The 57671-nt window shown below is 71.2% G+C and carries 43 protein-coding genes; 31 read left to right on the top strand and 12 right to left on the bottom strand.

Annotated elements, in window-relative coordinates:
* The first annotated feature begins 663 nt into the window (after positions 1-663).
* The 3 genes from ACRX5W_RS27320 to ACRX5W_RS27310 are packed head-to-tail and all read left to right on the top strand — an operon-like array spanning position 664 to position 3015.
* On the top strand, positions 664-945 hold the full coding sequence (locus ACRX5W_RS27320; RefSeq protein ID WP_436790997.1) for a hypothetical protein: 282 nt from the start codon (positions 664-666) through the stop codon (positions 943-945).
* Positions 938-1897 carry an MvdC/MvdD family ATP grasp protein gene (locus ACRX5W_RS27315; protein WP_436790996.1) on the top strand — a complete coding sequence of 320 codons (960 nt, stop codon included), beginning with the start codon at positions 938-940 and terminating at the stop codon, positions 1895-1897. Before ACRX5W_RS27320 ends, ACRX5W_RS27315 begins: the two co-directional genes overlap by 8 nt.
* Positions 1894-3015, top strand: coding sequence for a methyltransferase domain-containing protein (locus tag ACRX5W_RS27310; protein WP_436790995.1), 1122 nt, complete (start codon positions 1894-1896; stop codon positions 3013-3015). The genes ACRX5W_RS27315 and ACRX5W_RS27310 overlap by 4 nt, the downstream gene beginning before the upstream one ends.
* 59 nt (positions 3016-3074) lie before the next feature.
* On the opposite strand, the gene ACRX5W_RS27305 is transcribed toward ACRX5W_RS27310, so the two are convergent.
* Both ACRX5W_RS27305 and ACRX5W_RS27300 read right to left on the bottom strand, forming a co-directional pair.
* Positions 3075-4499: an LCP family glycopolymer transferase gene (locus ACRX5W_RS27305; RefSeq protein WP_436790994.1), complete on the bottom strand. Its 1425-nt coding sequence runs from the start codon at positions 4497-4499 to the stop codon at positions 3075-3077.
* 240 nt (positions 4500-4739) lie between these two features.
* Positions 4740-6269, bottom strand: a complete 1530-nt coding sequence (locus tag ACRX5W_RS27300) for an LCP family protein (RefSeq protein ID WP_436790993.1) — start codon at positions 6267-6269, stop codon at positions 4740-4742.
* 482 nt (positions 6270-6751) lie between these two features.
* Here ACRX5W_RS27300 and ACRX5W_RS27295 point away from each other — a divergent pair, with 482 nt between their 5' ends.
* From ACRX5W_RS27295 to ACRX5W_RS27230, 14 genes are all read left to right on the top strand, one after another.
* Positions 6752-7831 (top strand): glycosyltransferase family 2 protein, encoded by a 1080-nt coding sequence (locus ACRX5W_RS27295; protein WP_436791052.1) that lies wholly within the window; start codon positions 6752-6754, stop codon positions 7829-7831.
* Positions 7828-9000, top strand: coding sequence for a glycosyltransferase (locus tag ACRX5W_RS27290; RefSeq protein ID WP_436790992.1), 1173 nt, complete (start codon positions 7828-7830; stop codon positions 8998-9000). The genes ACRX5W_RS27295 and ACRX5W_RS27290 overlap by 4 nt, the downstream gene beginning before the upstream one ends.
* A gap of 92 nt (positions 9001-9092) precedes the next feature.
* A complete protein-coding gene (locus tag ACRX5W_RS27285) occupies positions 9093-10370 on the top strand; it encodes a hypothetical protein (protein WP_436790991.1) in 1278 nt (425 codons plus the stop codon).
* Positions 10371-10465: 95 nt separating this feature from the next.
* Positions 10466-11980 carry a glycosyltransferase family 4 protein gene (locus ACRX5W_RS27280; protein ID WP_436790990.1) on the top strand — a complete coding sequence of 505 codons (1515 nt, stop codon included), beginning with the start codon at positions 10466-10468 and terminating at the stop codon, positions 11978-11980.
* Positions 11980-15645: a glycosyltransferase gene (locus tag ACRX5W_RS27275; protein WP_436790989.1), complete on the top strand. Its 3666-nt coding sequence runs from the start codon at positions 11980-11982 to the stop codon at positions 15643-15645. Before ACRX5W_RS27280 ends, ACRX5W_RS27275 begins: the two co-directional genes overlap by 1 nt.
* The gene (locus ACRX5W_RS27270) at positions 15645-17612 is read left to right on the top strand and encodes a hypothetical protein (RefSeq protein WP_436790988.1); all 1968 of its coding nucleotides are present in this window, start codon (positions 15645-15647) and stop codon (positions 17610-17612) included. Before ACRX5W_RS27275 ends, ACRX5W_RS27270 begins: the two co-directional genes overlap by 1 nt.
* Positions 17609-19078 (top strand): glycosyltransferase, encoded by a 1470-nt coding sequence (locus ACRX5W_RS27265; protein ID WP_436790987.1) that lies wholly within the window; start codon positions 17609-17611, stop codon positions 19076-19078. The genes ACRX5W_RS27270 and ACRX5W_RS27265 overlap by 4 nt, the downstream gene beginning before the upstream one ends.
* 308 nt (positions 19079-19386) lie before the next feature.
* Positions 19387-20235: an ABC transporter permease gene (locus ACRX5W_RS27260; protein ID WP_436790986.1), complete on the top strand. Its 849-nt coding sequence runs from the start codon at positions 19387-19389 to the stop codon at positions 20233-20235.
* Positions 20219-21076: an ABC transporter ATP-binding protein gene (locus tag ACRX5W_RS27255; RefSeq protein WP_436790985.1), complete on the top strand. Its 858-nt coding sequence runs from the start codon at positions 20219-20221 to the stop codon at positions 21074-21076. The genes ACRX5W_RS27260 and ACRX5W_RS27255 overlap by 17 nt, the downstream gene beginning before the upstream one ends.
* Positions 21077-21086: 10 nt before the next feature.
* The gene (locus ACRX5W_RS27250) at positions 21087-22559 is read left to right on the top strand and encodes a glycosyltransferase family protein (protein ID WP_436790984.1); all 1473 of its coding nucleotides are present in this window, start codon (positions 21087-21089) and stop codon (positions 22557-22559) included.
* Between the two features lie 61 nt (positions 22560-22620).
* Positions 22621-23235, top strand: coding sequence for an acyltransferase (locus ACRX5W_RS27245; RefSeq protein ID WP_436791051.1), 615 nt, complete (start codon positions 22621-22623; stop codon positions 23233-23235).
* Positions 23235-24323, top strand: coding sequence for a DegT/DnrJ/EryC1/StrS family aminotransferase (locus tag ACRX5W_RS27240; RefSeq protein ID WP_436790983.1), 1089 nt, complete (start codon positions 23235-23237; stop codon positions 24321-24323). Before ACRX5W_RS27245 ends, ACRX5W_RS27240 begins: the two co-directional genes overlap by 1 nt.
* Complete coding sequence (locus ACRX5W_RS27235) at positions 24320-25330, top strand: Gfo/Idh/MocA family protein (protein WP_436790982.1); 1011 nt, start codon at positions 24320-24322, stop codon at positions 25328-25330. The genes ACRX5W_RS27240 and ACRX5W_RS27235 overlap by 4 nt, the downstream gene beginning before the upstream one ends.
* Before the next feature lie 105 nt (positions 25331-25435).
* The gene (locus ACRX5W_RS27230) at positions 25436-26002 is read left to right on the top strand and encodes a Uma2 family endonuclease (protein WP_436790981.1); all 567 of its coding nucleotides are present in this window, start codon (positions 25436-25438) and stop codon (positions 26000-26002) included.
* Positions 26003-26071: 69 nt separating this feature from the next.
* Here ACRX5W_RS27230 and ACRX5W_RS27225 read toward each other — a convergent pair whose 3' ends face one another.
* The gene (locus ACRX5W_RS27225) at positions 26072-26530 is read right to left on the bottom strand and encodes a phospholipase (RefSeq protein ID WP_436790980.1); all 459 of its coding nucleotides are present in this window, start codon (positions 26528-26530) and stop codon (positions 26072-26074) included.
* 68 nt (positions 26531-26598) lie between these two features.
* On the opposite strand from ACRX5W_RS27225, the gene wecB reads away from it, so the two are divergent.
* The 3 genes from wecB (at position 26599) to ACRX5W_RS27210 (ending at position 30617) form a co-directional block, all read left to right on the top strand.
* Complete coding sequence (gene wecB, locus ACRX5W_RS27220) at positions 26599-27681, top strand: non-hydrolyzing UDP-N-acetylglucosamine 2-epimerase (RefSeq protein WP_436790979.1); 1083 nt, start codon at positions 26599-26601, stop codon at positions 27679-27681.
* A 136-nt stretch (positions 27682-27817) separates the two neighbouring features.
* On the top strand, positions 27818-29125 hold the full coding sequence (locus ACRX5W_RS27215; protein WP_436790978.1) for a nucleotide sugar dehydrogenase: 1308 nt from the start codon (positions 27818-27820) through the stop codon (positions 29123-29125).
* A gap of 130 nt (positions 29126-29255) precedes the next feature.
* Positions 29256-30617, top strand: a complete 1362-nt coding sequence (locus ACRX5W_RS27210; RefSeq protein WP_436790977.1) for a hypothetical protein — start codon at positions 29256-29258, stop codon at positions 30615-30617.
* A 53-nt stretch (positions 30618-30670) separates the two neighbouring features.
* On the opposite strand, the gene ACRX5W_RS27205 is transcribed toward ACRX5W_RS27210, so the two are convergent.
* From ACRX5W_RS27205 to ACRX5W_RS27190, 4 genes are all read right to left on the bottom strand, one after another.
* Positions 30671-32509, bottom strand: coding sequence for an LCP family glycopolymer transferase (locus tag ACRX5W_RS27205; RefSeq protein ID WP_436790976.1), 1839 nt, complete (start codon positions 32507-32509; stop codon positions 30671-30673).
* A 90-nt stretch (positions 32510-32599) separates the two neighbouring features.
* Positions 32600-34525, bottom strand: a complete 1926-nt coding sequence (locus ACRX5W_RS27200) for an LCP family glycopolymer transferase (protein ID WP_436790975.1) — start codon at positions 34523-34525, stop codon at positions 32600-32602.
* 246 nt (positions 34526-34771) lie between these two features.
* Positions 34772-36889 carry an LCP family glycopolymer transferase gene (locus ACRX5W_RS27195; protein WP_436790974.1) on the bottom strand — a complete coding sequence of 706 codons (2118 nt, stop codon included), beginning with the start codon at positions 36887-36889 and terminating at the stop codon, positions 34772-34774.
* Positions 36890-37039: 150 nt separating this feature from the next.
* A complete protein-coding gene (locus ACRX5W_RS27190) occupies positions 37040-37786 on the bottom strand; it encodes a TIGR03089 family protein (RefSeq protein WP_436790973.1) in 747 nt (248 codons plus the stop codon).
* 121 nt (positions 37787-37907) lie between these two features.
* Between ACRX5W_RS27190 and ACRX5W_RS27185 the strand changes: the two genes are divergently transcribed.
* Positions 37908-38822 (top strand): DNA-3-methyladenine glycosylase family protein, encoded by a 915-nt coding sequence (locus ACRX5W_RS27185; RefSeq protein ID WP_436790972.1) that lies wholly within the window; start codon positions 37908-37910, stop codon positions 38820-38822.
* 10 nt (positions 38823-38832) lie between these two features.
* On the opposite strand, the gene ACRX5W_RS27180 is transcribed toward ACRX5W_RS27185, so the two are convergent.
* The 4 genes from ACRX5W_RS27180 to ACRX5W_RS27165 all read right to left on the bottom strand — a co-directional run bounded on the left by ACRX5W_RS27180 (position 38833) and on the right by ACRX5W_RS27165 (position 42439).
* Positions 38833-40158: a coenzyme F420-0:L-glutamate ligase gene (locus ACRX5W_RS27180; protein WP_436790971.1), complete on the bottom strand. Its 1326-nt coding sequence runs from the start codon at positions 40156-40158 to the stop codon at positions 38833-38835.
* Positions 40155-41156, bottom strand: a complete 1002-nt coding sequence (gene cofD / locus ACRX5W_RS27175) for a 2-phospho-L-lactate transferase (protein ID WP_436790970.1) — start codon at positions 41154-41156, stop codon at positions 40155-40157. Before cofD ends, ACRX5W_RS27180 begins: the two co-directional genes overlap by 4 nt.
* 297 nt (positions 41157-41453) lie before the next feature.
* A complete protein-coding gene (locus tag ACRX5W_RS27170; RefSeq protein WP_436790969.1) occupies positions 41454-41876 on the bottom strand; it encodes a rhodanese-like domain-containing protein in 423 nt (140 codons plus the stop codon).
* Positions 41873-42439, bottom strand: coding sequence for a cysteine dioxygenase (locus ACRX5W_RS27165; protein ID WP_436790968.1), 567 nt, complete (start codon positions 42437-42439; stop codon positions 41873-41875). The genes ACRX5W_RS27170 and ACRX5W_RS27165 overlap by 4 nt, the downstream gene beginning before the upstream one ends.
* 1115 nt (positions 42440-43554) lie before the next feature.
* Here ACRX5W_RS27165 and ACRX5W_RS27160 point away from each other — a divergent pair.
* From ACRX5W_RS27160 to ACRX5W_RS27150, 3 genes are all read left to right on the top strand, one after another.
* Positions 43555-43836, top strand: a complete 282-nt coding sequence (locus ACRX5W_RS27160; RefSeq protein WP_436790967.1) for a WhiB family transcriptional regulator — start codon at positions 43555-43557, stop codon at positions 43834-43836.
* A gap of 249 nt (positions 43837-44085) precedes the next feature.
* Entirely contained in the window at positions 44086-47889 is a 3804-nt protein-coding gene (locus ACRX5W_RS27155) for a glycosyltransferase (protein ID WP_436790966.1), read from the top strand.
* Entirely contained in the window at positions 47886-49346 is a 1461-nt protein-coding gene (locus ACRX5W_RS27150; protein ID WP_436790965.1) for a DUF5719 family protein, read from the top strand. Before ACRX5W_RS27155 ends, ACRX5W_RS27150 begins: the two co-directional genes overlap by 4 nt.
* 10 nt (positions 49347-49356) lie before the next feature.
* Here the strand turns inward: ACRX5W_RS27150 and ACRX5W_RS27145 are convergent, their stop codons facing one another.
* Positions 49357-49722, bottom strand: coding sequence for a metallopeptidase family protein (locus ACRX5W_RS27145; protein ID WP_436790964.1), 366 nt, complete (start codon positions 49720-49722; stop codon positions 49357-49359).
* Between the two features lie 255 nt (positions 49723-49977).
* On the opposite strand from ACRX5W_RS27145, the gene ACRX5W_RS27140 reads away from it, so the two are divergent.
* The 7 genes from ACRX5W_RS27140 to ahcY all read left to right on the top strand — a co-directional run bounded on the left by ACRX5W_RS27140 (position 49978) and on the right by ahcY (position 57631).
* Entirely contained in the window at positions 49978-50355 is a 378-nt protein-coding gene (locus ACRX5W_RS27140) for a DUF3499 domain-containing protein (protein WP_436790963.1), read from the top strand.
* Positions 50356-50643: 288 nt separating this feature from the next.
* A complete protein-coding gene (locus tag ACRX5W_RS27135) occupies positions 50644-51990 on the top strand; it encodes a phosphomannomutase/phosphoglucomutase (RefSeq protein WP_436790962.1) in 1347 nt (448 codons plus the stop codon).
* 260 nt (positions 51991-52250) lie between these two features.
* A complete protein-coding gene (locus ACRX5W_RS27130; RefSeq protein ID WP_436790961.1) occupies positions 52251-52469 on the top strand; it encodes a Trm112 family protein in 219 nt (72 codons plus the stop codon).
* Positions 52466-53656, top strand: coding sequence for an SIS domain-containing protein (locus ACRX5W_RS27125; RefSeq protein ID WP_436790960.1), 1191 nt, complete (start codon positions 52466-52468; stop codon positions 53654-53656). Before ACRX5W_RS27130 ends, ACRX5W_RS27125 begins: the two co-directional genes overlap by 4 nt.
* A 2-nt stretch (positions 53657-53658) precedes the next feature.
* Positions 53659-54864, top strand: a complete 1206-nt coding sequence (gene manA / locus ACRX5W_RS27120) for a mannose-6-phosphate isomerase, class I (protein ID WP_436790959.1) — start codon at positions 53659-53661, stop codon at positions 54862-54864.
* Positions 54865-54991: 127 nt separating this feature from the next.
* Complete coding sequence (locus ACRX5W_RS27115; protein ID WP_436790958.1) at positions 54992-55954, top strand: cation diffusion facilitator family transporter; 963 nt, start codon at positions 54992-54994, stop codon at positions 55952-55954.
* Positions 55955-56191: 237 nt separating this feature from the next.
* On the top strand, positions 56192-57631 hold the full coding sequence (ahcY, locus tag ACRX5W_RS27110; protein WP_436790957.1) for an adenosylhomocysteinase: 1440 nt from the start codon (positions 56192-56194) through the stop codon (positions 57629-57631).
* Positions 57632-57671: the final 40 nt, after the last annotated feature.

Raw genomic sequence — 57671 nt, 5'->3', positions numbered from 1 at the left:
CGGTGATCGGCCCGCAGGTCCGCCGCACGACCCTCAGCGTTTACCGCGTCGACCCCGCTACCGGGCGGCGTGTCGAGGTCCAGCGTCCGCGCGCGGTGGTCGGCTCCTGGCTGGACGTCCCGTCGTTGCACGCTTGGCCGCCGTGCCGTTGCCCACGTTGCCGGGAGGGCGCGGCGCGTCCGATGCGGGAGTGCGCCCGTTGCCGTTTCCGCAGTCCTGCCATAGCCGTGCCCCGGGTTCCTGTCGTCGCCGTGCCGGTCGAGACGCCGTCCAGCGCGGGCGGCACTCGGTGGCTGTGCGAACCCTGCCATCGAGCGATGTCCAAGCCTCTGGGAGGGCCTTCCGGTGCTCGCACGGCTGGTTGAGGTCTCGCCGGGCGGCGCGTAGGCGGCGGTGGCGCTCACCTTCCAGCGCGTCGCGTCGACGTGTACGACGCCGCGTTCCTGACCGTCGAGGAAGTCATCGAGACAACCCGGGACATGCTGCGGTCGCTGCCGCAAGGGGACCGTGAACGGGCGGTCGCCGCTGTGCGGCGTGACTTGGACGAGTTCATCGCGGAGCGCTTCTGCGCGTCCCTTCGTCCGGCTTGGAGCCGTGATGTCCGGGCGAGTTCAAGCAGCACAACAATCGAACAAAAAACGTAACCACGGAGGAAACAACAGCATGCAGGCAATCGCCCCCCTTGACCCGACGCACGAACCCACCGCACTTAATTTCGCACCGCTCCACCTCGACCACGCGATGCCCGCGAACGGTGCTCCCGCCCCGGCCGGGATGAACGTCGTCTTCGACACGGTCCGTCAGATCTCGCTATGGGACGGCGTTCCGGTCTCGGACATCCCGCCTGCCCTGCGCGGACAGGTCACGACGTCCAACGTCCGCTCCGACGGGACAAAGGGCGCGACCGACACGGGGCAGCCCGACGACGCCACGCCCAATGCCTGACCGCCCTCGAATCCTGGTCGCCACCGGGCCGATCGACGCGACCGCCGATCTGGTGATCGACGAACTCAACCGTCGCCGGGTTCCGCTCGCCCGCATCGACGTCGGAGCGTTCCCGGACTCGGTCACCCTGTCGGCGCGTCTCGGCACGAGCGGATGGATCGGCGAAATCGACAACGGATCACGTGCGCTTCGACTGGAGGAGTTACGTGCCGTGTATTGGCGGCGCCCGTCCGCGTACGCTGCCGAGACCGCCGCGCCCGGCCCAGTCCGTGAGTTCGCCTCACGCGAAGCGCGCGCCGGCATGGGAGGAGTGCTGTACGCGCTGCCCGATGTGACGTGGATGAACCACCCACACGCGATCACGGCGTGCACAAAACCGGCGCAACTGGCCGCGTTTGCTCGCGCTGGGCTGCTCGTCCCGGACACGTGGATCGGGAACGAGCCGAAGGATCACGGCGCGTTCTGCGCCGAGGGGTCGGCTGTTTCCAAGACTCTCGGCCCCATCGCGTACGACGGCCCTGATGGGTACCGGGTGTTGTTCACGGGGCGAGTGCCGCACGAGCACTTCGGAGACGTTCGCGCGCAGGCGACGGCCAACCACCTGCAACGCGAGATCGCCGACAAAGTCGCCGAGTACCGCGTTGCGGCCGTCGGGGAGCGGCTGTTCATCAGCGAAGCGCACACCGCGAGCCCCTACCTCGACATCCGGGCGCTTGATCCCGAGAGCGTCACCTACAAGCCCGGCACGCTCCCCGACTCCGTACAGGAAGCGATCCGGACCGTGACCCGCGAGTTCGGTCTGCTGTTTGCCGCGTGGGATCTTCTGCGCGACGCTGAGGGAACCGTCTGGGCGCTCGAACTCAACCCTGCCGGGCAGTGGGCGTTCACGCCCGACAGCGACGAAATCATGCGTGCCATCGCGGACCATCTGGAAGAAGCGGCGAGCCAATGACCGATCCCGTCGAAGTCGAAGCTGCCACGCTGCGGGCGCTGTGGGTGGAGCGCATGCGAGCGGCGGGGCATGCGAAAAAGCCGGACGTGGCAAAGGCGTTCCTGAGCGAACCTCGCCACGTCTACGCGCCTCGGTTCATGTGTAGTCGCCAGAAGGAAGACGGCGCGTGGATCAACGAGGAGGTAACCCGCGAACACCCGAATTGGTTGACCGAGGTCTATACCGATCAGGTGCTCTTGACCTCGGTATGGCCGGATCCCCTGTCGTCGTCCACGGTTCCGTCTCTCATGGCCGACATGCTTGAAGCACTCGATGTCAGCCCGGGGATGACCGTGATCGAGGTCGGCACCGGCACGGGCTATAACGCCGGTCTGCTCGGGCAGTTGGTGGGCGATGACAACGTTGTCACGTTGGATGTCGCGCCTGAGCTTGTCGGTGCCGCCCGCGCCTCACTCGACACTGCGGGGCACGCCGCAGTCACGGTCGTCCAAGCGAACGGCGGTAGCCGCGATGTTCTGCGTCACGGGAGCGTCGACCGCCTGATCGCCACGTGTGGGGTGGATCGGATCCCCGACCCATGGCGCCAAGTTGTACGCCCCGGTGGGCGCATCGTCGCGCCGGTCGGTGCGGGCATCGCCGTACTCGATGTTGCCGACGACCACAGTGCCGAGGGGAGGTTCCTTCCGACCGGGGCGTACTTCATGCAACTCCGCGCACCTCGGAGTGACGACATGCCGACTCGCCCCACAGACCCCGGCGGCCCCGCGGAACCCTGCGGGATGCCGCTTGGCGCATGGGATGACATCGGATTCTCGTTCCTGGTGTCGTTGTCGCTCCCGTTCAACGACGTGTTGACCGATACGACGTCGGACGGCGGGTTGATCATCTGGCACCGTGACGGATCGATCGCCCACATCTTCGAGGACGGAACCGCGCGACAAGCCGGGCCCCGGCGACTGGCCGGCCTGTTGGCTGGGCTCTGGCAGAGCTATCGGGAACGCGGACAGCCGACCCGCGAGGCGTACCGCATCACGATTGGCGCGGATGGCGAACACGCCATCGTGGCCGAAGGCGACGGCGGTACGTGGTTGGTCTCGCCTGCTGTCACGACCCCGTGACGGGAGGGAAGAGCCGTCCCGGATGGCTCTTCCCTCCCCTCGGGCCCTCGTTCGGGGCCTCAGCGCGGCGCGGGTTTGTCGTCGCGTAGGGCGTCGAAGAGGGCGGTGGCCTTCTTGTCGTTCCACAGGACGGAGGAACCGACATCGCCGGGCGGGTCGTAGTCCGGGTTGGCGATCGGGACGGTGATGGTGCCGCCCTTGTCGCCGGACAGCGAGCCCATGTCCTTGAACAGGCCGTACAGGTCGAACAGGCCGGTGTCGTTGTCGACGGTCACCGCGCCCAGGCTCGCGTCGGCCATCGGGAAGCCCTTGAACGGGTTCAGCAGCACGGACGGCGACTTCGCCTTCTTCGCGAGTGCCGCGAGGAACTGCTGCTGGCGCTGCATGCGGCCCAGGTCCGAGGTCGGGTCGAAGTAGCGGGCGCGCACGAACGACAGCGACTCCTTGCCGTTGAGGGTCTGGCAGCCCGCGGGCAGGTCGGCGCCGGACTTCTCGTCCTTGATGGGCTTGTCGAGGCACAGGTCGACGCCGTCGAGGGAGTCGACGATGCCGACGAAGCCACCGAAGCCGACCTCGGCGTAGTGGTCCAGCCGCATCCCGGTCGCCATCTCGACGGTCCGGGCCAGCAGCGGCGCGCCGCCGAGTGCATAGGCGGCGTTCAGCTTGTCCTTGTGCGCCTTGACCTTGACGTCGCCCTTCTCGTACGCGGGGATCTGCACGTACGAGTCACGCGGCAGGCTGATGAGCGTCGTCCCGCCCTTGCCCTTGTGCAGCAGCATCATCGAGTCGGTGCGCTTCCCCTCCGCGCTGCCCGTCTTGAACTCCCGCTTCTCCTCGTCGGTGAGCCCTTCGCGGGAGTCCGAGCCGACGATGAGCCAGGTGGTGCCGGCCGTCGCGGACGGGCGGCCCTCATAGTTCCCGAGCACGTCCTCGTGGCGGATCTTGGAGTCCAGCCAGAAGTACGTGCAGGTGAGGAAGATCAGGACGACCGCGAGGAACACGGTCACGCCGATGAGGATCCGCTTCTTCCAGTTCGGCTTGCCGCGCGGGGGCCTCGGCGCCTCCGGACCGCCGGGCGCGTCGGGTCCGTTCGGGCCGCCTGGGCTGCCGGGGCGCGTGAGCGGGCGCGGCGGCACCCTGTCCGCGTCCGGGTCGGCTCCGACCCGCGCGGCGGCTTCCTGCGGCGAGGGCTGCGGCGGATAGCCCGAGCCGGCCCGTCCGGGCATCACCTGCGTCGGCTGCGCGTCGGGCGAGGGCGGTGGGACGGGCCCGGCGCCGCCGTCGGCCGGGAGGACGCCCTCCGGCCGGTTCGGGACGGTGCCGGGCGGAGGTATCGGACGGCCGAACCGATCGCGCGGCAGCACCGCGGTCGGCTCGGCATCGGACTCGCCGGGCTGCGCGGGCGGGGGGTCCTGCCCACCGCCGCGCCGCGGACCTCCGCGGAGCCCGTCTTCTTCGGCCCAGCCGGGCGGCCATGAATTCATGCGTCCGAACTTCGCATCGTCTTACTGGGCCGGGCAAATGTTGTGCCGGACTACGACGTGTCTGTGGCGTGGTTGGTACGTATGTGCCCGATTTCGAACGTGTGCTTGGGTGTTCGCGGACCGGTCCGCCGACTTCCGAACCGCAGGAACCCGGGGTACCGGTCGCGCTCCTCGGCGACCGCACGGACAACCACGGCCTCCGCCGCGGGGCCCGATCGGTGTGCCGTGCGGCGGCCCCGCTCAGTCGCAGACGACCTGGTCGCCCGTCGTCGCCTTGATGGGCGGGGTCGGGGACGGCCCGCCGGACGGGCTCGCCGAAGGGGTGACCGGTTTGGGGGTGGCGGCGACCGCGACAGGGGTGACGCCGGCGTACGACGAGCCGACGACGACCTCGATCGTGCGGCCGAGACCTTCGATCGGCTGGAGTTTCGACCCCGGCAGGGCGGCCGCGACGGTCTGCACCGAGCGGTCCCAGCGCGGGTCGTAGCGGATCACGGTCTGTTCGGCGTCGCTTATGCCGATCGTCTCGCCGTCGCGGGCGGCGGCTCTCGTGCTGAACCCCGCCGCGCCCAACTCCGTGTGGGCGCGGGAGCCGAGCCCCTGCGTCGCGGTGCCGTTGTAGACCTGCACCCACACCTCGGACGGCGGGACCTCGACGGGCACCGGGCCGGTCGGCGCCGCGGAGCCCTGGCTCGGGGCGGGGGACGGGGACTTCGACGGCTGGAGGATGTCGCGGTCCGCACGGATCGTGTCGAAGAGCACACGCGCCTTCGCGTCGTCCCACAGAACCGTCGATCCCCAGCCTTCCACGTGGTGGTCCATCGACTTGAGGGGGATCTGCGCGTACGTCACACCCGAGTTCGACAGGCCTTTCATCTTCGTGCCGAGGTCGAGGAGCCCCTTGACGCTCAGGCCCTCGTCGACGGTGATCGAGGAGAAGACGGCGTCGAGGACCCCTTGCAGCTTGACCGGGTTGGCGAGTGTGCCGGTGCTGGTCGCGCGGGCGAGGATCTGCGCCATGAACTTCTGCTGGCGCTCCGTGCGGCCGATGTCGCCGGTCGGGTCGCTGGGCAGGTAGCGGGCCCGGACGTACTGCAAGGACTCGACACCGTCCAGATGCGACGTGCCGGCCGGCAGGTCGAGACCGGACTTGGGGTCCTTCAGCGGGATCGGCGAGCACATCTCGACGCCGCCGAGCTTGTCGACGACGGCCACGAACGCGAGGAAGTTGACCTCTATGTAGTGGTCGATCCGGATATTGGTGGCGCGCTCGACCGCCGCTACGGTCAGCGCCGCTCCGCCGCGCGTGTAGGCCGCGTTGATCTTGCCCTGTGACTCGGGAACGTCCTTGCCGGAGTGCTTGTCCTTGTGCGCCGGGAACGTGACGTAGCTGTCGCGCGGGATGCTCACCACGGTCGCTTTGTCACGCTTCGCGTTGAGGTGCACGATCATCATCGTGTCGGTGCAGTCGCAGCTCTCGCCGCCCGCGTGGAGCTGGTTGAGCGTCTTGCGCGGCACGCCCTCTCGGCTGTCGGTGCCGACGATCAGAAAGTTGAGGTCGCCCTCGGCTCCGGTGTCGGGGCGGTTCCCCGACGTCGAGAACGGGTTGATGCGGTGCAGCTTGCCGTCCATGTACTTGATCCACGCCCAGCCGACTCCGCTGGTCAGCAGGATCGCAACGGCCAGGAAGCCGGTCAGTGCCAGGCCCCAGCGGCGTTGCCGGGGAGCGGGGGAAGGGGTGCGGCCGGTCGCTGTGCCACGTGTCGCCATAGCTGTGTCTTCCCTCCTCCTGTCACCGCTGCTGTCGCCCGCTGAGCCCGCCAAGTCCTCTCGGTCCGCCGGGCCCTCGCAAAGGAGGACGTTCGTGCCGCGGCGACCGGTTGCCCGACGGCCTTCGTCGCCGGTCCCGCGATGCTCCGACTGCCTGGCTCCGGCCCGCCGCGCCTGTCGTACGCGGCGCCCCGGCCGACCCGGTGGTTCCCGGCGCCGATTCGGCCGCCACGCGCCCGGCCGCCGGCCTGCCCGCCGCCCGACCGGGCCGCTCGGCCTGGCGTGATCCGGGCTGATACGAAAAAAACCCCGAGGCACAGCCTAGGGTGACCACCCCGGAGGACCGGCGCGGGCGCGCCGCGGCGTCCCCGCTCGATCGGCCGTGCTGCCGGGTCCTGCGGACGAACCGGTCGGACCGTGTCAACGCCTCTTCCCTTCCGCAGTACCCTCAGGTCTCGATGAACCCCACCGCGCCCGAGCCCATGCCTTCGTCGCCCGCGGTCGCCGACCGCCCCGGTGACCTCCCGCCCCTGCCGCCGACGCCCCCGGTGTCGGTCGTCATGCCGGTGCTGAACGAATCACGCCACCTGGAAGAGGCGGTACGCCGCGCGCTCGCACAGGACTACCCCGGCGAAATCGAACTGGTGATCGCACTGGGGCCGTCGACCGACGACACCGACGCGATCGCCGCCCGACTCGCCGCGGCCGACCCCCGCGTGCGTACCGTGCCCAATCCGAGCGGACGCACGCCTGCCGCCTTGAACGCGGCCGTCAAAGCCGCCCGCCACCCGGTCGTCGTCCGCGTCGACGGGCACGGGATCCTGCCGCCCGACTACGTCAGCGTCGCCGTAGCCCTGCTGAGCGACACCGGCGCGGCCAACGTGGGCGGCATCATGGACGCCGAGGGCACCACGCCGTTCGAGGAGGCCGTCGCCGCCGCGATGACCTCCAAACTCGGCGTCGGCAACGCCCGCTTCCACACCGGAGGCGGAGCCGGCCCGTCGGACACCGTGTACCTGGGCGTGTTCCGCCGCGAAATCCTCGACAAACTCGGCGGCTACAACGAGGAGTTCGTCCGAGCCCAGGACTGGGAGCTGAACTACCGCATCCGGCAGGCCGGGCACCTCATCTGGTTCTCACCCGACCTGCGGGTCTCCTACCGCCCCCGGCCCACCGTCAAGGCGCTCGCCAAGCAGTACTTCGACTACGGGCGCTGGCGCCGGGTCGTGTCGCGGCACCACAAGGGCTCGGTCAACCCCCGCTATCTCGCCGCCCCCGCCGCCCTCGTCGGCGTCGTCGCGGGCACCGTCGCGGGCGCGGCCGGGTTCCGGCCCGCGTTCGCGCTGCCCGCCGGCTACGCCGCGCTGATCGTCGGCGGGGCCCTGTGGGAGGGCCGCGGCCTGGAGCTCTCGGCGCGCGTACGCCTCCCGGTCGCGATGGCCACCATGCACGGCGCGTGGGCGGCCGGATTCCTCACCAGCCCGCGGAGCCTGGCCGAACAGGTCGCCGCGAACAGCACCGACGCCGCCGGAGCACCGGCACCGGAGTCCGCGGCGCCGTGAACATCCTCATGCTCGTCATCACCACCGTGGCCACCGACACCCGCGTGGTGCGCGAGGCCTCGACCCTCGCCGACGCCGGGCACCGCGTGCACATCATCGGCCGCGGGGTCCCCGAGGACTGGGCGCCGCCGCCTGGCGTCACGGTCTCGTCGGTCGGCGGAGCCTCGGTCTTCCAGAAGGCCGGCGCACCCGTCGGTGCCGAACGCGCCGGTCGCCGGCTTCCACCGCACATGCGCGCGGCGCGCTGGGCCCTGCTGCCACAGCACCGCGCCTCCGCGTTCGCCGCGTGGGCCCGCGCCGCCCGCGTCGACGCCGAGGCACGCGGCTTCGACGCGGTCCACGCCCACGACTTCAACACCCTCGAACTCGGTGCGGAACTCGCCCGCAAACGCGGGGTCCCACTGGTCTACGACACCCACGAACTGTGGTCCGGCCGCCCGCGCGTCGGCCGTCCGACCCCGGTCCGCGCCGCCCGTGAAGCCAAGATCGAAGGCGACCTGGGCAGCCGCGCCGCCGCCGTCATCACGGTCGGCGAGGGCGTCGCCGACGCGCTGCGGACCCGGTACGGCTGGCCGCATGTGACCGTCGTGCAGAACACCTTCCCGTCCGGAACGGCCGCCGCCGACGTGGCGCTACCCGCCGCGCCCGAAGGCGCCGTGTACGCGGGCCGCATCGCGCCGTACCGCGAGATCGAGGCGATCGTCGGCGCCGCTCGCAGGCTTCCCGGCTTCGCGGTGACCCTGGTCGGACCCGCCGACGAGACCTACCTCGCGGCACTCGACCGCGGGCCGTGCGATGTCCGGCAGGCGCTGCCCGTCGACGAGGTCGACGCGCTGCTGCGCCGCGCGGGGCTGGCCCTGGTCACGCACTCGGACCGCTGGGAGAACCACCGGCTCGCGATGCCCAACAAGCTGTTCCACGCGGTCCGGGCCGGGGTCCCGGTCGTGGCCACCGATGTGCGCGAACTCGCCCGCGTGGTCCGCGAACACGACCTGGGCACGCTGTACCGTCCCGGCGACGCCGGGTCCCTCGCCGCCGCGATAGGCGAAGCACGCGAACGCTACCCGCAGTTGCTCGCCAACGTCCGCGCCGCGGAGCCGCTGCTGTCGTGGGAGCACGACGCGAAGATCCTCCTCGGCGTCTACGACGCGCTCCGGACCGGCGCCTGAACCGAGTTTCACCGCAACGAACACCGTCCGACCGAGCCCCCGTCCCGAACCGAGTCCCGCCCGACCGCCCCGATCGCAGGAAGACCGCCGCCATGACGCCACTTCGGGTGCTGTACGCCCCCCGCGACATCGCCGGACAACCGAGCACTTGGGCGCGCGGCCTGCGGGCCCTCGGCGTGCACGCCGAGGTGTGGAGCTTCGGCGAACCGGCGTTCGGCCTCGTGCCCGACCGGGTGTGGGACGCCGACCGGCTCCTCGCCGACCCCGACTACCGCTGGCAGGTCCTCGACCGCGCGGTGCGCGGCTTCGACGTCTTCCACTTCCAGTACGGCCGCTCCCTCCTCAACGCCCACGAACCGCAACTGCCCGCACTGTGGGACGTGCCGCTGCTGCGCTCGCTCGGCAAGAAGGTCTTCATGCACTGGCACGGCTCCGACGTGCGCCTGCGCAGCGTCCACATGGAGCGCGAGCCCGACTCGTATCTCAAGGACGCGGTCGTCGACGAGCCCCGGATCCACGCCATGGTCGAGATCGCCCGGCGCCACTGCGACCGCATGTTCGTCTCCACCCCCGGGCTCCTCGACTACGTGCCGGACGCCGAACTCGTGCCGCTCGCGATCGACTCCGCCGCGTGGCGCACCGAACGCGGCCCGGAGCCGCGCGTACCCGTCGTCGTGCACCTGCCGTCCAAGCGCGCCACCAAGGGCTCGCACCTCGTCGACGCGGCGCTGCGCCCGCTGCACGACGAAGGCGTGGTCGAATACCGGCCGCTGTCCGGGCTTTCGCACGCCCAGGTCAAGGCCGAGTTCGCGCGCGCCGACATGATCGTGGACAGCCTGACCATCGGCGACCACGGCATGGTGTCGGTCGAGGCGATGGCGTGCGGGGCCATCGCCATCGCGCACGTGCACGAGCGCAACCGCGCGCGGGTGCCGGGCTGCCCGGTCGTCGAGGCGGTGGGCGCCGACCTGGGCGACGTCGTACGCCGCCTCGCCGACGACTCCGACGAACGCGCCCGGCTGCGCGCGGAGTCCGTGGCCTGGGCCGCCAAGCGCCACGATGTCGCCACCGTGGCCCGTCAGTTGCTGGACGCCTACCACGAACCCCCGGTCAAGGTCGTCGCCGACCGACCCGACTGGCCGGTTGTCGAAGGACGCGGCCGGATCACCGCGCTCGAAGCGGAGGTGTCGCGGCTGCGCCAGGCACTCGGCGAACAGGGCGGCCTGGCCGCGATCACACCGCCGCGCACGGTGCGCGACCGCGTCGAAGACAACCCGCACGTCCACCTGTTGGTCCGGCGCATGGACGGAGTGCGTCGGCGCGCACAGGTCAAAATGGTCAAATTGGGCGCATTGCGTAGGCGTTCCTGACCCGGTCCGCACGTCCGTGACGTGGCACACTTGCGGCGTGTTCCGGGCCGCCCCCGGCTCCGACCCACGCCTTCGACGAGAGAGAGTGACCCGCAGTGAGTGAGGCCGAGGCGTCCACGCCCGGAGTCGACCGGAACCGACGGCTCGCGGTCATGGTCGTCAGCAACTTCGTCGACGGTGACTCGCGGGTGCAGAAGACCGCACGCTCGGTCGCCGAAGCGGGCTGGGACGTGGTGCTGCTCGGCCGCGCCCGCGGCACGACCCGCGAGGAATACGAGATCGGCGACGCCCGGGTCATCCGCGTGCCGCTGCGCATGACCGCGCAGACCTACCGCAAGGACAACCCGCCGCGCGGCGTCGCCGGGCGGCTCGGCTACCGCTCGGGCGAGCAGGCACGCATGCGCATCGACGTCCGCCGGGCTCTGCGCGCGGACCTCGAAGTCGAGCGCCGCCTCACCGCGCTCGGCGACCCCGACCTGGCCGCCAGGCTCCGGCTGACCGGGCTGACCGCCGCCGACCGCGCGCGCGGTTACTGGATCGAGGCGCGCCGCCGGCTGTACGAGCGCTCCGCCGCGAAAGCCAAGCAGCCCGGCGGGCGCACGCGGCTCGCGGTGGGCCTCGGACGTGATGGCGGCGCGTGGCTCACACAGCCCCAACTCATCGACTACGACACCGCGTTCGCGCCGGTGATCGCCGAACTACGGCCCGATCTGCTGCACGCGCACGACTTCGACACCATCGGGCTCGTCGTGCGCGCCGGGCTCAAACTGCGCGGCGCCGGGCACCCGGTGAAGATCGTCTACGACGCGCACGAGTACATCGCCGGCTGGGAGCGCCCCGGCGACCCCGCCTTCCGTCCCGCGATGTCGGCGCAGGAACGCAAGTACATCAAGCTCGCCGACGGCGTCATCACCGTCTCCGAGGCGATCGCCGACCTGCTGCTCGCCGACCACGACCTCGACGTGCGCCCGACCGTGGTGTGCAACGCCCCCACGGTCGCCGAACTGGCCGCCGGCGACGACGCGGACGCCGTCCCCGACGTGCGCGAGGCGGCCGGTCTGGGGCCCGACGTACCGCTCATGGTGTACGCCGGCATGACCGCGCCCGAGCGCGGCCTCGACACCGCCGTCGCCGCACTGCCGCAACTGCCGGACGTGCACCTGGCGATGGTCACCGCGCGCAACCCGTACGTCGACGCGCTGGAGAAGCAGGCGCACGCCCTGGGTGTCGCCGACCGGCTGCACATCCTGCCGTACGTGAAGCCCCACCAGGTCGTCGCCCACCTCGCGGCCGGCACGCTGGGCGTCGTCACGTCGCTGCACTCGCCGAACTACGAACTCTCCCTGCCCAGCAAGTACTACGAGTACCTCAACGCCCGACTCCCGCTCGTGGTCTCGGACTTGCGCACGGTCGGCGCGTTCACGCGCAACCAGGGCATCGGCGAGGTCTACCCCGCCGGCGACGCCACCGCGTTCGCTGCTGCGGTACGCACGGTGCTGGCCGATCGCGAGCGCTACGTCAAGCCGTACGACGGCGACCTCCTGGCCCGCCACACGTGGGAGGCCCAGGTCCCCGAACTCCTCGGCCTCTACGAGAGGTTGGTGGGCTGATGGGGGCCGCCGACGTACCGCCGACCCCGCCCGCCGCCGCGACGCAGCCGCGCCTGGTGCTCCTGCGCATGAACTGGATCACCGGCGACTCCCGCATCCAGAAGCTCGCCCTGGGCATGGCCGAACGCGGCTGGGACGTCGTCGTGCTCGGCCGTTCGCGCACCTCGGCCCGCGAAGTGACCACGCTGGGCGACCCGGAGCGCGGCGCCGCCACGGTGATCCGCGTCCCCGTCCCGGCCGTCGTGGCGCCCTACCGGCGGTCGCGCCGCATGCGCGGCGTGCTGGGCCGCGTCGGGTTCATGACGCGGGACGACGAGGTCGCCGACCGGGTGGCGGTGAACTTCCTGCGCCGCGAACAAGCCGCCGAGGAGGCCTACGTCGACTCGGCCGCGGACCGGGTGCGGCACACGCTCAAGGGCGCCGGGGTCACCGCCGCGCGGGCCCGCCACATGGTCCGCCGCGAGGCCACCCGGCGGCACGCCGCGTGGCTCGCGCGCGTCGACCGCCCCGGCGCCAAGGCCCGCGCGGTCGCCTACAGCCTGCTCGCCGAAGGCTCCGGCTGGCGTGCGACCCAGCCCCAACTCGTCGATTTCGAGGCCGCGTTCGGGCCGGAGATCGACGCGCTGCGGCCCGACATCGTCCACGCGCAGGACATCACCGCACTCGGCGTCGGCGCCCGCGCGGTCGAACGCGCCCGGCGCGCCGGGCGGAAGTCCGTGATGGTCTACGACGCCCAGGAGTTCATCGCGGGCGCGGGGTATCCCGACCCCGTGCAGAAGGCGGCGTACGTCGGCCTGGAACGCGAACTCGTCCCGCGCGTCGACGGCGTCGTCACGGTCTCCGACACCCTCGCCGACATGCTGCGCGAGCGCTATGACCTGCGCGACCGCCCGACCATCGCGACCAACGCGCCACGCCTGTCACGGCCGACGGGCGCGACCGGGCGCGGTGTGCGGGGCGCGGCGGGCCTGCCCGACGACGTGCCCGTGCTCGTCTACTCCGGATGGCTCGCCCCCGAACGCGGCGTCGACACGCTCGCCGAGGCACTGGTGTCCCTGCCGGACGCGCACGCGGTCGTGGTGGCCGGCGACCGGCGCCCGTACTTCGCGGAACTCGAAGCCTGTGTCGCCGAGTTGGGAGTCGGCGACCGGTTCCACTTCGTGCCGTACGTCGATCCCGACGAGGTGGTCGACCACCTGTCCACCGCGACGGTCGGCATCATCCCGCTGCGGCACCTGCCGAACCACGAGATCTCGCTCATCACGAAGTACTACGAGTACATGCACGCGGGCCTGCCCATCGTGGTGTCCGACGTGAAGACGATGGCGGCGTTCACCCGCGAACTCGGCTGCGGCGAGGTCTTCCCCGCGGGCGACGCGGCCGGTCTCGCAGCCGCGGTGCGCAAGGTGCTGGCCGACCGTGAGTCGTACGTCAAGCCCTACGCTGCCGACGGATTCCTGGAGGAACACTCCTGGGACCGCCAGACGGAGAACATCGCCGCGCTGTACGAGCGCCTGACCGGACTCGTCCCCGAGCCCCGGCCGACCGGCACGCTGGCAGCCGAAATCCGTGCGGAAGGCGCGGAGTTCGTCGATGCGGCCACCGGCGTTCCGGCAGCGCCGACCGGTGACCGGGACCACGACGCGGCCGACCACGAGCAGCGGGTGCGGCTCCTGGAGCCGCCCGCCGAACCCGTCCGGCCCGTGCGTCGCCCGGCGGCGGAACTCACCGACGGGGAAGGCCTCCCGGCCCCGTCGCCCGGAACACGGACGGTGGTTCTCGTCGGCGCGCCCTCGGGAGTGCGGCGGGGTGTAGTGACCGCTCTCGCCGACTCGGCACGCGCGGCAGGACACGACACGGTCGTCCTCGCCCCCGACCCGGGTGGTGTCGGCGACAGCTTTCTGAGGCCGCCGACGGCCCCTGACGCCGCACAGGTACTGCTGGTCCCGGCAGCGCGGACCGTCGCGGCGGGCCGCGACCGCCGACGCGGGACCGACGAGGTCCAGACGCGCGCTGTGCGCACGTACGCGGACTTCCTCGGCCGCGACGCCACACCGCAGTTCGGCCGTTTCCCAGCGCTGCCGTCGCTCGGCTGGCGCACCGCGCTGCCCGAGGCGATCGACGCCGAGGTGGCGCTGACCCCCGTGTTGGACGCCCTGGCACCGGCAACGATTCACGCATGCGACCCGGTCGCGCTGCTGATCGCCTCGCACGCCGCCGCCCGCGCGCGGAAGTCCGGCCGCACCGTGAAGGTGGAGTACCACAGGCCGGGTGCCGACCCGACAGGCCTGCCCCAGAGCCGCCAGGCGCTCCGGGCGTTGCGCACACTGGAGCGCGTCTGCGTCCCGCGCGCCAACGCGGTGCATGCGGCCGACAGCGTCAAGACATCTGCCGGCCGGAGCGGTTCGACCGCATCGGGGGGCGCCGCGGAGGCCGACTCCGCCGAAAGGCCGGTGGCCACGGAAAGTTCTGCGGCCGAGGCCCGGACCGCCGGCGAAGCCACGGCGGGCGCAACCCCCGTCGACCGTCCTGGTTACGAAGTGACCGGCGCACAGGGAGACTTCGCCTCGCCTGGGGCGGCCGATCCGCGGTCACCGGTCTCGCTCTTCATCGGCCCCGCCAACATGGCCGGCCAGGCATGGGCGTGGGCGCAGGCCGCCGAGCGCTTCCTGCCCGACGTCACCACCGAGGTCACCGCTCTGCACCGGGACGGGCCCCTGCGTTTCCCCGCCGACCGCTACCTCACCTCGCGCGGGTGGGAGTCGGCCGACCTGCACCTGACGCTCCGGCGCCACGTCGTACGGAACGCGACGCACGTACTCCTGGAGTCCGGTCTGCCGCTGACCGGCAAGGCCGCCCGCTCCGGGCGCTTCTCCGGCGACGCGGGAGCCTTGCGCGACGCCGGGATCCGGGTCGGCCTCGTCTTCCACGGCTCCGACGTCCGCGACCCGCGGCGGCACCGCGAGCTCTACCCGGAATCGCCGTTCGCCGACCCCAACAGCCAGGTCTCGCAGGACCTCCAGCCGCGCCACGACGCCCGCATGGAAGACGTGGCGGACTGGGACGGCCCGGTCTTCGTCTCGACGCCGGACCTGCTGGACTTCGTCGTCGACCGATGGCCGCATGCCGTGTGGCTGCCGGTCGTCGTGGACCTCGACATATGGAGCCCCGGCACCGAGCCGCCGCTCCGGCGCGGAAAACCCGTCGTGCTGCACGCGCCTTCGCGCGGAACGCTGAAGAGCTCGCCGATCGTGGACGCCGTCGTCGGCGACCTGGCCGCGCGCGGACTGGTCGAATACCGCCGCGTCGAAGGCGTCCCGCCGCACGACATGCCCGAGTTGGTGGCCGCCGCGGACATCGTCATCGATCAGCTCGCGATCGGGAACATCGGTGTCCTCGCCGCGCAGGCGATGGCCGCCGGACGTCTGGTCATCGGGCACGCGGCGCCTTCGGTCCGCGCCCGGTTCGCCGGCGGCGTCCCGCAAATGGAGGCGACTCCACGGACGTTGCGCACGGTGCTGACATCGGTCCTCGACGACCGCGACGCGGCCCGCGAACTCGCCGCCGCCGGGCCCGCGTTCGCCGAACTCCACCACGACGGCCGCCGATCGGCCGCCGCACTCGCGCCTTTCCTCGCCACTGCACCAGCCCAGGGAGAGTCCTGATGGCCGAAACGGAATCCGTCGCCACCGAGCCCTCGGAGACCCCCGCCGCCGAGCCCGAACGCCGGGCGACGGCTGAGGGCACGGCGGTCGGGTCTGCGGACGCGCCGGAAGCGGAGGCTGTCGCGGGCGGCGCGAATGACGAGCCCGCGTCCGCGCCGGAAGCCGCGGATGAGTTCGCCGCCGCGAGCGATCGCTCCGAGCCCGGTACGGACGAGCCTGCACACGGGCCCGACGCCGAACCCACACACGTCGATGCGACCGACGGGGGCGAGCCCGTGGACGACGCCGTGCGGACTCCCGCACGCGAAGCCGCGAGCGATCCCGTCGGCGATGAGGCCACCCAAGCGTCCGAGCCCGGGTCCGAGCCCGCGTCCGGAACCGCGTCCGAGCCCGCGTCCGGAACCGCGGAAGCGGCCGCCCCCGAGCCCGAGAGCACAGGCACGCCCGCGTCGGCGCCCGCGCACGGCCCCGCCGACGCCCACACCCGCCGCCCCACCCTCCCGCGCGTCGTCCTCACCGCCGACACCCCCGTCGACCGTGCCGGTTCCGCGATCGCCGCAGGGCGTTCGCTTGCCGAGGAGGGCAACTACGTCCTGCTCGCCGTTCCCGCCGAGGCCGCCGAGGTGTCGACATCGGCGACGGTCACCAAGAACGGCGTGCTGCGCGTGCTCAACGTGCCCGTCGACGCCGACGCGGCGGCCGAGATCTCGGTGGCGCGTGCGGACCTCGCCGCGCTGGCCGGTCCTGGGCTTGTCACCGGCCTGCGCCGCAAACTCGCCCGCCGCAAGCTCGCGTCGGTGCGTTCGCGTGTGTGGCAGACCGCCGCCGCGGACCCGGAGTGGTCCGAGCGCTGCGAGGCCGCGTACCAGCCGTACGTCGACGCCTTCGCCCCGACCGCGCACGACAAGGCCGGGCGGACCGCCGGGCCGGAGGGCGTCGTGGTCGGGGTGGGTCCGACCAACATGGCCGGGCAGGGATACGAGTGGGCGCGCGCGGTGGAGCGCAAATTGTCCGGTGTGCGCGCCGAGACGTTCTCGCTCAGTTCCGGCAACACGTTCGGTTTCGCCGCCGACCGCAGCATCTCCACCGACGACTGGCTGTCCCGCACCTGGCAGTTGGGGCAACTGGCGTACGTCCTCGACAACTTCACCCACGTGCTGGCCGAGTGCGCGATGCCGCCCTTCGGCCGGCTCAACGGCCCGTGGGCCAACTTCGACCTCGCCGAACTCGACGCGGCCGGGATCGCTGTCGCGCTGGCGTTCCACGGATCGGAGATCCGCGACCCGGCGGCGCAGCGCGCCCGCGTGCCGTTCTCGCCGTTCGACCCCGCGCACGAACTCACGCGCGCTTTGCAGAGCAAGGTCGACCGGCTCGCCCCGGTCGTGCGGGCCATGGACGTACCGAAGTTCGTGTCGACGCCCGACCTGCTGCACGACGTCCCGGACGCGACGTGGCTCCCGGTCGTCGTCGACCCGGATCTGTGGGCGACCGACACGAAGCCGCTGGAGCGCGAGCGGCCGGTGGTCGTGCACGCGCCGTCGAGCCCCTTCACCAAGGGGACCGGGCTTATCGAGCCGGTCGTCGAACGCATGCACGATGCGGGTCTCATCGAGTACCGGCGCATCAAGGGCGTGCCGCACGCCGAGATGCCCGCGCTGCTCGCGGACGCCGACATCGTCCTCGACCAGTTCGTGTTCGGGTCGTACGGCGTCATGTCGGTGCAGGCCATGGCCGCCGGGCGGGTGACCGTGTGCTACCTGCACGACTCGGTCGCCGAGCACCTGCCGGCGGACGTGCCGATCGTCAACGCCGACCCCGATACGCTGGGCGCCGAGCTGGAACGCATCCTCGCGGAGCGCGACGAAGCCGGGCGACTGGCGGCGCGGGGGCCGGCGTACGTCCGCGAAAACCACGATGGCGGGCGCAGCGCGCGCGTCCTCGCCGACTTCCTGGGGGTCACTCCGTGACACGGCCTCGCGTGGCCATGCTGGTCGCCAACGACATCACCCGGGACTCCCGGGTGCAGAAGGTCGCGTATTCGGCGGCCGAGGCGGGCTTCGACGTCCTGCTGCTCGGCTACGACGCGAACGCGCCGGCGTCTCCGTCGACGGCCACGCACATCGGGGCCGCGCGGGTCCAGCGCACGGGCCTGTCGAACCGCTTCCGGCTCCAGGCGGCGAAGTACGCGCACCGCACCGCGCCCGTCGACCGGGCCAGGCTCGGCGCGTTGCGCGCGGCGAGTTTCGCGGCGCGCATGGACTACAAGGCGCGCCGCCGCCTCATGAAGAGCGTCAAGGAGCCGGGAACCGGCGGTCCCGGGGCCAAGGACCGGGCCAAGGAGACGCTGTGGAAGGCGTACATCCGCGACGGTGACTGGCGGCGTACCGCACGGCACCTGCTGCTGCTGGAAGACGCGTGGAGCGCGGTCGTCGAGGAGTTCCGGCCGGACGTCATCCACGCGCACGACATGCACACCCCGGGCATCGGGGTGCGGATCGCCGACCGCATCACGAGGGCCGGCGGGAAGCGGCCCAAGGTGGTCTACGACGCCCACGAGTTCGTCGCGGGCGTGCACATGCCGACGCAGCGGAAGCTCGCGTACACGGGCCTGGAACGGGAGTTCGTGCGCAAGGCGGATGCCGTGGTCACGGTGTCGCCGACGCTCGCGGACATGCTGAAGGACAAGTACGGGCTGCGCAGCCGCCCGACGGTCGTCGCCAACGCGCCCATGGTCGACCTCGCGGACGACGGGGGCCCCGGCAAAGTGCGCGGGATCCGCGAGACGGTCGGGTTGGCCGACGACGTCCCCCTGCTCGTCTACAGCGGCGCCATCTCGCCGGCGCGCGGCGTGGACGTGATGGTCGAGGCGCTGCCGCTGCTGGAGGACGCGCACGTGGCGATCGTGTGCGGCGATCGCCAGGACCCGTACGTGCGTTCGCTCGTGGCCCGTGCGGAAGAGCTGGGCGCGGGCGGCCGGATCCACACGGTCCCCTACGTCGCGCCGCACCAGGTACCGGAGTTCCTGTCGACCGCGACCGTCGGCGTGATCCCGATCCTGCACACGGTGAACCACGAAGTCGCCCTGATCACCAAGTACTACGAGTACATGCACGCGCGGCTGCCGATCGTGGTCTCCGACGTCGAGGCGATGGCGGAGAAGACCGCTGAGCTGGGCAACGGCGAGGTGTTCGCGGTGCGCACGACCGGCGAGGCCAGGGACGCGGTCCTGCGCAAGCGGGACGCGGCGGCGTTCGCGGAGGCGGCCGGAAAGGTGCTCGCCGACCCGGCGCGATACCAGGGCGCGTACACTGAGTCGCTTCTGGCCGAGAACTCGTGGGAGGGCCAGGCGCAGGTGCTGGTGGACCTGTACGCGGCTCTCGCGGGCAGGCGACCGGAACCCCTGTCGGGGAGCCGTCCGTTCGCCGAACGGTGAGCGGCCTGCCAGGCAGCACTGTGACGCTGAGGAGTGTGTGTGATCCGGGTCGTCCGAGATCGAACACCGATCAAGGAATCCGGTAACCTCGGCGGCACCGCAACGTGGCCGTCTGTTCGATCGGGCGTCTGCGTGTGCTCCGGCCACAACCCCCGACCGGTATCACCGGTATCGTCGGTATCCACCCGTACGGAGCGGTTCGCGGTCGTCAGTTCCGAGGGGTGTACCCCGCAGCCGAGGAGAAACCGGTAGTGGCGGTCATGGATGCCGAGGCGCAGGTCACAACGCGAAGTGGTAAGGCCGAGAGCGTGCCTGTGCACGTCTACGAGCCCTACGCCGCACACCTGCCCCCGCTCAAGACGTACATGCGCGACCTGAGCCAGCGTCGGCGCTTCGCCTACCGCATGGCTCACGCGACCTTGAAGGGTCGCAACTACGAGACGGTGTTCGGGCAGCTGTGGCTGGTGATCAACCCACTGCTGCTCGCCGGCGTCTACTTCATGCTGGTGACGGTCCTTCAGGGTTCGCACCAAGACGGCGCGATGAAGGGCTTCACACTCATCCTGTGCGGCCTGTTCGCCTACTACTACACGCGCAACATCGTGCACCTGTCGTCGACGTCGATCACCGGCGGCGGCAAGATGATCATGAACATGGCGTTCCCGAAAGCGCTGTTGCCGCTTTCGTCGCTTTTCGCGTCGTTCATGATGTATTGGCCGACTCTGGTCGTCTACATCATCGCGCACTTCGCGGCCGGTCTCTCGGTCGGCGTCGCCTTCCTGTGGCTGCTGCCGATCTTCCTGCTCCAGACGGTCTTCAGCTTCGGATGCGGGCTGTTCTTCGCGGCGATGGCGGTCTACTTCCGCGACACCGCGAGCCTGCTGCCGTACGTGCTGCGCATCTGGATCTACCTGTCGCCCGTGCTGTTCACGGTCGAACAGGCGAAGGAAAAGCTGGCCGGCAACGAGTGGCTGCTGTGGATCTTCAAGGCCAACCCGCTGTACCCGATCATCGGATCGTGGAACCAGGTCATCCTGGAGAACCGCGCGCCCGACGGGACGCTCATGTTGTACGGCACCGCCTGGGCGATCGTGGCCCTTGTCGGTGGAGCTTGGTTCTTCCTGTCCCGGGAGCGTGAATTTGCCTACCGCATCTGACCCCGAGGTCCTGGAGTCGACCGTGGCCGAAACCGCGGGCGAGACAGCGCTTGTCCGCCCCGATCCGAAGGACCAGCCGCTCGCGGTCAAGGTCGACAATCTGTCGATCACGTACCGCACGTCGATCGAAAAGGTGCCGACGCTCAAGAGCGCGATCAAGCGGGTCGGGCGCCGCGAGCGCTCGATCCGGGAGATCGAGGCGGTCCGGGACGTCTCGTGGAGCATCAACCACGGCACGGTGCTGGGTGTCGTGGGCGCGAACGGCGCCGGCAAGTCGACGATGCTGCGTGCCATCGCGGGCATCCTCCCGCCCACCAAGGGGCGCATCGAGGTGCACGGCCGCGTCAGCACGCTGCTGGCCCTCGGCGTCGGCTTCAACAGCCAGCTCACCGGCCGCGAGAACGTCATCCTCGGCGGTCTCGCGCAGGGCAAGGCCGAGTCCGAGGTGCAGGCGAAGTACGAGGAGATCGCCGATTTCGCCGAACTCGGCGAGTTCATGGACATGCCGATGAAGTCGTATTCATCCGGTATGTACCAGCGCCTGGCCTTCTCGGTCGGTGTCCACATGGACCCCGACATCCTGCTCGTCGACGAGGCTCTGTCGGCCGGTGACGCGCGGTTCAAGCGCAAGGCCGCCGCGAAGATGGACGAGCTGTGCCGGGCGGCCCGCACGATCATCCTGGTCAGCCACGGCATGGCGTCGGTGCGCGAAATGGCCAACCACTGCCTGTGGCTGCACAAGGGCAAACTGATGGACCAGGGCGACCCGGAGACGATCATCGGGGAGTACATGCGCTTCCTCGAAGTCGGCGAAGAGGCGTTCGCGATGGAAGACGTCTGATAGCGCGGTCATGACCGACACTTCGCCTGAGGAATCGCCGGCGGCCGGGGCAACTCCGGCCGCCCCCGCCGACCCGTCGAGCGGGGCCGACCGCCCCGAGCGCGCCGAGGCTCCCGACACCGTCGAGGGTGCCGACGCGATGGCGGCAATCGAAACAACCGAGTCGATCGACGCCGACAAGGCCCTCGAATCCGAGGAAGACTCCGATGCCGGCTCCGATGCCGGCGAACCTTATTCGACCTTCGAGTTTCCGAAGGTTGAAGAGGTTCCGGCCGTCCCGCAACAGCCGCAGGACAGCAGCGCACCCGACGCGGCCGCAGCGCACCGCGCGGAAAGCCCGCGCGACCGACGTGACACGGGCACCGCCGGCGGGCCCGCCCGCGGCTCGAGGTTCGACGTCAGCATCATCAGCTCGGGCCACGACGTCGCCGACGCCCGGCTGCACCGCACGGCCGCGGCACTGCTGCGGGCCGGACTCACCGTCGAGGTCATCGGCCTCGGCGACCCGGCCGGCGGTCCGCCCGGCACCCGCGTGGTCTCGCTCGGACGACGCGGCGGTGCCCTCGACCGGGCGCGGCGCGACCTCACGATCCCCTTCCGGGCCCGCGGCACGGTCGTCATGACGCTCGACCCCGATCTGGTGCCCACGGCCGCTGCCGCCCGTCTTCTGCGGCGCGGCCGGCTCGCGGTCGACGTCCACGAGGACTACCTCAAACTGCTGCGCGACCGGTCGTGGGGCCGGACCTGGAAGGGGCAGGTCGGCGGTTCCCTGGTCCGCCTGTGCACCGCGGTGACCGGCCGCGCCGACCTCACCGTGGTCGCCGACGACCACGTGCCGCCGCTCGCCGCCCGCAGCCGCGTCGTCGTCAAGAACCTCCCGGACACCGGCTACCTGCCCGAGGCCGGGGAGCCGGACGCCGTGCCCCGCGCGCTCTACATCGGAGACGTGCGCCGGTCTCGCGGGCTGCACGCGATGCTCGCCGCGATCGAGGCCGCCGACACGTGGGAGGTCGACATCGTCGGCCCCGTCGCAGCCGCCGACCAGGCGTGGCTCGACGAATGGCGGGCCACCTCGCCTGCCGCCGGCCGTGCCCGCTTCCACGGCCGCCTGTCACCGGACGCGGCGTGGCGCTTCGCGCGCGGCGCGTGGGCCGGGTTCGCGCTCCTCGACGACACCCCCGCATTCCGCGAGGCCGTCCCGACGAAGCTGTACGAATACCTCGGCAGCGGGCTCGCCGTGGTGGCGACCCCGCTCCCGCGTATGGCTAGGATCGTGGACGAGTCCGGGGCGGGCCGTGTGGTCCGCGACGCCGAGGACGCGGGCCGGGTCCTGCGGGAGTGGGCGGACGACCCCGACCAGCTCCGGGCGTTGCGCCGGTCCGCTCTCCGGTGGGCCGACCGCCACCTGACGGGGGCGTCGCCATCGGACGAACTGGCCCGCACCATCAGTGATCTTGTCCGTGCCGCCGAGCGCAGACCCTGACCAGACCGAGGAGCGCCGCGTGGGATCCACGGGCAACGCCGCCCATTCCGGTGCGCGCATCATGCCGAGCGCCGATGTCGACGAGCGGGCCAAGATCGGTGCCGGAAGCACCGTGTGGCACCTGGCCCAGGTCCGCGAGGGGGCGCTGCTGGGGACGGGCTGCATCATCGGGCGCGGCGCGTACGTCGGCCCGGACGTCCACCTCGGCGACAACGTGAAGTTGCAGAACTACGCCCTCGTCTACGAGCCCGCCAGGCTTGAGGACGGCGTCTTCATCGGTCCGGCCGCGGTGCTCACCAACGACATGTACCCGCGCTCGGTCGACCCCGCCGGAACCCTCAAGCGCGGCGGCGACTGGGACGCGCAGGGCGTGACCGTACGCGAGGGCGCCGCCGTGGGCGCTCGCGCGGTGATCGTCGCCGGCGTCACCGTGGGGCGCTGGGCGCTCATCGCGGCCGGCGCCGTCGTCACCCGCGACGTCCCCGACTTCGCGCTCGTCGCGGGGGTTCCCGCGCGGCGCGTCAAGTGGGTCGGGCGGGCGGGTGTCCCGCTGGTCGAGGACACGGAAGCAGCGGATGCGGGGGAGGCGGGGGAGGCCGGCCGCCGCTGGGTGTGCCCGGAGACCAAGGCACGCTATATCGAGATCGACGAAACCCTCTCGGAGGTAACCCCCTGATGGCCGGAACCATCCCCGCCGCCGCGCCGTTCTTCGGCGCCGAAGAGCGTGAGGCGGTCGACCGTGTGCTGCGCAGCGGCATGGTCGCCCAGGGCCCCGAAGTCGCGGCGTTCGAGCAGGAGTTCGCGTCGATCGTCGGCGGGCGCACGAGCGTCGCGGTCAACTCCGGCACCTCCGGCCTGCACCTGGCCCTCATCGCGATGGGCGTCGGCCCCGGCGACGAGGTCATCGTGCCGTCCTTCAGCTTCGCGGCGACCGCCAACGTCGTCGCCCTGGTCGGCGCCACGCCGGTCTTCGTCGACATCGAGCCCGACCACTTCTGCGTCGACCCGGCCGCCATCGAGGCCGCGATCACGCCGAGGACCGCCGCGATCATGCCGGTCCACCTGTACGGCCACCCCGCCGACATGGCCCGAATCGGCGCGATCGCCGAGCGGCACGGTGTCGCGGTCATCGAGGACGCATGCCAGGCGCACGCCGCCGCCCTCGACGGCACCCCCGTGGGGGCGTTCGGCAAGACCGCGGTGTTCTCGCTCTACCCGACCAAGAACATGACGTCCGGCGAAGGCGGCATGGTCGTCACCGACGACCCCGAGATCGCCCGCAAGCTGCGGCTGCTGCGCAACCAGGGCATGGAGAAGCGGTACGAGAACGAGGTCGTCGGCTTCAACATGCGCATGACCGACCTCCACGCGGCGATCGGGCGCGTGCAGCTCGGCCGCCTCGCGGGATGGACCGCGCAGCGCCGGTCGAACGCCGCCCACCTCGACAAGGGCATTGCCGGGTCCGGCATCGTCACGCCCGCGGTCGCGGCCGGTGCGACGCACGTCTACCACCAGTACACCGTGCGGGTCAGCGACGACGCGGTCCCCGGCGGCCGTGACGCGTTCGCCGCCCGCCTCGCCGAGCGGGGAGTCGGCAGCGGCGTGTACTACCCGGTGCCGATCCACCGCCTGCCGTCGTTCGGCCTGACCCTGGACCTGCCCGAGACCGAGCGCGCGGCCCGCGAGGTGCTGTCGCTGCCGGTGCACCCGTCGCTGACCGACGCGGACCTGAAGACCATCGTCGAAGCGGTGATCGCCAAGTGAGCGAGAACTCCCCTGCAACCCCACTGCGGGCCGGGCTGATCGGCCTGGGCATGATGGGCCGCCACCACGCGCGGGTCCTGCGGCGCCTCGCCGGCGTCGAACTCATGGGCGTGGCCGACCCGTTGGGCGACGCGCACGACGCCGCCCAAGGCGTCCCGCTGTACAACTCGGTCGAAGAGCTGATCGACGTCGGCATCGACTACTGCGTCGTCGCCGCGCCGACCGCGTACCACGAGAAGCTGGGCCTGACGCTGGCCGCCGCCGGCGTGCACGCGCTCGTCGAGAAGCCGCTCGCCCAGGACGTCGAGTCGTCGCGCCGCGTCGCGGACGCCTTCGAGAGTGCCGGACTCGTCGGCGCGGTCGGCCACATCGAGCGCTACAACCCCGCGCTCCAGGCACTGCGCGCGCGCCTTGCGGACGGCCAGCTCGGCAACATCTACCAGGTCGTCACCCGCCGCCAGGGCCCGTTCCCGAACCGCATCTCCGACGTCGGCGTCGTCAAGGACCTCGCGACGCACGACATCGACCTGACCGCGTGGGTCACCGGACAGCCGTACCGCTCGGTCGCCGCGCGGACCGCGTACAAGAGCGGACGCGACTTCGAGGACCTCGTCGCGGTCGTCGGCCAGCTCGACGACGGGACGATCACCAATCACCTCGTCAACTGGCTCTCGCCGATGAAGGAGCGCGTCACGATAGTGACCGGCGAGCGCGGCGCGCTGATCGCGGACACCCTGAACGTCGACCTGACCTTCCACAAGAACGGCGAGCTCGCCACCGAGTGGGAGGCCATCTCGAACTTCCGGGGTGTCTCCGAGGGCGACATGATTCGCTACGCGATTCCCAAGCCCGAGCCGCTGCAGACCGAGCACGAGGCCTTCCGCGACGCCCTGTTGGGCAAGGAGTCGGACATCGTCACGATGCGGCAAGGCCTGGTCAACGTGGTCGTCGCCCAGGCGATCATCGACTCGGCCGAGAAGGGCGCGACGGTCGCCATCGGGAACTGACGGGTTGGTTGGCCCTTTCGGGTGAACAGTGTTTATCCCTCTCTGTCAGCGGTTCGTCACGCCATAGGCTCGCCGCTGACAGAGAGGGGACGCACAATGTTGGTTATGACAGACGAGATCCCCGCCCGGGAGAAGACCCTCCTGGATGAATTCTTGGCCTTGGACGCAGGCGATCACTGCCGGGCCGAGCTGATCGACGGGGAGGTCGTGGTGACACCACCGCCGGGTGGCAGGCATGAGCGGGTGATCAGCCGCATCATGGAACAGGTCTACGTGCAGTCCAAGTTCCGGATGGATATGTCCGGTCACAAGGGATTGCGCCTGCCGGGAGCGGGAGGTCTGCCGGATAACCATGTGATCCCGGATCTTGTACTTGCCCTCCGGGAGAGTGACCTCTTCCACCCCGCCGGCTCCTGGATGCCCCCCGAAGGCGTCGCGATGGTCGTCGAAGTGACCTCTTCGCGCCCGGAGCTGGACCGCCAGGCCAAACGGCGGGTGTACGCGCGGGCCGGTATCCCGCTCTACCTTCTCGTGGACCGCGACAAAGGGTTCGTCTCCTTGTTCAGCGACCCGGAAGGCGAGAACTACACGGAGCTGGCACAGCCCTTCGGCAAGCCGGTTTCGCTGCCCGAACCCTTCGGCTTCGACCTGGACACCGGCGACTTCGACTGAGCACGCGCCATCGACAAACGCCGCGTTATTCGGCGGCTTTTGTGGATCTCGGTGTTGGGGGACGCGGACTCACGCGCCGAACTCGCGTACCGCCCCGTAATACACGTCGGCGGTCGCGCGGCACAGGGAACTCCCGCCGCACAGGTCGTACATGTCGGCGTGGAAGCGGTCGTCGATGCGCAGCCGGGCCTCTTCGGTGAAGCGGACCTGCGCCTTGTAATTGCGGTAGCCGAAGTCGTGCCGCCAGCAGGCGTGGGTGAAGTCGTAGCCGAACGGGGAGTCGGGGGCCGAGGTGCAGCCGTCGCTGGACCAGTCGACGTCGGTGGGGCGGTCCGCCGAGGCCCGCGTGGCGACGAACGTCTCCAGGGACTCGGTGAACATCAGACGGTCGGTTGTGGAGACCGCGTCGCGCGGGACGACGGTTGCTTGCGCGGGGGAGAGGGACAGGGCGAGGGAGCCGGCGATCGCCGCGAACAGGGCGGCGATGCGCGCCGTGTAGCGCGTGGTGTGTGCGGTACGTGTCGACATGGGCCCGCAGAGTAGCGGCGGAACGGCCGTACCAGGCACCGCCGAACGGGCGGCGTACGCTGACTGCCGTGAAGGTCATCAGCGTCGTCGGCGCGCGCCCCCAGTTCGTGAAACTCGCTCCCGTGGCCGAGGCGTTCCGTGCGAGCGGGCACGAACACCGCATCGTGCACACCGGACAGCACTACGACGCGGACCTGTCCGACGTGTTCTTCGCCGACCTGCGGATCCCCGCGCCGGACGTGCACCTCGGCATCGGATCCGGCGGCCACGGCGCGCAGACCGGAGCCATGCTCGCCGCCCTCGACGACGTGCTCACCGAAGGCCCGCGCCCCGACTGGGTGCTCGTGTACGGCGACACCAACTCGACTCTCGCCGCGGCCCTTTCGGCGGTCAAGCTGCACCTGCCGCTCGCCCACCTGGAGGCCGGGCTGCGCTCGTACAACAGGGTCATGCCCGAGGAACACAACCGCGTGCTGACCGACCACGCCGCCGATCTCCTGCTCGCCCCCACGGATTTGGCCGTGCGCAACCTCGCCGGCGAAGGGCTCGCGGGACGCACCCTGCTGGTCGGCGACGTCATGACCGACATCCTGCTGCGGGTGCGCGACGCCGTGGCCGACAAGCCGCTCCAACTGCCTGCGGACGCTGGGGACTTGCGCGGAGTGAGCGAGGAATCCGGCTATCTGCTGGCGACCGTGCACCGCGCGGAGAACACCGACGACCCCAAGCGTCTGCGCGGCATCGTCGAGGCGCTGGCCGCACTGCCGCTGCCGGTTCTGCTGCTCGCCCACCCCCGGCTGCGGGCCAAGGCGGACGCGGCCGGGATCGACCTGACAGCCGGGTCCCTGCGCGTCGCGCGGCCCCTGCCGTACCCCGAGATGGTGCGCGCGGTGCTCGGGTCACGCGGGGTGGTGACCGACTCGGGCGGGCTCCAGAAAGAGGTCTTCCTGCTGCGTCGCCCGTGCACGACGCTGCGGACCGAGACCGAGTGGCCGGAGACGCTGCAAGGTGGCTGGAACACGTTGTGTGCCGACCCTGCGGACCTCGTCGGCGCCGTGCTGCGGGACGGCCCGACGCCGGTGACGGGGCACCCGTACGGTGACGGCCACGCGGCCGAAAAGGTCGTCGCCGCGCTCGCCGAGCGGGCCTGAGCCGGACCGGACCGAGGTCCGGCCCGCACCTCCACCAGCGACTTCGACCGCCGCATTTTCCGGCCGGTACGCTGGCCGCACCTGGATCACCGGCGGAGCACCGTCCGGACCACTGTCGACCGAAGGTTTGCGCATCGTGAAGATCTGTGTCGTCGCGCTCGGGAAGATCGGCCTTCCGCTTGCCGTGCAGTTCGCGGCCAAGGGCCACGAGGTCGTCGGCGCCGACGTCAACGCCGCCGTGGTCGATCTGGTCAACCAGGGGATCGAGCCGTTCCCGGGTGAGGCGGAGCTCGACGTGCGGCTGCGCGACGCGGTCGCCTCCGGTGCGTTGCGCGCGACGACGGACACGACGGCCGCGGTCGCCGACAGCGACTACGTCGTCGTGGTGGTCCCTGTCGTGGTCGACGCCGACGCGCGCCCCGACTTCCGTGCGATGGACGCCGCGACGGCCGCGATCGCCGCCGGGCTGCGGCCGGGCACACTGGTGTCGTACGAGACGACCCTGCCGGTGCACACCACCCGCGAGCGCTTCCTCCCGCAGCTCGAATCCGCGTCCGGACTCTCCTGCGGCACCGAGTTCTTCCTGTGCCACAGCCCCGAACGCGTGCTCACCGGCCGCATCTTCGCCGACCTGCGCCGCTACCCCAAGCTGGTCGGCGGCGTCGACGAGGCGAGTGCGAAGAAGGCGGTCGAGTTCTACGAGGCGACTCTCGACTTCGACGAGCGCCCCGACCTCGCGCGCGGCAACGGCGTCTGGGACATGGGCAGCGCGGAGGCCGCCGAGCTCGCGAAGCTCGCAGAGACCACGTACCGCGACGTCAACATCGGCCTCGCCAACCAGTTCGCGCGGTTCGCGGACTCGGTCGGCATCGACATCCACGCGGTCATCGAGGCGTCCAACTCGCAGCCCTACAGCCACATCCACCGGCCGGGCATCGCGGTCGGCGGACACTGCATCCCGGTCTATCCGCGCTTTTACGCGTTCAACGACCCCGACGCCACGATCGTGAAGGCCGCACGGACCACCAACGCCGGCATGCCGGGGTACGCGGTCGGGCTGCTCGACGGCCTGCTGTCGCGCGACGGCGGCTCGGGGCTTCGCGGCGCGCGGGTCGCCGTGCTCGGCGTCACCTACCGGGGAGGGGTGAAGGAGACGGCCTTCTCTGGTGTCTTCCCGGTCGTCGAGGCGCTGCGCGCGGCCGGCGCGGAGGCGGTGGTGAGCGACCCGCTGTACACGGACGACGAGATCACCGCGCTCGGGCTGACGCCGTACCGCGACGGCGACTCGGTGGACGCGGTGGTCGTGCAGAGCGACCACGCCGCGTACCGCACGCTGGCGGCCGACCAGTTCCCGGGCGTCCGTGCCCTTGTGGACGGGCGGCGGGTGACCGACCCCGACCTGTGGGCGGGGGTCGTCCGCCGGACCATCGGCGGCGGCAACTGACAGCCGTGTCCCGGCAGCACCGCCCCGCCGGGGAGCCCGTCCGGGCCGTCCGCGTCCCCGCGGCGACGCGTCGCGGGGCGCGGGTCCGCCGACACCGCACCACCGCCGTATCCGTTCCGGGAGCGCACGCGTGAAATCCAGGCTCGGCAAAGTCCCCCTCGGCAAGCTCATCGCGGGCTGCGGTGCGGCGGTGTTGGTCGCGGTGCTGGGTGTCGTGGCCGTACAGGCCGAGGAAGTCTCGTCCTGCTGGGCAGACTTCGACAGCTTCACCGACAAGAAGGTGTTCCCGGACGCCTACACCGTGCGCCTCATCGACACCTACGACGACCCCGCCCTGCGCGCCGCGCAGCGCGACCCCGCCTACCAGGCCGCGACGTCCTTCACCGGCGACGAGGCGATCGGCGGCCCGGTGTGGACCATCGCGACGCCCGGCCCCAACCCCGTGCTGACCGACGAACTCGGCCTGCTGACCGCACGCGGCGGCGCCGACCCCGGCGACCTCGCGATGTACGAGGGCCGCAACGGCAAGCGCCACTGGATGCGCACGGCCGACGCACCGGCCGACTACTTCATGAAGAACCTGCGGGCCCTGACCTTCGTGCCGCAGTCGGACGGTTCGACGAACGTCATCGGCGCCGACGCGCGCTCCGGCTACCTCCAGTGGTGCCAATCCGTCCCGCTGAGTCCGGCGAAGTCGCAGGCGGGCAACGCATCGGGCTGGGTCACCGGTACCACCGGCAACGGCCGCACAGTGCTGCTCGTCGGCGCGCCCAAGGGCGCCGGGCCCGGCACGTCGGCGATCGCTTACCAGGACGTCGTCACCGGCAAGGTGACCCGGCAGTGGAACGTCCAGGGCACCTGGACCGACGTGTCCTCCGACGGAAAGCTCGTATACGCCGCGGGCCCCGGCGCGGTGGCGGCCTACCGCCCCGGCGTCGCGGAGCCCGTGTGGCAGGCGAAGCTCCCCGGCGACCCGGGCGAGGCCTCCTTCGCCGCCGCCGAGGACGGCCGCGTGGTGGTCGGTTCCCGCCCGGAGAGGGGCGGCCCCGGCACCCTCACCGCGCTCGACACCACCGGGAAGACGCTGTGGACGATCGCCGCCACAGAACCCGAGGACGCTCTGCTAACCGGGGACTTCGTCGTCGTCCACGAGAACCGCGCGGGGGCGGACGGTGTCGCCGCGTACCGCATCGCCGACGCAACTCCCGTTTGGTTCACCCCGGTTCCCGGCCTCAAGCGCCTCGCCGACGGCGGCACCAACGGAACCCTCCTCTACCTCCCCGGCGAATCCGGTCCCCGCGTCCTCCGGGTCACCGACGGCGTGGCCCAGCCGACCACCCTGACAGCCCCGGCCGACCGCGTCTTCGTCAGCGGCCAACGCGTCATCGTCCAACGCACGGTGAGCCCCGAACTCGCCTGGACGATCGCCTACTTGACCCCCGAAGCCCAAGCCGACGCAGGCAGCGCCCCGGAAGACCCGCGCCAACGCTGAGCACGGGCCGTCCGGGTTGTCGCGGGGCCGGGGGAACTCGCCCCGGCTGTCCGCTACTTCGAGTTCGCGGTCTTGATGCACGACTCGTTGTCGGCCGTGTTCAGCTTGATGTCCTCGGCCTTCGGCGGCGTGATTGTGGGCGACGCAGCCGGTGCGGGAGCTGTGCTGACCGTGCCGCCGGCCGGTGTTTTGCCCGATGCGGAGGGCTTGGGGTCGTTGAGCCCCGGGAAGTCGAGGCCGATCACGAGTTGGAGCTTCGTACCAGACTTGGTGCTCTCATCCAGTGCGGTCTCGGGGAGGCCGAGGGCGGCGGCGAGTTGCCTGGCTGCGTCGATCCGGCCCGCCGGGTAGGTGATCGAGCTGTTGGCCTGCTGGTTGCCGCCGGTCTGGTCGAGGGTCGCCTTGTACTTCTGGGCGACGAGTTGGTTGACGACCTCCTGGGCCTTGGGGACCTGGGTGCTGTTGCGTACCGTGACAGAGATCGTCGCCGGATCGATCTGCGGAGGCGCCGGCACCTGGGGAGCCGGGGGAGCAGAACCGACCGGCGTCACCGGGGCGTTGGGGTCACCTTCGGTGAGGGGAATGTCCTTGCGGACGGTGGCCCACAGGTTTGTGGCCGTCGGTTCGATGGGGACTACGTGCGCCTTGTCCGACGCATCCGTGACCGGCACCGTCGTAAAGGCCATGCGCTTCTCGGGGACCTTCTTGATCTCATTGGCGAGCGACACCAGCTTGGCGATGGTGTCGAGCCCTTCGTCAACGGTGATGTTGCCGGTTGCGGCCTGGGCGATCTGGAAGACCGCCTGCGGGTCCTTCCACGTCGCGCTTGTCTTGATTTTCCGGGCCAAGGCCATCAGAAACGACTTCTGTGCCTCGATGCGCGCCAGGTCGCTGCCGAGTTGGAAGCCGTGCCGGGCGCGGAGGAATTGGAGTGCTCGTTCGCCTTGGAGGTTGTGCGGTCCCGCCGGAAGGTCCAGGCCGGTGCCCTTCTTGTTCCCCTTCGGGTCGTACAACCGGTCGCACAGCACGATGTCGACGCCGCCGACCGCTTTGGTCATCTCTTTGACGCCGTTGAAATCGATCATGATCCAATGGTCGATGCGCACGCCGAGCATGCGTTCGGCCGTGGCGACAGTGCAGGGCGGCCCTCCGGGCTCGACCATCGTGCTGTTGAAGGGGACGCGTTCCGCGGCCGGTTGTGTCCCCTTGTCGTGCTTGCACGAAGGCCGGTCGACGTACATGTCGCGAGGAATGCTCACCACCGACGCGTTGGAGCGGTCGGCGGAGAGGTGGAGCAACAGGGTCGTATCGGCGGCGCCGGCCTTGCCTTCGTCGCCGTAGCCGGCGTTTCCCTCGCCGACACGGCTGTCCGAGCCGATCAGCAGGATGTTCATCTGACGGCGGCCCGCCGGGTCCTCGGGCGCCGCCCCGACCTCGTCGTTGCCGCTGCGTTCGTCCGTCTTTATGCGGCTGTTGAGGTACTCGTAGTACCCGTAGGCGGCACCGACGATCACCACGAGCAGGCCCGCGAGGCTGATGGCGACCCACTTGAGGCGCTTCTTCGCCTTGCTCGGGCGAGGCGCCGGTCGTGCCGGCTGCCTGCGCCTCGGCGCCGGAACCGGCGCTCGCTCGGGTGAGCGCGTGGGCACCGCGAGGGCCGTGCCCGGTGTGGACGCGGCCTCGGCGGCGCTTTCCGCGGCGAGTTCTTCCGGCGTGCGCAGCCGGTACGCGCCCGTGTCCGGGTCCATCACCCACAAATCGGCGACGTCGGCGTCGTCCATGCCGCCGAGTCCGTTGTCCGAGCCCGTTCCCGAAGCCCCGGACGCGGACCCGGAATTACGCGCGCCGTACGCGTCATGCGCGTCGTGCGAGCGCCCGTGCCCCGATGCCATGCCGTGCGTACCTCCGGCGTGAGTGTGCGGCCTTTTGGCGACCGAAGCAACTGCTGTGGCTGTGCGGGATCTTCGCCGCCACTACGTCTTCTACTTCTTTGAATTCGTGGGGATGCAGGCTTCGTTGTCGGCGGTGTTCAGCTTAAGGTCGGCGGCGGGCGGCACTGCGACGACGGGGGGTGCGGTCGTCGCGGGGGCTCCCGCGGTGCCGGATTGCGGTGCCGAACCGGCCGGGGCCGCACCCGCGATCGGGGCGTCGGCCGAGTCGAGGTTCGGGAAGTCGGAACCGATGATGAGTTGGAACGTACTCGTCCCCGACGCGCTTTCCTCTATCGCCACCTCGGATATGCCCACCGCGACGGCGAGTTGCCGGGCGGCGTCGGCCTTGCCAGCCGGGTAGCGGATCACGCTGTTGTCGCGGATGCTGCTTTCGGTGCTGTCCACCTCGGCCTTGTAGCCGAGCGTGTCCAGTTGTTCCACCACGGACTTGGCCTTGGGTGCGTCGGTGGTGTTCCGGACGGTCACCCGCATGGTCGAGGGGTCCACGGGGGCCGGAGCCGGGGCCGCAGGTGTTGTGGCCGCGGCCGGAGGAGGCGATGAGACGGGCGCTGCGGGATTGCCCTCGGTGACGGCGGTGTCCGTCGCCAAGGCCTTCCACAAGTTGGCGGCGTCCGGTTGGCGTTGCTGCACCCACGCGTCGGGGTTGCCCGGGTAGGGCTCGTTGGGAAGAGTCGTGAACGCCATACGGTCCTCGGGGATCTTCTTGATCTCGTTCCCGAGCGCGGCGAGTTTGTCGATCGTGCCGAGGCCGCGGTCGACCTGGAGGTTGCCGGTGGCGGCCTGGGCGATGTCGAAGACCGCTTTGGGATTGCTCCACTTCGCGTTGCGCTTGACCTCGCGGGCCAAGGCCATGAGGAAGCTCTTCTGCGCCTCGATGCGAGCCAGGTCACTGCCGTCGCCGAACGCGTGGCGGGCCCGGAGGAACTGCAACGCGTCGTTTCCTTCGAGGCGTTGCGGGCCGGCCTTGAGTTTGAGGCCGGTGCCGCCCTGTTTGTTCGGCAGCACCGGGTCGTTGATGGGCCCGCACAGGTTGATCGGCACACCGCCGACGGCCTTGGTCATCTGCTTGACGCCGTTGAAGTCGATCAGCAGATAGTGGTCGACTTGGACGCCGAGCATCCGCTCGACCGTCGCCACGGTGCACGGTGCGCCCGGCGGCGTTCCCAGGGTGCTGTTGAACTGCACCTTCTGCGTGGATGCCGGGTGGACCTTCTTGTCGCCGTCTTCCTCGTAGTTGCACGCAGGCCGGTCGACCATCGTGTCGCGCGGAATGCTGACCATCGTGGCGTTGGAACGGTCGGCCGACAGGTGCATCAGGATCGTGCTGTCGGCAAGTCCCTCGTGCCCGGTCTCGCCGCCGACCTGGTTGCCCTTGCCGACGCGGGTGTCCGAGCCGATCAGCAGTACGTTGAGCGGCGTGCGCCCGAACTCGTCGGCTGCGGAAGGCGGTACCTCGTTGGCCGCGCTGCGGTCGGTCTTCTTTATGCGGCTGTTGAGGTACAGGTAATAGCCGTACGCGCCCCCGGCCACCACCACCAGCACCCCGGCCAGCGTGATCGCCGTCCACTTGATGCGCTTCTTGGCCTTGCTCGGCGCCTTCGGCGCCCGGCGGCCCGTACGCGACGGCTGCGGGCGGGCGGGGTCGGCCTCCGGGCTGGTGCGCGGCGGGGCGATCGTGCGGTTGTTCGCGGTGCGGGAACGGCCGGCACTCGCGCCGCCGCGCACCGCGGGGAGACGATCCGAGCCGCCGCCTCTCGGGGCAGGTGCGCCCGGTGTGGCGGATGTGACAGGCGAACCGGCGGACGGCACACCGCTGTTCGCGTCCGGTGTGCGCAGCCGGTAACTGCCGGTCTCCGGGTCCACGACCCACAGGTCGGCCACGTCGGCGTCGTTCAGCGCGTCCAGGTTGTTGTCGCCACCCGGTCCGCCGCGCCTGGGCGCGCTGCCTGCGTTCACGACCCGCTCCTCCTCCCGCCCACCTGTGGTTCGACGCGTGTCTCCCGTTCGCGTCCCGGTCTGTCGGCGTATCTCGCGTATGCGTGTGACGTGCGCTGAGAAAAAGCCACCCTAGCGGGCAAGTTCGGGGCCCACTGCGGCTGTCCTGAAACCTACCTTTTCAAGATTGGGGCGATTTGTATGAAGATCGCCCATTCGTGTTTCGGTGTGATCGCGGAGAGTTCGGTCTCTGCGCGCTTTTTGACGTCATGAGCACACATCCTGCTCGACGGTGCGTCCGGTGACCGTCACGATCGGCCCGGCGGGCGCACTGGGAGTGGCGCTGGGCGATCCGTTTGGCGAAGGCGCCGTGGAGGCGTCCGCAGATCCGGACGGCGACGGGCCGCCGGACGACGGATCATCGGGCGACCCGGTCCCGGACGGCCTTGCTGAGAACGGCTGTTCGTCGCTCGTCGCCGCGTCGGTTGCAGCGTTTGCGGCACTTGCCGAAGCTGTCCCCGACGACGCACCCGTGCGTGGTACGACGGTCTCCAGCTCGTCCGCCGGGCGCTTGGTCGCTCCGGCCGACGGCTTCGCCGTGACGTCGCCGTCCTCCGTGCCGCTCGTTCCGGTCGACGTGGCGCCGGGCCGGCCGTCTTCCGAACTCCCGCTTGTGGCAAGCGGGGTCGGGTCGTCGATGCGCACGCTCCCGCTGCCTTCCGAATCGTCACGCGGGTCCGATTTGGCCACCGCCACGCGGTCGTAGCGGATCGCGGTGAACAACGCGTCGGCGTCCGGCTGCACCAACTCGTCGCGGTTCGTGTCGTAGCGGTACGGCTGGCGCGGCACGGTGAGGAACGCCGACTGGTCCGCCGGTATGTCGGCGACGCTCTTGGAGAGGTCGGTCAGCTCGTCGAGCGAGTCGAGGCCGGGGTCCGCGGTGATGGACTTCGTGGCCGCGTTGAGGAGTTCGTACAGCTTCACGGGATTGAACAGGACACCGTTCGACTGCACCTTGTGCATCAGCGAGGCCAGAAAGCGCTGTTGCCGCACCATGCGCTGGGTGTCGCTGCCGTCGCCGAGGTCATACCGCGCGCGAACGAAGGCAAGCGCCTCCTCGCCGTTCAACTTCTGTGGCCCGGCGGCGAGATCGAGCCGCGCGTTCTCGTCCTTCAACGGCTCGGACATGCATACGTCCACGCCGTCGACCGCATCGACCATGTGCTTGAAGCCGGTGAAGTCGATGACGATGTGGTGGTCTATCTGTACCTGCGTCATCAGTTCGACGGTCTTGATCGTGCACGCCGAGCCGCCTATCTCGAACGCGTGGTTGAACTGGTCCCGGTAGGCGCGGGAAGTCGAGCCGTCGTCGCGCACGCATGAGGGTATCTGCACCATCAGGTCGCGCGGGATGCTCACCGCCACCGAGGTCTTCCGGTCGGCGGCCAGGTGCAGAAGTATCGTCGTGTCCGACCGTTTTGTTCCGTCGCCGACGTCGCCGTACTTCTTGTTCTCGCCGGTCCGGTCGTCCGAGCCCATCAGCAGGATGTTGACCGCGCCGTACGCCTCCGGCATCACCGGAGGCCGGGAAGGGCCGATCTTCTCGGCGACCTCTTCGGTGGTGATCTGGTCGTCGAGACGGTGGTAGAGGACGTACGCGCTGACCGCCGCCGAGGCCGACATGACCGCCATCGTGACGGCCATGCTGGTGAGCACCCGCCGCCACCGCCGTCTGCGGCGGGTCGACCGGCGGGTGTCGACGGACCTTGCCGGAGCGAGGAGTTGGGGTGTGTCGGCCACCGGCGAGGGGGCGATCACCGTTTCCGGTGTGGGGACTTCGGCCTCGGGGATGTTCGTGGCCGACGTGTCCGCTGTGACCGCCGCGTTGGCCGCCTCGGCCGGTGTCCCCGCGGAAGACGCGCGCCCCGGCTCGTCGCCAAGGGCTGTCGTGTCGGTCCCCGCAGACTCGTCGTCACCGGGTCCTTCCTGACCGGAGGATGACGCACTGTCAGCAGATGAGTCCGGTCCTGCGATTCCGGCGGCTGCGTCGACCTCGTCGGCCGTTGCTTCCGTGTCGGATGCCGCGGTCGGCGCCGACTCGCCGGTCTCGATCGGCCCGTCCGCCGGCGAGAGGTCCGAGGCGGCCGTCGGCGCCTCCGGCGCACCGGCGTCCGGAGCCGAGACCGGCTCCGGATCCGGGGCCGGACCCGACGTGCTCTGGTCCTTCTCGCCTTTACCCACGAAGTTTCCGCCCTCTGCCACGCGACATGGATCGGCCCCCGTGTCCGGTGTGCGTAGTGGCGAACTCCTGGTGGCCGGTGTCCAGATAGACGTGCCCGCGAACAGGCAAGTTGCATATTGCGCGTTGCTTGTGGCCCAAGTCACATCGCCTTGAGGCGTTGGCTCTGCATTGTGACTATTTGTCGGTTTTCGGATAAGGCGCTATGCCCTGCTTGACCATGGATTGTCGATGTAGCCGCATGTCGCTGCGGCCGCGCCCGGCGGCTTTGCCGAGGCTCGAAAACCGGCCCGCCGTCAACCGTTCGTGTCCGCGATGGTCCGGGTGACCCGTTCGGTCGAGATCCGTCGTTCCAACGCCGAGGCGTCGAGGTTCCGGCACAGCACCACCGGCACCCCGGCCGCGAGCGGCGCCAGCAGGCCGGCCCGCAGCCCCTCCTCACGCGTGAACGGCAGCGCGGACAGCAGCCGGTCCCCGGGGCCCAGTTCCCACGACTTCGCGGCTTCCGCACCGAGCTCGGCCAACTCCGAGGCCGTGTACGTACGACCCTCCGACTCCAGTGCCGGATCGCCCGGCCCCGGCGCAACATAAGGAGTGAAACGGTCGCCGTGCCCGGCCACCTCCGCCGCGTAGTCGAGGAAGCCCGCAGGCGGCTCCGCGAACCGCGCCCCCATCGGCCGCAGCGCGAGCGCGACCCGCTCCCCGGTGCCGGCCCGGGCCTCGTCCAGCGTGTCCGGGCCCGAGATCACCAGGTCGGCATCCGAGGCAGCACCCCCCGGCACCACCACGAGACCCACCGACCAGCACGCCATCAGCCACACCTGGGTCTGCCAGTGCGCCGGAAGCAGGAGCGCGACGCGCTGCCCGGGTTCCGCCGACAGATCGTCCTGGAGCAGATTCGCGGTCTTGTTCACCCAGTTGTCGAACGTCGCGACGGAAAGCTCGACGCGCTCACCGGTCGCGTCGTCGTAAAAGGTCGTGAACGGGCGCGTGGCGTCACTCGCCATCGCGGCGCGCAAAAGCGTCACGGGAGTCTCGGGCATGGCCCAACTGTACGGAGCCCAACCGGCCCCCGGCCGCCGCGGTCGTTCCGAGCAGGCGGTCGGCGCGGCGGTGCTACCGTACGCCCCGTTCGGAGGGCCGCCGATCCGAGGAGAGTGCGCGGTGGAACTGACGCGCACCTGGCGTCCGCCGTACGAGCTCGACCTGCGGCTGACGCTCGGCCAACTCCAGCGCGGCAAAAGCGATCCCACTTACCGCACCGGTGCCGACGGCGCCGTCTGGCGCAGCGCGCGCACACCGGACGGCCCGTGCTCGCTGCGCATCACCGCCAACCGCGGCACCGGCGAGGTCACCGGGCAGGCGTGGGGGCCGGGCGCCGCATGGCAGCTCGACCGGTTCCCCGAACTCCTCGGCTCAGGCGACGACCCGGCCGGATTCCCCGCGCACCGGCACCCGCTCCTGCACGACGAGTTCCGCCGCCGCCCCGGGCTGCGCATGCCGCGCACCGGCCTGGTCGTCGCGGCGTTGATCCCGTCCGTCCTGGAGCAGAAGGTCACCACGATCGAGGCCCGCCGGGCGTTTCGGCTGCTGGTCCACTGGCACGGTTCCCCGGCCCCCGGGCCCGCGCCCGATGACCTCCGCGTCATCCCCGACACCGCGACGTGGGCCCGCATCCCGACGTGGGACTGGCACCGGGCCGGCGTCGACCACAAGCGCTCGCGGACCCTCATGGAAGCCCTCCGCGTCGCCGCCGCCCTCGAACGCACCGCGCAGCTCCCCAACGCCGAGGCGTCGCGGCTGCTGAAGCTCGTTCCGGGCATCGGCGTGTGGACCACCGCGGAGACCATGCAGCGCTCGCACGGCGACGCCGACGCGCTCTCCGTCGGCGATCTGCACCTGTGCGGCCAGGTTTCGTACGCCCTTACCGGCGCCCCCGGCGACGACGCGCGAATGCTCGAACTCCTGGAGCCGTTCCGCGGTCACCGGCACCGCGCCGCGCTGCTGATCCGCATGTCCGGAGTGCGTGTGCCGCGCCGCGCGCCCCGTTTCGCGCCACGCGACTTCAGCCGAATCTGAGGAACCCGCGCTACCGGACCACGATCACGTCGTCGTTCGAACGCGCGGGCCGGTCGCGAGGCGGCTCCGCGGGACGACCGATCGCGATTGCGCCCATCGGGTCCCACCCGTCGGGGAGGCCGAGAGTGGTCCGCACGGTGTCGCGGCAGAACATCGTCGAGCTGACCCACGCGGAGCCGAGCCCCTCGGTCGTCAGCGCGATGAGGAAGTTCTGCACCGCCGCACCCGCCGACACGACGAACATCTCGCGCTCGGCGGCGGCCCGGCGCGCGTCCGGGTAGGCGTGCGCCCCGTCGGTGACCAGGCACGGAACAGCGAGGAAAGGCGCGCCGCGCAGCACGTCCCCGCGGGCGACCCGCCGCGTGACCGCCTCTTCGTCGAAGCCGTCGGCGCGGAGGTCGCGGATCCACGCATCCCGCATCGCGTCGAGCAACTCCGCACGCGCGGAAGCGGATTCAAGCAGCACGAAACGCCACGGGACGGTGTGGTGCGGCGCCGGCGCGGTGATCGCCGCGTCGACCGCCCGCCGCACCGCGGCCGGGTCCACCGGCTCGGCGGTGAAAGCGCGGATCGTCCGCCGCGCGGCGACCGCGCGGGCCGCCCCTTCGCGCAACGCGTCGTCGGTGCCCAGCCGGAACATGTCGTCCGCCGAACTGCGCACCAGCGGCCGAACGCCCTCGCCGTCCGAGTCCGTGACCAGGTGTCCGAGCCCCCGTACGACGGCGACGGGCACCGCCCCGGCCTTGCCCTTGACCAGTTCGGCCGCGGACGCCAGCTCGTCGACGACGGCCGTCACGGTCACCGCCAGCTCGTTGCCGTGCGTGTCGCTGCGGCCCCGGTGGTCGTCGAGGGCGTCGAGGCCGGCGACGCCGATCGCGACGTCGGTCAGCCCCGTGCGCCACGGCCGGCCGAAGGTGTCCGAGACGACGATGCCGAGGCGGCACGAGGTTCGGGCGGCGAGCGAGGCACGCAGCGCGCGGGCCGAGGCGTCCGAATCCTCCGGTAGCAGGAGCAGCGTCCCCGGTTCCGTGTTCGACGCGTCGACACCGGCCGCCGCCATCACGAACCCGTGCCGGGTCTCGACGATGCGCGTGGCTCCGCGCCGGGCGACGACGCGCACGGCCTCGGAGTCGATCACCTTGTCACGGTCGACGCCCCGCAGCAGACGGCCCTCCGCCTTGCTGACGATCTTGGAGGTGACGACGAGGATGTCCCCGTCGCGCAGCCCCGGCCCGGCCGCCGCGGCGGTGGCGATCAGCTCCCCGAGGTCGTCGCCCTCGCGGACCTCCGGGATGCCGGGCAGACCGAGGACCTCGTAGTCACGCGGGGGGGTCATGCGCCGCCCTCCGCCCGCACGTCGGCGGCCATCGCGAGCGCGGCCCGGGCCATTTCGGCGGTCGTCTCGACGTCGGTCATCAGCAACGGGATGGCGCGGCAGGCGATACCGGCCTCCTCGACGGCCGAGACCGCGTCGGCGTCGCCGGTGTCCACCAGCCAGCCGTCGAGCAGGCCGGGGCCGTAGTGCCGGGCGACCGCGGCGGCGGAGCTCTCCACACCGACCGCCGCCAGCACCTTGTCGGCCATGCCCCGCACGGGCGCCCCGCCGATGATCGGCGACAGGCCGACGACGGGGGCCTCCGCCTCGACGAGGGCGTCCCGGATGCCGGGGACGGCCAGGATCGTGCCGATGCTCACGACCGGATTGGACGGCGGGAACAGGATCACGTCGGCTTCCGCGATCGCCCCGAGCACGCCCGGCGCCGGCTTGGCCTCCTCGACACCGACCGGAACGATGGCGTGCGCGGTGGGCTCGGCGCGCAGCTTGACCCAGTACTCCTGGAAGTGGATCGCCCGGCGGGCGCCCGGGTGTTCGGCCGCGGCGGGGCCGCCGATGTCCGCGGTGTCGACGACGACATGCGTCTCGACCCGGTCGTCCGACATCGGGATCAGGCGCACCCCCGGCTTCCACCGCGCGCACAGCGCCTCGGTCACCGCGCTGAGCGGGTAGCCGGCGCTCATCATCTGCGTGCGAACGATGTGTGTCGCATAGTCACGGTCACCGAGCCCGAACCACGTCGGTTCGACGCCGTACGCCTTCATCTCGTCGCGGATGCTCCACGTCTCGTCGCGGCGCCCCCAGCCCTGCTCCTCGTTGATGCCCTCGCCGAGGGTGTACATCACGGTGTCGAGGTCCGGGCAGACCTTGAGTCCGAACAAGTGGATGTCGTCGCCGGTGTTGCCGACGACTGTGATGTCCGCCTGGGGTTCCGCCGCCTTGAGGCCCCGCAGGAACCGTGCTCCGCCGATCCCGCCGGCCAGTACCACGATGCGCATGCGCCCCAGTCTCGCAGGCTCCCGGCGCCGGTCCGCCCATCGGGGCGGAAGGAAGCCTTCCGGGTGCGAACACGGTCCGCGGCCGAGGGCAGGCGGGCATGGACAGGCGCGCGCAGGCGGCCGGATCCCGCCGTACGACCGCGCCCGCGAGACCCGTCGCTCGAACACCCGCACGAGGATCTGCGCTTTTCCGGCTCGTGCACCGACCCGTCCCGGCACCCGCCTCGGCGCGGTTGGTCGGCACGCTCACGACACACCGACCAACCGCCCCGAGGCGCACACTGTCCGTCCGGCGCCTCAGTCCTCGACCGGCAGCCCCGCGGCCCGCCAGGCCTGGAATCCGCCGATGACGTCCGTCGCGCGGTCCAGTCCGAGGTCGAGCAGCGACGCCGCCGCGAGGCTCGACGCATATCCCTCGTCGCACAACACGATCACGCGCGTGTCGAAGCCGGTCGCCTCGGGCAGCCGGGCGTCGCCTTCGGGGTCGAACCGCCATTCGAGGTGGTTGCGTTCGACGATGAGGGCACCCGGGATGACGCCGTCCGCCGCGCGCTGCCCCGCGTTGCGGGTGTCCACGAGCACGGCTCCCGCGGCCGCCTCCGCGAAGGCCTCCTGCGGTGTGACCCGGGCAAGGCGCGAACGTGCCGACGCGAGCAACCGGTCCACGCTCGTCGGACGCTCCGGCTCCCCGCCGCAGGCCGCCTGCTCCGCCCCGCTCACCAGTGCTCCCCGGAACGCTCCACTCCCAGGCGCGGCAACGGTCCGTCTCCCGGCCGCCCCAGCGCCTCGTGGTCCGCGTCGTACATGTTCATCGCCGTCAGACGCGGCGCATACACGTGCACGCTGACGGCCGGCTCGGTGCCCATGTTGGTGACCTCGTGCACGTAGCTCGGACCGAAGGCGCGCGTGGCCCCGCGCCCGAGCACCCGTGCCCGGGCCCCGGCGCGCCGCAACGGCGTGACGACCAGCGAGCGTTCGTGGAGCTCCCCGGCGACCACGGTGAACACGCCGGACGAACCGCCGTGGTCGTGCAGTCCGGTGCCCTGCCCCGGGAGCCAGCTCAGCAGCCAGACCTCGTGGTCGTCGGCGGAGTGCAGGAGCCGGTACCACCGGGACACCGGGTCGTACCGGACGGTGTCGAGCGAGGCCGCGACTTCGGCGGCGTGCCTCGCGGCGAGACCGGCCAGCCGGGCGACCGTCGGGGTGGTGACGGGCGCGGGCGGGACGGCCAGACGTGGGGGTGCGGCGAGCGGGTCGCCGGCGACCGTGATGTCACTGGACATGCGCGGGAGGTCCTCGAAAACTGCGGCGCGACGTGAGCCGTCGGGCGGGGTGGACGAAACCCGGAAGAGCCGGGTGAGAGCCGGGGGAGCTGCGCGGAACTGCGTACGGAGGGCTGCCGGGCGCGGGCGGCGCCGCCGAGGGAGGCCCAGGGCAGGACGCGGTCCGCATCACACCGCGGACATCACCGCGGCTTCGTACCGGAGGCATGTGCCGGTCGTGTCCGGATCCGCCTGCTCGGCGGGGACGGAAGAAGGAGCCGGCCTCGGTCCCGTCAGCCCTGACAACACGTCAGACAGCGACAGTGACAGCGACAACACAGCGCAGCGTCGACCCTGCGGATGTCGGCGGGGCGACTCCGGAGCGGCATGCGGTGTGCTGGCATGCCGAAAAGGACACCCGCAACTGGGGTGGTCTGTCAACTCCGCATGAGGCGGCCGAGTGAGGGCACGTGTGGGATCGGGCGTCCTTCGCCGGAACGGGTGACGAGAATGCAGGAAGGATTCGAAACATGGGCATCAGGGGAGTGATTTCCTGACATGTCGCCGAGGGCATGTCCGAGAACCCCTGCCGGGGCCGTACGCCGGTCCCGGCGACTCTCCCGAACCTGGCGGCGCGGCTCGCTGTTACGCGGTCACGTGCCCGGTCATACCGGGTGCGGGCCGCGCGCCTGCCGGGCCCGGGCCCGCGACAGTGGCGCGGACCGACCCGACGGGATTCCCGGACGACGCTTCGGCGGGGTGCGTCGCGATGTTTGTGGTCTGTGACGTCGGTCATTCGGAAGGGAATTTCCCGCCGAGTCGGGAACCCCGGCGAGCGTTCGGCGCGTAGGTCCATTACGAGTCGGCATCGGATGGGTTGGACCGGATGGTGCTGTTGCGACCGACGCCAAGAGTCAACCGCCATATGGGTACTCAAGGTTGATTGAGATGTCCTGGTTTGTTGGAATACCTTCCAACTCGCGGGGTGGTGTGGTCCCCGGGAGTGAATCCAAGTCCCAATAGCAGAGCTTGGCTTGACGGGACAGTAATGACGCGCTTGTAATTTCACACATGCTGTGACCATTGCTGGTCACGGATAAATAACGGGGATGTAAAACGGGTCGAGGAGGCAGACGATGGGCGAGCTCTTGGAGCTGCTGGTCGAGGACGGTGTGGGCGGCGTCATCGAAGGAGAGGAGGAGCTGAGCTGGCAGGAGCGCGCGCTGTGCGCGCAGACTGACCCCGAGTCCTTCTTTCCGGAAAAGGGCGGTTCGACCCGAGAAGCCAAGAAGGTCTGCTTCTCCTGCGAAGTCCGCGACGAATGCCTTGAGTACGCCCTTGCCAACGACGAACGCTTCGGCATCTGGGGAGGATTGTCCGAGCGTGAGCGCCGCCGTCTGAAGAAGCGCGCCGTCTGACTCCTCGCACGTCCGCCGGCGCGGAACTCCCGGTTCCCGTGCCAAACACCGTGCAACGCCGACAACCTGACACACCATCGGATACGCCGCCGACGCGGCGTCCGAGAGGCCCGGGCCACCTGCCGAACCCGGGCCGGCATCACGGACCGCCCGGGCGCCCCGCGTGCGGTCGCGTAGTGTGGGGCCGTCCAGCCGGGTGCTGGATGATCTCCGCCGTCGCTCCCGAGCCCCCCGGGGTCCTTAGCCCTGATGCCACTTTTCACGCAACAGTCGGCCTACGCGCACGCGCCGGCGTACCCGAGACATGTCGTCACCGCGATCGTCGTCGCCCACGACGGCGCCCGATGGCTGCCCGGCACGCTCGCCGGACTCCTCGGCCAGGAAAGGCCCGTGCAACGGGTCGTGGCCGTCGACACCGGCAGCACCGACAACACGTCCCGGCTTCTCGAAGACGCCATCGGGCCCGCCTCGGTGATCCACGCCGACCGCCGCACGTCCTTCGGCGAGGCGGTCGCCGATGCCGTCGCCACCGTCCCGGTCGCGGACGCCGCGTCCCTTCCGTACGCGATCGACGGCTACGTCCCGCCGCCGGACCCCTACGGCTCCGACGACGGCTACCCCACCGGCCCGCGCTCCACCGAACTCGTCGAGTGGTTCTGGCTCCTGCACGACGACAGCGAGCCTGCTCCCGACGCCCTGCACCTGCTGCTGCGCGCCGCGGACGAATTGCCCTCCGCCGCCGTGCTCGGGCCCAAGATCCGGAGCTGGTACGACCGCCGCCAACTCCTCGAAGTCGGCACCACCATCGCCCGCAGCGGCCGGCGCTGGACCGGCCTCGAACGCCGCGAACAAGACCAGGGCCAGCACGACGCCGTGCGCGGCGTCCTGTCCGTCGGCAGCCCCGGCATGCTGGTGCGGCGCGACGTCTGGGAGAGCCTCGGCGGCTTCGACCCGCACCTGCCGTTCAGCCGCGACGACACCGACTTCGGCTGGCGCGTCAACGCCGCCGGACACCGCGTCGTCGTCGTTCCGGACGCCGTCATGCAGCACGCCGAAGCGGCCACCCGCGAGCGGCGTCCCATCGACTGCGCCGCCGACCGACCGCACCGCGTCGACCGGGCCGGCGCCGTCTACACGCTGCTGGCCAACGCTCCCGGCAAGACCGTGCCGTTCGTGTGGCTGCGGCTGTTCTTCGGCACCCTGGTCCGCGCGCTCGGCTATCTCGTCGGCAAGCTGCCCCGCATGGCGCTCGACGAGTTCGTCGGTGTCTTCTCCGTACTCCTGCGTCCCGGCCGGGTCATCTCCGGACGCCGCGCCCGAGGGCGCACGCGCGTCACCGACGACGCGGACTTCCGCGACCTGTTCCCACCGCGCGGCGCCAGCGTGCGGCAGGCGTTCGACCAGCTCGTCGGCAGCCTCAGCCGCCGCGTCGAGCCGGAGGGCGGCCGACGCAGCCGGAACAGCGTGCTGGAGAGCGGCCCCACGTCGGAGGAAGCCGAGGACCTCCAGGTCGAGAGCTTCGCCCGGTTCCGCGCGATCGCGCAACGGCCGGGCGTCGCGGTGAGCGTGCTCCTCCTCGCCGTCACCCTGATCGCGGCCCGCGACCTGCTCTTCGGCGGGCGCCTCACGGGCGGCGCGCTGCTGCCCGCCCCCGACTCGGCCGGTGACCTGTGGGGGCGTTTCACCGAAAGCTGGCACGGCGTCGGCCTCGGCGGCGACACCACCGCACCCCCCTACCTCGCCCTCGTCGCGGCCCTGGGCACCGTGCTCTTCGGCAGCGCGTCCACCGCCGTCAGCGTGCTGCTCATCGGCAGCGTGCCGCTGGCCGGCGTCACCGCTTACCTGTGCGCGCGCAAACTCGTGCCCAACACCGCCGTCCGCGCGTGGGGCTCGGCCGTCTACGCGCTGATGCCCGTCGCGACCGGCGCCATCGCCCAAGGACGCATCGGTACCGCCGCGGTCCTCGTGCTGGCGCCGATCCTCGCCCGCTGTGCCGTGCAGGCCGTCGGGCTCGGCGGACTGGCCGCGTCGTGGCGCGCCGCGTGGGCCACCGGACTCGTCCTCGCCATGGCCACTGCTTTCGTCCCCCTCACCTGGGTCATCGCGGCCGTGCTCGGGGTCGCCGCGATTCCCGCCGCGCACTTCGCCGGAGACCTCGGCGCGCGCCTTGTCCTGCGCGTCGGTGTAGCGCTGGCCGTGCCGCTCGTGCTGCTCATGCCGTGGACCCCGGAACTCCTGCACGGCGACCGGCTGTTCCTCGAACCGGGCCTGGCGACCGACGGTCTTGCCGAACGCGGCACCAACCCCGTCGGCCTCATGCTCCTCGACCCGGGCGGCCCCGGCACCATCCCCGCCGTCGTCGGTGCGGGCGTCCTGCTCGCGGCACTCGCCGCGCTGTTGCGCGACTCCCGCCGCCGCGCCGTGCTCACCGCATGGGCGGTCGCCGTGGTCGGCCTGCTCGTCGCGGTCGTCGTCAGCCGCCTCGAAGTCACACCCGCGGTCGGCACGGACGCCGTCCCCGCCTGGCCCGGGGTGGCCACCATCGCCGTCGGGCTCGGCTACGTCGCCGCCGCCATGGTCGGTGCCGAGGACGCCCGCGCCCGGGTGGCCGCAAGCAGCTTCGGCTGGCGGCAGCCCGCCTCTCTCGTCGTCGCCGTGATCGCCGGGCTCGCCCCCGTCGCCGCGGCCGGCGCGTGGCTCTGGCAGGGCGCGTCCGGTCCGCTCGACCGCCAAGGCGGCCCGTACCTCCCGGCCTTCATCGCGTCCGACAACTCCAGCCCCGACCGGGCGCGCACGCTCGTGCTGCGAACGGACCCGACAGGCGCGGTCACCACGACGCTCGTGCGCGGCAGCGGGGTGTACCTCGGCGACGCCGACACCGCCCCGGACGCCGCGGACAACAAGGGCCTCGAAGACTACGTCGCGGCCTTCCTGTCCGGCACCGGCAGCGCCGACACCAACGGGCTGTCCGCCTTCGCGATCCGCTACATCCTGCTGCAACCGCCGGCCGACGCCGCGCTGGCGACCCGGCTCGACGGCACCCCGGGCCTCCTGCGCAAGTCCGCCGAGAACGGCACCATGCTGTGGCAGGTGGAGGGCGTGAACGCCCGCGTCACCATCGAGTCCGAGGGCAAGATCGTCCCGGTCGCCTCGGGCACCGACGACGTCTCCGCGCGCATCGATCCCGGAGCGGGCGAACGCGTGCTGCGGCTCGCGGAGCCCCGCGACTCCGGGTGGAAGGTCACGCTCGACGGACAGCCGCTGCCCCGCCGTACGGTCGAGGGGTGGGGCCAAGCCTTCACGCTGCCGGCGGACGGCGGCCACCTGAAGATCACGTACGAGGGCGGCAGCCGCGGCATGTGGCTGGCCGTCGAGGGCGTCGCCCTGCTCGTCGTGGTCGTCCTGGCCCTGCCCGCCCGGCGGCGCGGCAACGACGACGACCTGCCGGAGACTGCCGGTGCCCCGGGCAGCGCCTCGGCCGCGCCCATCGTGCCCGGCAGCCGGCGCGCACGCCGTGTGCAGGCCGCCGAGGCCGCGAACGGGGCGCAGACCGAGCCCTCGGTGTCGGACACCGGCTCGCTGTTCGTGCCCGCGCAGCCCGCCGCCGACACGAACTCGGCCGCGCAGCCGGACGATTGGGACGACCTCGGCCAGTACGTGCGCGGATACCAGCCGCGCGAAGGCGCGTTGCGCACCGACTACGACGATCCCCCGCAGGGCGGCGAACAGCCCATGGGCGCGTACGGCGAAGCGGCGTACGCACCGAGCGGCTACGACGCGCAGGGCGCCTACCCCGGAACGCCGTACCCGGAGGGCTACGGCACGCCCGACTACGGCGACGCCGGCTACGACCAAGGCGCGTACGGCGGTTCCGGCTACCAGACGCCCGGATATCCCACTCCCGCACAAGGCACCGGGGTGTACGACCAGAACGGCAACCCCGTCCACCCCTTCACGGAAGACGGCACCGACCCCGCGGCGCAGGGCCGCCCGCCCGGCCCCGACGACTCCTGGCCCCCGCAGCAGCCGCCCCGACCCGGAGGCAACCGGTGAAGCGCACGACCTTGTCCCTCGTCGTCGCGGTTGCCGTGCTCGCGCTCATCGTCGGCGCCGCCACCTGGACGCGCCCGTCGTCGAGCCAGGCCACCGAATCGGCGCCGCCCGGGCAGGTGCCGATCCAGCGCGCCGAGGCGGTCTGTCCGCAGATCCGCGGCGGCCAGGGCGGCACCGCGACCGCGTACACCGCGTTCACCCCGTCGGGCACCGCGGGCGCCACCGGCGGAAAGGCCGTGCTGACCGAGGTCGCCGATGCCGCGAAGACCCGCGGCTCGGTCGAGGCACCCGGCCGCCTCGGCGGCGCCGACGTCACCGAGCCCGAGGTCCCCGCCCTCGCCTGGGAGGCGACCGACGCCTTCGCGCCCGGTTTCACGGCCCAGTCCACCTCGAAGGTCACCATCGGCGCGGGCCGCGGCCTGTCCGGTGCGGTCTGCCGGGAACCCGCCACCGACCATTGGTTCGTCGGGACCTCGACCGCCCAGGACCGCGAGGCGTACCTGTACCTGACCAACAGCACTGATGTCGCCGCGCAGATCGACGTCGAGCTGTACGGCCCCGACGGGGAAGTAGTGACCGAAGGTGTGCAGAGCCTGACGTTCGCCCCCGGCGAGTCGCAGAACATCCGGCTCAAAACCCTCAAGCCCGACCTTGGGGTGGCCGCCGTGCACGTGCTGGCCCGTTCGGGACGCATCGCCGCCGCCGTCCGCGACCAGCAGGGCACCGCGGGCACCGACTGGCTGCCGCAGGCGGGCCGACCGGGCCGGACGTTCGTCGTCCCCGGGATCCCGGAGGACGCCTCGAACGTCCGCCTCGTGGTGTTCGGCGCGAGTGACACCGACACCGAGGTCGGCATCGAGGTGGCAGGCAAGGCAAGCACGTTCAAGCCCGCGGGGATGGAATCCGTGACCGTCAAGCGCGGCCGGGTCGCCGAAGTGGACCTCGGCGGGATCACCAAGGGCGAGGCGTCCGCGATCAAGCTCACCGCCGAACGCGCCGACATCCTGGCCGGCGTCCGCGTGACGCGCGGCACCGGCGACGCGACCGAGGTCGCGTACCTCGCCCCCACCCCGGAGCTCACCGGCCGCGCCGTCCTGGCCGACAACCGGGCCGGCGGCACTCAGGCCTCCGTCGTGTATCTGACGGCCCCTCGGGAAACCGGGCGCGTACGGCTCACCACGACCGACGGCACGACCCCCGCGACCGCCGAGGTCGAGGTACCGGGCGGCACCACCGTCGCGGTGCCGGTTCCGGTCCCCGCCAATGCCGCCAAGTTCGCGCTGGTCGTGGAGCCGCTGCCCGGCTCCGCACCGGTCCACGCCGCCCGCATGCTCGCCGAACAGGTCGACAAGATTCCGATGTTCACGGTCCAGGGGATGACCGCTGCCCATGAGACGGTCGCTCTGCCGAGCGTGCACGGTGACATCGCGATCATGGTGCCGACGAAGAAGCAGTGACCGTCGGCGGTCAGTCGTCGGGGTCGACCGTCTCCGGGTCCAGGCCCAGCAGGTCGGCGACCTGCTCCACGAGGATGTCGTGAACCAGCATCTCCAACTCGCTGCGGCTCTCCGCACGCAGCTCCAGAGGACGCCGGTACAAGATGATCATGGCCGCGTCGGTGGCGGTCGCCGGCACCATCCGGCCCAGCGCCACCGGCTCGTCGGCAAGCAGCTCCGTCTCCGCCTCGGGCACGTCCAACACCGCGAAGCGCACCCGCTCCAGCTCCGGCCAGCGCTTGGTGAGGCGCTCGACCGAATCGGACGCGAGGTCGTCGAACTTCTCCGCCCGCGTCAACGCGATCGGAACAGGGCGCGGGGCCAACGGACCGCGCATGCCCCGGCCGTGCCGGTCGCGCCGTCGCCGCCGCGGGGGGCGATCGTTGCGGGACGGACCCGCGGAGTGCTCACTGTGCACGCAACCGAGCATAGGGGCTGCCCGGGCAGGCCCACCGAGCCCCGCCGCCGAGCGTCGGGAAGCGGCCAAACCGGCAGGTGAGAGGCCGAAAATGCACGTTGGGCGGCGACACGTGCCCGCCACGTGGGGCGTAAGTGACCCGTGGCTGCCCGTGTTGCGGTACCGTCCATCCCCGTGAGCCCTGTACGTCGCTGTTCGCGGACTGCATGCGGTCGCCCTGCGGTCGCGACGCTGACGTACGTCTACGCGGACTCCACGGCGGTGCTCGGCCCCCTTGCGACGTACGCCGAACCCCACTGCTACGACCTGTGCGCGGAGCATTCCGAACGACTGACCGCCCCGCGAGGCTGGGACGTCGTGCGACTCGCCCCCGACCCGGCCGCGGGCAAGCCCAGCAGCGACGATCTGGAAGCGCTCGCCAACGCGGTGCGCGAAGCCGCGCGCCCGCCGCGGCAGCCCCGGCAACCCGCCCCCGAATCGATGGACCGCGCCGCGCCGTCCGACGTCGGCCGCCGCGGGCACCTGCGGGTCCTCAGATCGCCCGATTCCTGACCACGTCGCGACGGTTCCCCGAACCGGAATCCCCGACGAGAAATCGGAGGGCACTTTTCGGTCGCATCGGGCCTCCGGCGCGCCGTCACCCGACACCCGGTCAGCCACGACCGGAGGCCGTCCGACGATAGGGTTTGCCCAGGGCGTGTCTGGTGGACCCCTTCGGACCAGCCCGCGCGGTGCGGTGCGTGTGAGCGCAAGGCGCGGGCCCGGAGCGATCCACGAGACATGCCCTGGCCCCGCAAGGGGCCCGGCCAGCGGACAAGCGGACAACGAAGCGGAGCCCCGGTGCGCGACCTCTCCCAGATCGTCAAGGCCTACGACATCCGGGGCGTGGTCCCCGACCAGTGGGACGCGGACACCGCCCGCGCTCTCGGCGCCGCGTTCGTCGAGGTCACCGGAGCCGACGCGATCGTCGTCGGCCGCGACATGCGCCCGAGCTCGCCCGGTCTCTCCCGGGCCTTCGCCGAAGGCGCCGCGAGCCGGGGCGCCGACGTCACCGAGATCGGGCTCGCCTCCACCGACGAGCTGTACTACGCCAGCGGCAGCCTCGACCTGCCCGGCGCGATGTTCACCGCGAGCCACAACCCCGCGCAGTACAACGGCATCAAGATGTGCCGTGCCGGAGCCTCGCCCATCGGCCAGGACACCGGTCTCTCGGCGATCCGCGAACTCGCCGAGAAGGGCCTGCCCGACCGCGACGGCAAGCCCGGCACCATCACCGAGCAGGATGTCCTGCCCGGGTACGCCGAATATCTGCGCTCGCTGGTCGACCTCACCGCGATCCGGCCGCTCAAGGTCGTGGTCGACGCCGGCAACGGCATGGGCGGCCACACCGTCCCCGCGGTCCTGGACGGCCTGCCGCTCGACGTCATCCCCATGTACTTCGAGCTCGACGGCACCTTCCCCAACCACGAGGCCAACCCGCTCGACCCGAAGAACATCGTCGACCTCCAGGCCAAGGTGCGCGAGACCGGCGCCGACATCGGCCTCGCCTTCGACGGCGACGCCGACCGCTGCTTCGTGGTGGACGAGAACGGCGACCCGGTGTCGCCGTCCGCGATCACCGCGCTGGTCGCGGTCCGCGAGCTGGAGAAGCACCCGGGCGCGACGATCATCCACAACCTGATCACGTCGTCCGCAGTCCCCGAGATCGTCCGCGAACACGGCGGCACGCCCGTGTGCACGCGCGTGGGCCACTCCTTCATCAAGCAGGAGATGGCCGTCACCGACGCCGTTTTCGGCGGCGAGCACTCGGCGCACTACTACTTCCGCGACTTCTGGCGCGCGGACACCGGCATGCTCGCCGCGATGCACGTGCTCGCCGCACTCGGCGGCCAGGACGGCCCGCTGTCGCTGCTGGTCCGCGACTACGAGCGGTACGTCGCCTCCGGCGAGATCAACAGCCAGGTCGCCGACCAGGCCGCCGCGACCGAGAAGGTCCGCGCGGCGTACGCCGGCAAGCCGGGCATCGTCGTCGACGACATGGACGGCATGACCATCGGCGGCGACGACTGGTGGTTCAACCTCCGCCCGTCCAACACCGAACCGCTGCTCCGCCTGAACGTCGAGGCCAAGGACACCGCCACCATGGAGGCGCTCCGCGACGCGGTGCTGGCGCTGATCAGGGGCTGAGGGACCACAGCGACGAGCAGCCGCGTCGAGCCGGCCGGGAACAGGGGGAGGACCACGGCTGCCCGAGGACCCGCCCCTTCGGGGGTGGGGAGCGGGCCGCCCCGAGGGAGTCGATCTCCGTCGTCGGCTGAGGCCCGCGGCGCCCTCGAAAGTGGTCTCATGGATCCGTCAGTAGGGTGTGACGTCGGCCGGCCGCCCCAGGGCCCCGGCCGTCCCGCTCGTCACACCCGTCCCACCCCGCCGTCCCCTGTGGAGAAGCCTTGAAGCTCGACAACCCGCTCCTGGCGGTCTTCGCGTGCCCGGTGTGCCACGCCCCGTTGCGCGCCGACGCCGACGCGGGTGAGCTTGTGTGCGTTTCGGACACCTGCGGCCTGGCCTACCCGGTCCGCGACGACATCCCCGTCCTGCTGGCGGACGAGGCACGGCGCCCCGACGCCCGCGACCTCGGGCACGGCGACGCCGGGAGTGCCCCGGCATGATCCCCGTCGACGAGGAACTGCTCGACGACGCCGAGGGACTCGGCCGCGCCGACACCGGCCGGTGCCTTCTGACACTGGCGGGCGCCGGTGCGCAGGTGCGCCGCGCCTCGTGGGCGGTCGCCGAGGCCGGGCTGCGGACCGCGGCCCACGGCGACCGGCCGCGCACGATCGCCGTCGCGGTCGCCCCGCACTGCGGCCCGGTCGTCCGCTCCCTCGCCGCGCTCACCGCGCCCGCGGCGGCCGTGCCGGTCGTCGAGGTCTCCGGCGACATACTGCCCGGCTGGATCGGACCGCTCGACCTGCTCGTCCTCGCCGGGCCCAAGGGCGACGAGCAGGCGCTTCTCGCGCTGGTCCGGCAGGCGTACCGGCGCGGCTGCGGCGTCGCGGTCGTCGCTCCCGAGGGGTCTTCGCTCGACGCGGCGGCCGAACAGGTGCGCGGCCTGCGCCTGCACACGTCGGCGCCGGCGGCGGGCGCGCCCGACCGCGTGGTCGCCCGCGACGCGTTCTGGCCGCTGCTCGGCGGCCTGCTGGCGCTCGCCGGGTCGTACGGGGTCGGCGCTTACGGCCCCGGTGACTCGTTCGACGCGCTCGCCGACCGGCTCGACGCGGTGGGGATCCGTTGCCGGCCGGCGGCCGAGACGTATCTGAACCCCGCGAAAGCCCTCGCCCTCGACTTGTCCGGCGCGGTGCCGATCATCTGGGGCACCGGGCCCGTCATGGGCGTCGCGGCGGCCCGCTTCGCCGCCGCGCTGACGTCCGTCGCGGGCCTGCCCGCGCTGCACGGGACGCTGCCGGACGCGGCGGTCGACTCCGGAAACCTGTTCGACGGGGCGCTCGGCCGAGCCTCCGGCGATTCGGACGATTTCTTCCGCGACCGCGTCGAAGACACCGAGCCGATGCGCCTGCACCCCGTTTTGTTGGTGGACGACGACGCTCCGGGCGCGCGCCGGCAGGTCGACCTGGTACGCCGCCTCGCCCTCGACCTCTCACTTCCCTTCAACGAGATCACCGCCGAGGGGCCCGACCCGCTCGCCCGGTTCGGCGAGGTCGTGGCGCTCGGTGACTTCGCGGCCGTCTACCTCGCCGTCACCACGGGGCACGACACCGGATCCGTCGGCACCTTCGACAGCTTCGACGCGCTCAGCGCGTCCGACCCGGACGCCGGCCGCGAAGACGGGGGCGGCTAGCGATGGACCGCCTCGTCAACCGGGTCCGCGTCTCCACGTGGGGGTCGACGACCGCGATTCCCGCACTGCTCGGCGTACCGCCGACCGGCGAACCGCAGGCCGAGCTGTGGATGGGGGCGCACCCGGGCGATCCCTCCCGGATCGACCGCGGTGACGGGCCGCGCTCCCTGGCCGACGTCATCGCCGAGGCGCCCGAGCGCGAGCTCGGCGCCGGAACCGCGGCCCGTTTCGGGCCGCGCCTGCCGTTCCTGCTCAAGGTGCTCGCCGCCGAACAGCCCCTGTCGCTCCAAGTGCACCCCAATCCGGCGCAGGCCGCCGCCGGCTTCGCGGACGAAGAGGCCCGGGGCGTGCCGCTCGGTGCGCGGTTCCGCAACTACTGCGACGCCAGCCACAAACCCGAACTCGCTTGTGCGCTCGGTGACTTGGAAGCCCTGTGTGGGTTCCGCGAGGTCGGCGAAACGGTCGAGCTGCTCGATCTGCTCGCGGTCCCCGAACTGCAACCGTGCATCGACGCGCTGCGCAAGGAGTCCGAGGCCGAGGGCCTGCGCGTCGCCATGACACACGCGCTCACGCTGCCCGACAACCGGCGCGCGATCGTGGTCGGCGAGGTCGCCGCCGCGTGCCTGCGGGTCGCGGAGGCCGCGTCGCCGTTCGCCGCGGCCTGCCTGGCGGTCGCGGACCTGGCCCGGCGGCACCCGGCCGACCCGGGGGTGGTCGCGGCGCTGCTGCTCAACCACGTACGCCTGACGCGCGGTCAGGCGGTGTATTTCGCCGCCGGATTGCCGCACTCGTACCTGCGCGGCGTCTTCGTCGAAATCCTCGCCAACTCCGACAACGTCCTGCGCTGCGGACTCACCGACAAGCACATCGACATCGCCGAGCTGCTGCGCGTCCTGGAGTTCCGGGCCGGGCCGGTCGACGTGCTCGACCCCGTCGAAGGCGACCGCGGCGAACAGGTCTACCCCACCCCCGTGCCGGACTTTCGGCTGTCGCGTTTCGAACTCGACGGCGGTCCCGCCCGCATCGTCGACGCGGAAGCGCCGCAGATCCTGCTGTGCACCGACGGCGCCGCCGTCCTGTCGGACGGGCGCGGGGACGAACTCGACCTGCTGCGCGGGCAGTCCGTCTACATCCCGGCCGAGGACCCGCCGCTGACCCTCGGCGGCACCGCGACCGTGTTTCGCGCCACCGTGCCCGGACAGGGTTGATCCCGGGACGGATCGACATGGTCGTCGGGAACTTCACCCCCCGGTGCCGTGCCGGTGACACAATGACCGCCGCGATGCCCGGTCCGGACGATTGATCGAGAGATCTCGCTTGATGAGGCGGTAAAGCATGAGTGCGGGTGGCGGTACCAAGGCGGTTGTCGCGGCGTTGTTCGCCAACCTCGGCATCGCGGTCGCCAAGTTTGTGGCCTTCGCGTTCACACGCTCGTCGTCGATGCTCGCCGAGGGCGTCCACTCCCTCGCCGACTCCGGCAACCAGGTCCTGCTGCTCGTCGGCGGCAAACGCGCGCAGCGCGAGGCGACCCCGCTGCACCCCTTCGGCTACGGCCGCGAACGCTACATCTACGGCTTCCTCGTCTCGATCGTGCTGTTCTCCATCGGCGGCATGTTCGCGATCTACGAGGGCTACGAGAAGATCGCCCACCCGCACGAGCTCAAGAGCTGGTACTGGGCGGTCGGCGTACTCGTCTTCGCGATCATCCTGGAGACCTTCTCCTTCCGCACCGCGATCCACGAGTCCAACGCCGTGCGGGGCCGGCTGTCCTGGCCGCAGTTCGTCCGCCGGGCCAAGTCCCCCGAACTGCCCATCGTGCTGCTGGAAGACCTCGGTGCCCTGGTGGGCCTCTTCCTCGCGCTCTTCGGCGTCGGTCTGACCGTCATCACCGACGAACCCGTGTGGGACGGCATCGGCACTCTGTGCATCGGCATCCTGCTCGTCGCCATCGCGATCGTCCTCGCGCTGGAGACCCGCAGCCTGCTCCTCGGCGAGGCCGCGGACCTCGACACCGTCCGGGCCATCGAGGCGGCCATGGTCGACGGCGAAGAAGTCGAGCGCATCATCCACATGCGCACGCTCCACCTCGGACCCGAAGAGCTGCTGGTCGCCGCGAAGATCGCGGTCAACGCGCGGGACACGGCCGCCGAGGTGGCCGACGCGATCGACAACGCGGAAGGCCGTGTACGCGCTGCGGTGCCGATCGCCCGGGTCATCTACCTGGAGCCGGACATCTACCGCGAACCCGCGCAGACCCCCGAAGCCGGGCAGGCCACCGGGCCGAAAGCGACCTCCTGACCGTCCCCGGAACAGTGCTAACGTCGTGTGCGGCAAGGCGGAACACAGTCGCTGCGGACGGCAGTCAGCACCGCGTCGGGGACGAGTAACGGATCCTGCGGGCGGTATGAGGGCAGAGGGCTTCCGACTGGACCGCGCCGGAGAGTGGTGTGCGTTTTCGCGTGCCCGTATCCGTCGCGTCCCGGAACCACATCACTTCTGACCTTCGACAGCAACGCACCGCGGAGGACCCGCCACATGGCATTCACCGACTTCAAGGTCGCCGATCTCTCGCTCGCTCCGTTCGGCCGCAAGGAAATCCAGCTCGCCGAACACGAGATGCCGGGCCTCATGGCCATCCGCAAGGAGTACGCCGAGGCCCAGCCGCTGGCCGGCGCCCGCATCATGGGCTCGCTGCACATGACCGTGCAGACCGCCGTGCTCATCGAGACCCTCGTCGCCCTCGGCGCCGACGTCCGATGGGTCTCCTGCAACATCTTCTCGACCCAGGACCACGCCGCTGCCGCGATCGCGGTCGGCCCGAACGGCACCGTCGACGACCCCCAGGGCGTCCCGGTGTTCGCCTGGAAGGGCGAAACGCTCGAAGAGTACTGGTGGTGCACCGAGCAGGCGCTCAACTGGCCGGGCCACGAGGGCCCCAACATGATCCTCGACGACGGCGGCGATGCCACCCTGCTCGTGCACAAGGGCGTCGAGTTCGAGAAGGCCGGGGCTGTACCCGAGGTCGGACCGGACGACTCGGAGGAGTACGCGGTCATCCTCGGCCTGCTGCGCCGCAACCTCGCCGAGAACCCCAACAAGTGGACCGCGATGGCCCCGCACATCAAGGGCGTCACCGAGGAGACCACCACCGGCGTGCACCGCCTGTACGAGATGTTCCGGGACGGAACGCTGCTCTTCCCGGCCATCAACGTCAACGACTCGGTCACCAAGTCGAAGTTCGACAACAAGTACGGCTGCCGCCACTCCCTGATCGACGGCATCAACCGCGCCACCGACGTCCTCATCGGAGGCAAGGTCGCCGTCGTGTGCGGCTACGGCGACGTCGGCAAGGGCTGCGCGGAGTCGCTGCGCGGCCAGGGCGCGCGCGTCATCGTCACCGAGATCGACCCGATCTGCGCACTCCAGGCCGCGATGGACGGCTACCAGGTCACGACGCTCGAAGACGTCGTCGAGACCGCCGACATCTTCATCACCACGACCGGCAACAAGGACATCATCATGGCGTCGCACATGGCGCGGATGAAGCACCAGGCGATCGTGGGCAACATCGGCCACTTCGACAACGAGATCGACATGGCCGGGCTCGCGAGGATCCCCGGCATCGTCAAGGACGAGGTCAAGCCGCAGGTCCACACCTGGACCTTCCCCGACGGCAAGGTGCTCATCGTGCTGTCCGAGGGCCGCCTGCTCAACCTCGGCAACGCCACGGGCCACCCGAGCTTCGTGATGTCGAACAGCTTCACGAACCAGACGATCGCGCAGATCGAACTGTTCACGAAGACGTCCGAATACCCGGTCGGCGTATACGTGCTGCCCAAGCACCTGGACGAGAAGGTCGCGCGGCTGCACCTGGACGCGCTCGGGGTCAAGCTGACCGAGCTCACGGAGGAGCAGGCGGCTTACATCGGCGTGCCGGTCGAGGGCCCGTACAAGTCGGACCACTACCGCTACTAGCCGGCGGGTGCCGACCGGCGGCCCGCCCGCCGGTCGGCAC

This window comes from Yinghuangia sp. YIM S10712, assembly GCF_051388935.1.
In the GTDB taxonomy this organism is placed as follows: domain Bacteria; phylum Actinomycetota; class Actinomycetes; order Streptomycetales; family Streptomycetaceae; genus Yinghuangia.
This window is presented reverse-complemented; position numbering and strand designations above follow the sequence as displayed.

What these genes read in the sequence shown, in the direction of transcription:
- ACRX5W_RS27320 (WP_436790997.1), top strand. Translation starts at nt 664, where the DNA reads ATGCAGGCAATCGCCCCCCTTGACCCGACGCACGAACCCACCGCACTT.
- ACRX5W_RS27315 (WP_436790996.1), top strand. Translation starts at nt 938, where the DNA reads ATGCCTGACCGCCCTCGAATCCTGGTCGCCACCGGGCCGATCGACGCG.
- ACRX5W_RS27310 (WP_436790995.1), top strand. Translation starts at nt 1,894, where the DNA reads ATGACCGATCCCGTCGAAGTCGAAGCTGCCACGCTGCGGGCGCTGTGG.
- ACRX5W_RS27305 (WP_436790994.1), bottom strand. Translation starts at nt 4,499, where the DNA reads ATGAATTCATGGCCGCCCGGCTGGGCCGAAGAAGACGGGCTCCGCGGA.
- ACRX5W_RS27300 (WP_436790993.1), bottom strand. Translation starts at nt 6,269, where the DNA reads ATGGCGACACGTGGCACAGCGACCGGCCGCACCCCTTCCCCCGCTCCC.
- ACRX5W_RS27295 (WP_436791052.1), top strand. Translation starts at nt 6,752, where the DNA reads ATGCCTTCGTCGCCCGCGGTCGCCGACCGCCCCGGTGACCTCCCGCCC.
- ACRX5W_RS27285 (WP_436790991.1), top strand. Translation starts at nt 9,093, where the DNA reads ATGACGCCACTTCGGGTGCTGTACGCCCCCCGCGACATCGCCGGACAA.
- ACRX5W_RS27275 (WP_436790989.1), top strand. Translation starts at nt 11,980, where the DNA reads ATGGGGGCCGCCGACGTACCGCCGACCCCGCCCGCCGCCGCGACGCAG.
- ACRX5W_RS27270 (WP_436790988.1), top strand. Translation starts at nt 15,645, where the DNA reads ATGGCCGAAACGGAATCCGTCGCCACCGAGCCCTCGGAGACCCCCGCC.
- ACRX5W_RS27250 (WP_436790984.1), top strand. Translation starts at nt 21,087, where the DNA reads ATGACCGACACTTCGCCTGAGGAATCGCCGGCGGCCGGGGCAACTCCG.
- ACRX5W_RS27245 (WP_436791051.1), top strand. Translation starts at nt 22,621, where the DNA reads ATGCCGAGCGCCGATGTCGACGAGCGGGCCAAGATCGGTGCCGGAAGC.
- ACRX5W_RS27240 (WP_436790983.1), top strand. Translation starts at nt 23,235, where the DNA reads ATGGCCGGAACCATCCCCGCCGCCGCGCCGTTCTTCGGCGCCGAAGAG.
- ACRX5W_RS27230 (WP_436790981.1), top strand. Translation starts at nt 25,436, where the DNA reads ATGACAGACGAGATCCCCGCCCGGGAGAAGACCCTCCTGGATGAATTC.
- ACRX5W_RS27225 (WP_436790980.1), bottom strand. Translation starts at nt 26,530, where the DNA reads ATGTCGACACGTACCGCACACACCACGCGCTACACGGCGCGCATCGCC.
- ACRX5W_RS27205 (WP_436790976.1), bottom strand. Translation starts at nt 32,509, where the DNA reads ATGGCATCGGGGCACGGGCGCTCGCACGACGCGCATGACGCGTACGGC.
- ACRX5W_RS27190 (WP_436790973.1), bottom strand. Translation starts at nt 37,786, where the DNA reads ATGCCCGAGACTCCCGTGACGCTTTTGCGCGCCGCGATGGCGAGTGAC.
- ACRX5W_RS27180 (WP_436790971.1), bottom strand. Translation starts at nt 40,158, where the DNA reads ATGACCCCCCCGCGTGACTACGAGGTCCTCGGTCTGCCCGGCATCCCG.
- cofD (WP_436790970.1), bottom strand. Translation starts at nt 41,156, where the DNA reads ATGCGCATCGTGGTACTGGCCGGCGGGATCGGCGGAGCACGGTTCCTG.
- ACRX5W_RS27165 (WP_436790968.1), bottom strand. Translation starts at nt 42,439, where the DNA reads ATGTCCAGTGACATCACGGTCGCCGGCGACCCGCTCGCCGCACCCCCA.
- ACRX5W_RS27160 (WP_436790967.1), top strand. Translation starts at nt 43,555, where the DNA reads ATGGGCGAGCTCTTGGAGCTGCTGGTCGAGGACGGTGTGGGCGGCGTC.
- ACRX5W_RS27155 (WP_436790966.1), top strand. Translation starts at nt 44,086, where the DNA reads ATGCCACTTTTCACGCAACAGTCGGCCTACGCGCACGCGCCGGCGTAC.
- ACRX5W_RS27145 (WP_436790964.1), bottom strand. Translation starts at nt 49,722, where the DNA reads ATGCGCGGTCCGTTGGCCCCGCGCCCTGTTCCGATCGCGTTGACGCGG.
- ACRX5W_RS27125 (WP_436790960.1), top strand. Translation starts at nt 52,466, where the DNA reads ATGATCCCCGTCGACGAGGAACTGCTCGACGACGCCGAGGGACTCGGC.
- manA (WP_436790959.1), top strand. Translation starts at nt 53,659, where the DNA reads ATGGACCGCCTCGTCAACCGGGTCCGCGTCTCCACGTGGGGGTCGACG.
- ACRX5W_RS27115 (WP_436790958.1), top strand. Translation starts at nt 54,992, where the DNA reads ATGAGTGCGGGTGGCGGTACCAAGGCGGTTGTCGCGGCGTTGTTCGCC.
- ahcY (WP_436790957.1), top strand. Translation starts at nt 56,192, where the DNA reads ATGGCATTCACCGACTTCAAGGTCGCCGATCTCTCGCTCGCTCCGTTC.